At 63.1% G+C, this 49242-nt stretch carries 50 protein-coding genes (1 of these 50 only partly in view); 29 read left to right on the top strand and 21 right to left on the bottom strand.

Annotation, left to right across the window (positions count from 1 at the left end; genetic code table 11):
- The 4 genes from NKI88_RS06365 to NKI88_RS06350 form a co-directional block, all read left to right on the top strand.
- The coding region (locus NKI88_RS06365) for a peptidoglycan-binding protein (RefSeq protein WP_352654244.1) at positions 1-1060 on the top strand (1060 nt) is incomplete at its 5' end.
- A 192-nt stretch (positions 1061-1252) separates the two neighbouring features.
- The gene (locus tag NKI88_RS06360) at positions 1253-2176 is read left to right on the top strand and encodes a sulfite exporter TauE/SafE family protein (protein WP_023669608.1); all 924 of its coding nucleotides are present in this window, start codon (positions 1253-1255) and stop codon (positions 2174-2176) included.
- Positions 2176-2967: a TIGR02186 family protein gene (locus NKI88_RS06355; protein WP_023692548.1), complete on the top strand. Its 792-nt coding sequence runs from the start codon at positions 2176-2178 to the stop codon at positions 2965-2967. The genes NKI88_RS06360 and NKI88_RS06355 overlap by 1 nt, the downstream gene beginning before the upstream one ends.
- Positions 2968-3143: 176 nt before the next feature.
- Entirely contained in the window at positions 3144-4400 is a 1257-nt protein-coding gene (locus NKI88_RS06350; protein WP_352654242.1) for an Hsp70 family protein, read from the top strand.
- A 4-nt stretch (positions 4401-4404) separates the two neighbouring features.
- Here the strand turns inward: NKI88_RS06350 and NKI88_RS06345 are convergent, their stop codons facing one another.
- Positions 4405-5304, bottom strand: coding sequence for a LysR substrate-binding domain-containing protein (locus NKI88_RS06345; RefSeq protein WP_352654241.1), 900 nt, complete (start codon positions 5302-5304; stop codon positions 4405-4407).
- A gap of 278 nt (positions 5305-5582) precedes the next feature.
- Between NKI88_RS06345 and NKI88_RS06340 the strand changes: the two genes are divergently transcribed.
- Genes NKI88_RS06340 through NKI88_RS06330 form a run of 3 tightly spaced genes read left to right on the top strand, consistent with a single transcriptional unit; the run spans position 5583 to position 10177 of the window.
- Positions 5583-8513 carry a molybdopterin oxidoreductase family protein gene (locus NKI88_RS06340; protein ID WP_352654239.1) on the top strand — a complete coding sequence of 977 codons (2931 nt, stop codon included), beginning with the start codon at positions 5583-5585 and terminating at the stop codon, positions 8511-8513.
- Positions 8510-9238: a 4Fe-4S dicluster domain-containing protein gene (locus tag NKI88_RS06335; RefSeq protein ID WP_023681970.1), complete on the top strand. Its 729-nt coding sequence runs from the start codon at positions 8510-8512 to the stop codon at positions 9236-9238. Before NKI88_RS06340 ends, NKI88_RS06335 begins: the two co-directional genes overlap by 4 nt.
- Positions 9239-9241: 3 nt before the next feature.
- Entirely contained in the window at positions 9242-10177 is a 936-nt protein-coding gene (locus NKI88_RS06330) for a dimethyl sulfoxide reductase anchor subunit family protein (protein WP_352654237.1), read from the top strand.
- Between the two features lie 12 nt (positions 10178-10189).
- Here the strand turns inward: NKI88_RS06330 and NKI88_RS06325 are convergent, their stop codons facing one another.
- Positions 10190-11068 (bottom strand): LysR substrate-binding domain-containing protein, encoded by an 879-nt coding sequence (locus NKI88_RS06325; RefSeq protein WP_023818801.1) that lies wholly within the window; start codon positions 11066-11068, stop codon positions 10190-10192.
- A 95-nt stretch (positions 11069-11163) separates the two neighbouring features.
- Here NKI88_RS06325 and NKI88_RS06320 point away from each other — a divergent pair, with 95 nt between their 5' ends.
- Positions 11164-12135 carry a quinone oxidoreductase family protein gene (locus NKI88_RS06320; RefSeq protein WP_352654235.1) on the top strand — a complete coding sequence of 324 codons (972 nt, stop codon included), beginning with the start codon at positions 11164-11166 and terminating at the stop codon, positions 12133-12135.
- A gap of 4 nt (positions 12136-12139) precedes the next feature.
- Here the strand turns inward: NKI88_RS06320 and pdeM are convergent, their stop codons facing one another.
- Complete coding sequence (pdeM, locus tag NKI88_RS06315; RefSeq protein WP_352654233.1) at positions 12140-12856, bottom strand: ligase-associated DNA damage response endonuclease PdeM; 717 nt, start codon at positions 12854-12856, stop codon at positions 12140-12142.
- Positions 12853-15342, bottom strand: a complete 2490-nt coding sequence (locus tag NKI88_RS06310) for a ligase-associated DNA damage response DEXH box helicase (protein WP_352654252.1) — start codon at positions 15340-15342, stop codon at positions 12853-12855. Before NKI88_RS06310 ends, pdeM begins: the two co-directional genes overlap by 4 nt.
- Between NKI88_RS06310 and NKI88_RS06305 the strand changes: the two genes are divergently transcribed.
- The gene (locus NKI88_RS06305) at positions 15250-15444 is read left to right on the top strand and encodes a hypothetical protein (protein ID WP_245260071.1); all 195 of its coding nucleotides are present in this window, start codon (positions 15250-15252) and stop codon (positions 15442-15444) included. The two genes, NKI88_RS06310 and NKI88_RS06305, sit on opposite strands and share 93 nt — an antisense overlap.
- A 143-nt stretch (positions 15445-15587) precedes the next feature.
- Here NKI88_RS06305 and NKI88_RS06300 read toward each other — a convergent pair whose 3' ends face one another.
- The 3 genes from NKI88_RS06300 to NKI88_RS06290 form a co-directional block, all read right to left on the bottom strand.
- Positions 15588-16448 carry a C40 family peptidase gene (locus NKI88_RS06300; protein ID WP_352654231.1) on the bottom strand — a complete coding sequence of 287 codons (861 nt, stop codon included), beginning with the start codon at positions 16446-16448 and terminating at the stop codon, positions 15588-15590.
- A 28-nt stretch (positions 16449-16476) separates the two neighbouring features.
- On the bottom strand, positions 16477-16827 hold the full coding sequence (locus NKI88_RS06295) for a MarR family winged helix-turn-helix transcriptional regulator (RefSeq protein WP_023699486.1): 351 nt from the start codon (positions 16825-16827) through the stop codon (positions 16477-16479).
- 62 nt (positions 16828-16889) lie between these two features.
- A complete protein-coding gene (locus NKI88_RS06290; protein ID WP_352651312.1) occupies positions 16890-18251 on the bottom strand; it encodes a leucyl aminopeptidase family protein in 1362 nt (453 codons plus the stop codon).
- A gap of 237 nt (positions 18252-18488) precedes the next feature.
- Between NKI88_RS06290 and NKI88_RS06285 the strand changes: the two genes are divergently transcribed.
- Positions 18489-19310, top strand: a complete 822-nt coding sequence (locus tag NKI88_RS06285; protein WP_352654230.1) for a tetratricopeptide repeat protein — start codon at positions 18489-18491, stop codon at positions 19308-19310.
- A 113-nt stretch (positions 19311-19423) separates the two neighbouring features.
- Here the strand turns inward: NKI88_RS06285 and NKI88_RS06280 are convergent, their stop codons facing one another.
- The 9 genes from NKI88_RS06280 to NKI88_RS06240 all read right to left on the bottom strand — a co-directional run bounded on the left by NKI88_RS06280 (position 19424) and on the right by NKI88_RS06240 (position 28533).
- Positions 19424-20440, bottom strand: a complete 1017-nt coding sequence (locus NKI88_RS06280) for a type II secretion system F family protein (protein ID WP_352654229.1) — start codon at positions 20438-20440, stop codon at positions 19424-19426.
- A 39-nt stretch (positions 20441-20479) separates the two neighbouring features.
- Positions 20480-21493 (bottom strand): type II secretion system F family protein, encoded by a 1014-nt coding sequence (locus NKI88_RS06275; RefSeq protein WP_023703461.1) that lies wholly within the window; start codon positions 21491-21493, stop codon positions 20480-20482.
- A gap of 29 nt (positions 21494-21522) precedes the next feature.
- Complete coding sequence (locus NKI88_RS06270; protein WP_023738191.1) at positions 21523-23028, bottom strand: TadA family conjugal transfer-associated ATPase; 1506 nt, start codon at positions 23026-23028, stop codon at positions 21523-21525.
- A 29-nt stretch (positions 23029-23057) separates the two neighbouring features.
- On the bottom strand, positions 23058-24341 hold the full coding sequence (locus tag NKI88_RS06265; protein ID WP_023681982.1) for a CpaE/TadZ family protein: 1284 nt from the start codon (positions 24339-24341) through the stop codon (positions 23058-23060).
- Between the two features lie 54 nt (positions 24342-24395).
- Complete coding sequence (locus tag NKI88_RS06260; protein WP_352654228.1) at positions 24396-25133, bottom strand: CpaD family pilus assembly protein; 738 nt, start codon at positions 25131-25133, stop codon at positions 24396-24398.
- 14 nt (positions 25134-25147) lie between these two features.
- The gene (locus NKI88_RS06255; RefSeq protein ID WP_023681984.1) at positions 25148-26680 is read right to left on the bottom strand and encodes a type II and III secretion system protein family protein; all 1533 of its coding nucleotides are present in this window, start codon (positions 26678-26680) and stop codon (positions 25148-25150) included.
- Positions 26677-27489, bottom strand: a complete 813-nt coding sequence (gene cpaB / locus NKI88_RS06250) for a Flp pilus assembly protein CpaB (protein WP_023681985.1) — start codon at positions 27487-27489, stop codon at positions 26677-26679. The genes NKI88_RS06255 and cpaB overlap by 4 nt, the downstream gene beginning before the upstream one ends.
- A gap of 205 nt (positions 27490-27694) precedes the next feature.
- Complete coding sequence (locus tag NKI88_RS06245; RefSeq protein WP_023703464.1) at positions 27695-28213, bottom strand: A24 family peptidase; 519 nt, start codon at positions 28211-28213, stop codon at positions 27695-27697.
- A 149-nt stretch (positions 28214-28362) separates the two neighbouring features.
- Positions 28363-28533 carry a Flp family type IVb pilin gene (locus NKI88_RS06240; RefSeq protein ID WP_023681987.1) on the bottom strand — a complete coding sequence of 57 codons (171 nt, stop codon included), beginning with the start codon at positions 28531-28533 and terminating at the stop codon, positions 28363-28365.
- Positions 28534-28878: 345 nt separating this feature from the next.
- On the opposite strand from NKI88_RS06240, the gene NKI88_RS06235 reads away from it, so the two are divergent.
- The 3 genes from NKI88_RS06235 to NKI88_RS06225 all read left to right on the top strand — a co-directional run bounded on the left by NKI88_RS06235 (position 28879) and on the right by NKI88_RS06225 (position 30735).
- Positions 28879-29301 (top strand): pilus assembly protein N-terminal domain-containing protein, encoded by a 423-nt coding sequence (locus NKI88_RS06235; protein WP_023681988.1) that lies wholly within the window; start codon positions 28879-28881, stop codon positions 29299-29301.
- A 155-nt stretch (positions 29302-29456) separates the two neighbouring features.
- Positions 29457-30074: a TadE/TadG family type IV pilus assembly protein gene (locus NKI88_RS06230; protein ID WP_031196259.1), complete on the top strand. Its 618-nt coding sequence runs from the start codon at positions 29457-29459 to the stop codon at positions 30072-30074.
- A gap of 25 nt (positions 30075-30099) precedes the next feature.
- Entirely contained in the window at positions 30100-30735 is a 636-nt protein-coding gene (locus NKI88_RS06225) for a TadE/TadG family type IV pilus assembly protein (RefSeq protein WP_352654226.1), read from the top strand.
- A 25-nt stretch (positions 30736-30760) separates the two neighbouring features.
- Here NKI88_RS06225 and NKI88_RS06220 read toward each other — a convergent pair whose 3' ends face one another.
- Entirely contained in the window at positions 30761-31714 is a 954-nt protein-coding gene (locus tag NKI88_RS06220) for a PhnD/SsuA/transferrin family substrate-binding protein (RefSeq protein WP_352654224.1), read from the bottom strand.
- 176 nt (positions 31715-31890) lie between these two features.
- On the opposite strand from NKI88_RS06220, the gene NKI88_RS06215 reads away from it, so the two are divergent.
- The 5 genes from NKI88_RS06215 to dnaA all read left to right on the top strand — a co-directional run bounded on the left by NKI88_RS06215 (position 31891) and on the right by dnaA (position 37642).
- Complete coding sequence (locus NKI88_RS06215; RefSeq protein ID WP_023692566.1) at positions 31891-33129, top strand: phosphopentomutase; 1239 nt, start codon at positions 31891-31893, stop codon at positions 33127-33129.
- Entirely contained in the window at positions 33122-34012 is an 891-nt protein-coding gene (mutM, locus tag NKI88_RS06210) for a bifunctional DNA-formamidopyrimidine glycosylase/DNA-(apurinic or apyrimidinic site) lyase (RefSeq protein WP_023711432.1), read from the top strand. The genes NKI88_RS06215 and mutM overlap by 8 nt, the downstream gene beginning before the upstream one ends.
- Before the next feature lie 40 nt (positions 34013-34052).
- Positions 34053-34826, top strand: coding sequence for an enoyl-CoA hydratase (locus tag NKI88_RS06205; protein ID WP_023681994.1), 774 nt, complete (start codon positions 34053-34055; stop codon positions 34824-34826).
- A 159-nt stretch (positions 34827-34985) separates the two neighbouring features.
- Positions 34986-35252, top strand: coding sequence for a 30S ribosomal protein S20 (rpsT, locus tag NKI88_RS06200; RefSeq protein ID WP_023681995.1), 267 nt, complete (start codon positions 34986-34988; stop codon positions 35250-35252).
- 845 nt (positions 35253-36097) lie between these two features.
- On the top strand, positions 36098-37642 hold the full coding sequence (dnaA, locus tag NKI88_RS06195) for a chromosomal replication initiator protein DnaA (RefSeq protein WP_031204276.1): 1545 nt from the start codon (positions 36098-36100) through the stop codon (positions 37640-37642).
- Between the two features lie 27 nt (positions 37643-37669).
- Here the strand turns inward: dnaA and NKI88_RS06190 are convergent, their stop codons facing one another.
- The gene (locus NKI88_RS06190) at positions 37670-37945 is read right to left on the bottom strand and encodes a hypothetical protein (protein ID WP_155922476.1); all 276 of its coding nucleotides are present in this window, start codon (positions 37943-37945) and stop codon (positions 37670-37672) included.
- Here NKI88_RS06190 and dnaN point away from each other — a divergent pair.
- The 6 genes from dnaN (at position 37944) to NKI88_RS06160 (ending at position 43210) form a co-directional block, all read left to right on the top strand.
- Entirely contained in the window at positions 37944-39062 is a 1119-nt protein-coding gene (gene dnaN, locus NKI88_RS06185; RefSeq protein ID WP_352654221.1) for a DNA polymerase III subunit beta, read from the top strand. The genes NKI88_RS06190 and dnaN overlap by 2 nt on opposite strands.
- 62 nt (positions 39063-39124) lie before the next feature.
- Positions 39125-40270, top strand: a complete 1146-nt coding sequence (recF, locus tag NKI88_RS06180) for a DNA replication/repair protein RecF (protein WP_352654219.1) — start codon at positions 39125-39127, stop codon at positions 40268-40270.
- 31 nt (positions 40271-40301) lie between these two features.
- A complete protein-coding gene (locus NKI88_RS06175; protein WP_352654217.1) occupies positions 40302-41057 on the top strand; it encodes a molybdopterin-synthase adenylyltransferase MoeB in 756 nt (251 codons plus the stop codon).
- A 4-nt stretch (positions 41058-41061) separates the two neighbouring features.
- Entirely contained in the window at positions 41062-41550 is a 489-nt protein-coding gene (locus NKI88_RS06170) for a GNAT family N-acetyltransferase (protein WP_023703474.1), read from the top strand.
- Positions 41547-42800, top strand: a complete 1254-nt coding sequence (locus NKI88_RS06165) for an aconitase X (protein ID WP_023669572.1) — start codon at positions 41547-41549, stop codon at positions 42798-42800. Before NKI88_RS06170 ends, NKI88_RS06165 begins: the two co-directional genes overlap by 4 nt.
- On the top strand, positions 42797-43210 hold the full coding sequence (locus tag NKI88_RS06160; protein ID WP_023669571.1) for an aconitase X swivel domain-containing protein: 414 nt from the start codon (positions 42797-42799) through the stop codon (positions 43208-43210). The genes NKI88_RS06165 and NKI88_RS06160 overlap by 4 nt, the downstream gene beginning before the upstream one ends.
- A 12-nt stretch (positions 43211-43222) precedes the next feature.
- Here the strand turns inward: NKI88_RS06160 and NKI88_RS06155 are convergent, their stop codons facing one another.
- Positions 43223-44224, bottom strand: a complete 1002-nt coding sequence (locus tag NKI88_RS06155) for a 2-hydroxyacid dehydrogenase (RefSeq protein WP_023669570.1) — start codon at positions 44222-44224, stop codon at positions 43223-43225.
- 157 nt (positions 44225-44381) lie between these two features.
- Between NKI88_RS06155 and NKI88_RS06150 the strand changes: the two genes are divergently transcribed.
- Positions 44382-44939: an SH3 domain-containing protein gene (locus tag NKI88_RS06150; RefSeq protein ID WP_023669569.1), complete on the top strand. Its 558-nt coding sequence runs from the start codon at positions 44382-44384 to the stop codon at positions 44937-44939.
- Positions 44940-44952: 13 nt separating this feature from the next.
- Here the strand turns inward: NKI88_RS06150 and NKI88_RS06145 are convergent, their stop codons facing one another.
- Together NKI88_RS06145 and irrA are read right to left on the bottom strand one after the other, a co-directional pair.
- Positions 44953-45312: a DUF4260 domain-containing protein gene (locus NKI88_RS06145; RefSeq protein ID WP_023746682.1), complete on the bottom strand. Its 360-nt coding sequence runs from the start codon at positions 45310-45312 to the stop codon at positions 44953-44955.
- Between the two features lie 10 nt (positions 45313-45322).
- A complete protein-coding gene (irrA, locus tag NKI88_RS06140; RefSeq protein WP_352654214.1) occupies positions 45323-45754 on the bottom strand; it encodes an iron response transcriptional regulator IrrA in 432 nt (143 codons plus the stop codon).
- 345 nt (positions 45755-46099) lie between these two features.
- Here irrA and fabA point away from each other — a divergent pair, with 345 nt between their 5' ends.
- The 4 genes from fabA to NKI88_RS06120 form a co-directional block, all read left to right on the top strand.
- Positions 46100-46615 carry a 3-hydroxyacyl-[acyl-carrier-protein] dehydratase FabA gene (gene fabA, locus NKI88_RS06135; protein WP_352654212.1) on the top strand — a complete coding sequence of 172 codons (516 nt, stop codon included), beginning with the start codon at positions 46100-46102 and terminating at the stop codon, positions 46613-46615.
- Positions 46616-46732: 117 nt separating this feature from the next.
- Entirely contained in the window at positions 46733-47953 is a 1221-nt protein-coding gene (fabB, locus tag NKI88_RS06130) for a beta-ketoacyl-ACP synthase I (protein ID WP_352654211.1), read from the top strand.
- Positions 47954-47986: 33 nt separating this feature from the next.
- A complete protein-coding gene (gene fabI / locus NKI88_RS06125) occupies positions 47987-48799 on the top strand; it encodes an enoyl-ACP reductase FabI (protein WP_023669564.1) in 813 nt (270 codons plus the stop codon).
- Between the two features lie 184 nt (positions 48800-48983).
- Positions 48984-49242, top strand: partial view of a putative bifunctional diguanylate cyclase/phosphodiesterase gene (locus tag NKI88_RS06120; RefSeq protein ID WP_352654209.1) — the 5' end (the start) only. 1295 nt of this gene lie beyond the right edge of the window; the window shows 259 of its 1554 coding nt (coding positions 1-259); the start codon lies at positions 48984-48986; its stop codon lies beyond the right edge, outside the window.

Here is a 49242-nt window from a genome sequence, read left to right as displayed (position 1 = left end):
ACCCGCGCCAGCGCCGATGGCTCTGGCCGATCCGGCCCCCGCGCCAAATGCAATGCTGCCGACGCCCGCCACTGCGGAACCGGCGGCTGCTGCCGCGCAGCCTGCGGCCGCCGTCATGGCGCCCTCGGCCTCGGCTACGCCGGCCGCGGATACTACCGGCGCCGTTCCGCCGGCTGATGCCGCGGTAGCACCTGTCGTGGCCAAGATAGACGTTCCGGCCGATGCCGGCCCGCAAGCCTTGCGCGACGCGGCTGCCGGCGGTGACGCCAAGGCGCTGTTCGAGCTCGGTTCGCGCTATGCTGAATCGCGCGGCGTCAAGGAAGACATGGCGGCAGCGGCCAAATGGTACGAAAAATCGGCCGAGCTCGGCTTCGCACCGGCGGAATACCGCATCGGCAATTTCTACGAGAAGGGCATCGGCGTCACGCGCAACGTCAAGAAGGCAAAGACCTTCTACCAGCTCGCCGCCGCGCAGGGTAATGCCAGCGCCATGCACAATCTGGCCGTTCTGTTTGCCATGGCCGCCGACGGCGTGACCGACAATGAATCGGCCGCGCACTGGTTTCAGGCGGCGGCCGATGTCGGCGTCAAGGACAGCCAATTCAATCTCGGCATCCTGGCGGCAAAGGGCGTCGGCATGAAGCAGAGCCTGGAGGAATCCTACAAATGGTTCGCGCTCGTCGCCAAGACCGGCGACAAGGATGCGGCTGCAAAGCGCGACGAGGTCGCCACTGCGCTGCGCCCCGAACAGCTGGAGCGGGCGCGCGCCGCCACGGAACTGTGGAAGCCGAAGCCGCTCGACCCGGCGTCCAACTCGGCCGACATTCCTGAATCCTGGCAGGAAGGCACGCCGCAGACCACCGCCAGCGTCGACATGAAGAAGGCGGTCAAGAACATCCAGCTCATCCTCAACAAGAACGGCTACGATGCCGGCGGCGCCGATGGCGTGATGGGCGGCAAGACCAAGACCGCAATCATGGCTTTCCAGACCGACAACAAGATGCAGGCGACCGGCGAAATCGACGAAAAGCTGGTGAAGGCGCTGCTGGCGCACAAATAACGGCAGATGCGTCGCTAACGCGACGCCCTGCCATACATTTGCCTGTTAACTGCTTGAGATGTTTTTTGTTTCGGTAGGGCGGCGGGGTCTGATCCCACTGCCCCGGCGGTGCAAGAAAGAATTGGCTTTTCGGTGCGACAATGCCCTGGAATGGCTGCAATCGCCGACAGGCAAACTGATCGAGACTGACGGGTGGGCATCTATCTCCCGATCGCGGAAATTTCCGTCAACGTCTTCGTGCTGCTGGCAATGGGCGCGGCGGTGGGTTTCCTGTCGGGCATGTTCGGGGTCGGTGGCGGCTTTCTGATCACGCCGCTCTTGATCTTCTACAACATCCCGCCGGCAATCGCCGTTGCTACCGGCGCCAACCAGGTTATCGCCTCCTCTTTCTCCGGCGCGCTGTCGCACATGAAGCGCGGCACGCTCGACTTCAAGCTCGGCGGGGTGCTGCTGGCCGGCGGCATCGTCGGCTCGACCGGCGGTATCTTTGTCTTTGCCTTCCTGCGTCGGCTCGGCCAGCTCGATTTGTTTATCTCACTGCTTTACGTCGTGCTGCTTGGCACCGTCGGCGGGCTGATGCTGGTCGAGAGCGTCAATGCGCTGCGCGCGACGCGCAGCGGTGCGGCGCCGGTCTTGAAGAAATCCGGCCAGCACAACTGGATCCACCGGCTGCCGCTGAAGATGCGCTTCAGGGCCTCGAAGCTGTTCGTCAGCGTCATTCCGGTGCTGGGGCTCGGCGCCGGCATCGGCTTCCTGTCGTCGATCATGGGTGTCGGCGGCGGCTTCATCATGGTGCCGGCGCTGATCTATCTCTTGAAAGTGCCGACCAACGTCGTCATCGGCACCTCGCTGTTCCAGATCATTTTCACCTCGGCCTACACCACGCTTGTCCACGCCACCACCAACCAGACGGTCGACGTCATGCTTGCCTTCCTGCTGATGGCGGGCGGCGTTGCCGGCGCGCAATATGGCGCCAAGGCAGGACAGAAGCTGCGCGGCGAACAGCTCAGGGCACTGCTGGCGCTGCTGGTGCTGGCGGTCGCGATCCGGCTTGCCATCGATCTCTTCGTCACGCCGCCAAACCTCTATTCGCTGACCGCCGCGGGCCTGAACTGATGCTGCGGTGGGGGATTTTTTCGGCCGCCGTTTTGCTTTTCGCCCTCGCTCTGCCGGCGGCAGCGCAATCGCCGAACCCCTTGCCGGAAGGCATCCAGATCGGTCTCTCCACCGACGCGGTGTCGATCACCGCCGGCTTTTCCGGCGCCGACCTGACCATTTTCGGTTCGCTGGAAAACCCCGACCCGCTGGTCGCGCGGCAGGGGCGCTATGACGTCATCGTCGTGCTCGAAGGGCCGCCGCGGCCGGTTGTGGTGCGCCGCAAGGACCGGGTGCTCGGCGTCTGGGTCAACCTGGAATCCGAGACCTTCGAGAACGTGCCGGTCTCCTACTCCGTCGCCACGACACGGCCGCTGCAGGACATCACCGAACCCAACAGCTACAAGCAGCTGTCGCTCGGCGCCTCCAACCTTTACATGCAACCGGCCGACGTAACCGACAGTCCGGCGACGATCGAGGAATTCACCGTGGCGCTGCGCGAGCGCAAGGCGGCGACCGGCCTCTATAGCGAGAATGTCGGCGGCGTGCAGTTCCTGTCGCAGAACCTGTTTCGCGCCACGGTGCGGCTGGCGCCCAACGTCCCGGTTGGAACGCATAAAGCCCGCGCGTTCCTGTTCAAGAGCGGCCTGTTCCTCAAGGAAAGCTCGGCCCAGCTCGAAATCCGCAAATCGGGTTTCGAACAGTCGATCTTCCGCGTCGCGCATGATTACTCCTTCCTCTACGGCGTCTTCTCCGTGTCGCTGGCCATGATCACCGGCTGGCTGGGCAGGCTGATCTTCCGCAGGGATTGACGCGCACGACCCATTTCCGGGGAAAGGGGGTTCCCCTTTTCTCAGTCTTGCGATAGACCGCCGCCTCCCAACCCTCGGGTTACACGCACAATCATTCGGCAGAACGGTCAGGCCTCTGGACGGCGCGCGTCTTGCGGACGCCTGCCACAGCGACGACCCAATGACAGGAGGCTGCAATGCACCAGGCATTTGGCGGCATCGATTTCGGCACGTCCAATTCTACGGTGGGCGTGATCCGCAACGGCCAGGCACGGCTGGTGGCGCTGGAAGGTGAACAGCCGACATTGCCAAGCGCGGTTTTCTTCAACTTCGAGGACGGTCACACCTATTTCGGCCGCCGCGCCATTGCCGACTACACCGATGCCATCGAAGGCCGGCTGATGCGGTCGCTGAAGAGCGTGCTCGGCAGTTCGCTGGCGCATGAGAAGACGCGCATCAAGGCACGCCAGATCGGTTTCATCGACATTGTCGGCATGTTCGTCGGCCATTTGAAGAAGCGGCTTGAGGAAGACGCCGGCGCTCCGGTGGAGAACGTTGTGCTCGGCCGGCCGGTGCAGTTCGTCGACGACGATGTGGAAGCCGATGCCAAGGCGCAAAGCGAGCTTGAAAAAGCGGCGCGCGCGCAAGGCTTCAAGCACATCGCCTTCCAGTTCGAACCGATTGCGGCAGCACTCGACTATGAGCAGGACGTGAAGCGCGAGGAACTGGCGTTGATCGTCGACATGGGCGGCGGCACGTCCGACTTCTCGATCGTGCGGGTTTCGCCGCAACGCGCCCGCTCACGCGACCGCAAGGACGATATCCTGGCCAACCGCGGCATCCATATCGGCGGCACCGATTTCGACCGGCTGCTCAGCATTGCCCATGTCATGCCCAAGCTCGGCTACCTGACGCCCACAAAAGACGGCAAGCGCAACCTGCCGGCGAGCTATTTCATTGATCTCGCGACGTGGCAGCGCATCAACCTCGTCTATACTGCCAAGGCGATGACGCATCTGAGGCAAATCCGCTTCGAGGCCGTCCGCGCCGACCTTGTCGACCGCTTCATCCATATTGTCGAGCACCGTTACGGCCATGCGCTGGCCGGCCTCGTCGAACGAGCCAAGATCGCGCTGACGGATCAGGCTTCGGCCGATGTAACGGTGGCGCTGCCCGGCGCGCATTTCGCCGCCGAGATCTCGCGGACCGGCCTGGAAGAGACCATCGCCGCCGACATCGAGCGGGTATCCGCTACGGTGCGGCAGACGATTGCCGATGCCGGCATAACGGCGTCTGCGATCACCGCCGTATTCCTCACCGGCGGTTCGACCGCGATCCCGCTGGCACGGCGTGAAATCCTGTCGCTGGTGCCGCAAGCGGCTGTGATCGAGGGCGACATGTTCGGTTCGGTCGGCCTTGGCCTGGCGCTGGATGCGCAGCGGAAGTTCGCCTGATCGCTTACGCCGGATTGCTGACGCCCTCAGCGCCGAGATGCGCCTTGAGCGCCATCTGGGCCAGGCTTGCCTGGCGGTCACGATGGGTGATCATGGCGAAGTCGCGCTTCGGCAGTTCGAGCGGCACCGACCGGAGACTGCCCTCGGCGACGGCGCGTCCGACGACGAGGTCCGAGATGATGGTGGCGCCGGCGCCGGCCTCGACCGCCTGGCGAACCGCCTCGTTGCTCGGCAGCACCAGAAATATCTGCAGGTCGCCAAGCGATATCCCCTCGCGGCGGGCCAGGTCCTCCAGCACCTCGCGCGTGCCCGAACCACCCTCACGGATGATCCAGCGCAGCCCTCTGATATCCGGGCGGCCCGGCGCGATCTCGGCGATTTCGGGATGCGAGGCGGCGACGACCAGCATCAACCTGTCGACGTCGACCTTGGTGCGGCGGAGGATGTCTGACTCGGTGCGCCCCTCGACCAGACCGAGATCGGCGGTGCCGTCGAGCACATTGGCCTCGACCTGCCTGGTGTTGCCGATGCTGACGCTTAAGCGCACCGCCGGGTAGGCTTCATGGAAAGAGGCCAGCCTGCGCGGCAGCCAGTAGCTGGCGATGGTCAGGCTGGCGGCGATCGACAGGCTGCCGGCGACCGTCTCCGAGACATGCTCCAGCACATTTCGGGCGGCGGCGGCGCGTTCCAGCACCGCCTTGGCCTCGGGCAGGAAACGGTGGCCGGTCTGAGCCAGCTCGATGTTGCGGCCGACACGGTTGAACAGATGAACGCCATGCTGCTCTTCCAAAGCGCGGATGGCGGCCGATGCCGCCGACTGGGAGATGCCCAAAAGCTCCGCCGCCTTGGTCATATGGCCGCGTTCGGCAACGGCAACGAAAATGCGCAACTGGTCCAGCGTCATGTGTGCATTAAGAACCAATTCCGATCGAATTTACAAGAACAACTGATTAGACGGATCGATAGCTTTATTCTACTTTTTCAGTCGAAGTTAGAAAAAATTCGCCAACAAATCGCGGCCAACAAAATGATCGGGCGGTTCAGATCCCTTTTTGCGCATTGGACCCGTGGCCTCAGGCGGCGGCTGGCCGGCGATCGATATCATCCTGAAGAACACTATATGCGTGGCCCCGGACCGAAGACGCGGGCCAAATTCGCAGGTAGCAAAAGCACGCCGGCATCATGAACCCAGCTGCGCCGCGCGGGGCCAATTCCGCACCGTCGCAACGGCCGCTTGGCGATACACGCGCGCCTGATGAAGGCGACGGCGTCGACACCTCGCCCGCTATCTCCGACAGCATCGCCAAGACCACCTGTTATATGTGCGCCTGCCGGTGCGGCATCGACGTCCACATCAAGGACGGCAAGGTGCGCTACATCAACGGCAACAAGGACCATCCGGTAAACCGCGGCGTAATCTGCGGCAAGGGCAGCTCCGGGATCATGCAGCACTACAGCCCGGCGCGGCTGAAGAAGCCGCTGTTGCGCAGCGGCCTGCGCGGCTCGGGCGAATTCCGCGAGATCGAGTGGGAGGAAGCGTTTTCGATTGCGACCGGGCGGCTATCGAATATCCGCCGGACCGATCCGAAAAAGCTCGCCTTCTTCACCGGGCGCGACCAGTCGCAGTCGCTGACCGGCTGGTGGGCGAGCCAGTTCGGCACGCCGAACTTCGCCGCCCATGGCGGCTTCTGCTCGGTCAACATGGCGGCCGGCGGGCTCTACACGATCGGCGGCTCGTTCTGGGAGTTCGGCGAGCCGGACTGGGACAATACGAAATACTTCATGCTGTTCGGCGTCGCCGAAGACCATGATTCCAACCCGATCAAGATCGGCTTGGGTAAACTCAAGGCGCGCGGCGCCAAGGTGGTGTCGATCAACCCGTGCCGCACGGGCTACAACGCGATTGCCGACGACTGGATCGGGATCCGGCCCGGCACCGACGGCCTCTTCGTCTTCGCCCTCATCCACGAACTGCTCAAGGCAGGCCGCATCGATCTCGATTATCTGCTCCGCTACACCAACGCCCATGTGCTGGTCATCCAGGAGCCGGGCGCGGTCGATGACGGGCTGTTCCTGCGCGACAGCGACAACAATCTTCTCGCGTGGGACAGAGTGGCGAAGACAACCGTCAACGCAGCCGATGCGGATGCGAAGCCGGCGCTGACCGGCAGCTTCACGTTCGCCGGCCGCCGCTGCGTGCCGGTGTTTCGGCTTATCGCCGACCGCTACATGGACGACAGCTACGCACCCGATGCGGTCGCGGCACGATGCGGCATTCCGGCCGACACCATCCGGCGGATCGCTGCCGAACTCGCCCACGTCGCCTTCGAACAGACGATCGAACTGCCGGTTGCGTGGACCGACTGGGCCGGACGGCGGCACGAGACGATCAAGGGACGGCCGGTGTCGATGCATGCCATGCGCGGCATCTCGGCCCACTCCAACGGCTTTCACTCCTGCCGTGCCATCCACCTGCTGCAGGTGCTGCTCGGCACGGTGGACGTGCCCGGCGGCTTCCGTTTCAAGCCCCCCTACCCGCGCTCGGCGCCGCCGGGACCGAAGCCGGCCGGCAAGGTGGTCAGGCCGATGACGCCGCTCGACGGCATGCCGCTCGGCTTCGTCTGCGGGCCGGACGATCTCCTGGTCGACGAGGCCGGCACGCCTTTGCGCATCGACAAGGCTTATTCCTGGGATGCGCCGCTCGCCGCGCATGGGCTGATGCATACGGTCATCCGCAATGCGTGGGCCGGCGACCCGTACCCAATCGACACGCTGATGATGTACATGTCGAACATGGCGTGGAATTCCTCGATGAACACCGTCGAGACCATTGCCATGCTCACCGACCATGACGAAGCGGGTAACTACAAGATCCCCTTCATCATCTATTCCGACGCCTATTATTCCGAGACGGTGCCGTTCGCCGACCTGGTGCTGCCCGACACCACCTATCTCGAACGTCACGACTGCATCAGCCTGCTCGACCGGCCGATCAGCCATGCCGACGGGCCGGGCGACGCGATCCGCCATCCGGTGGTCGAACCGGACCGAGATGTCAGGCCGTTCCAATCGGTGCTGATCGAACTTGGCGCTCGGCTTGGCCTGCCCGGCTTCGTCGAGGACGATGGCTCGGCCAGATATGCCGACTACGCCGACTACATCGTCAATCACGAACGCACGCCGGGCATCGGCCCGCTGGCCGGCTGGCGCGGCAAGGACGGCACTTCCGTCGGCAAGGGCGAAGTCAATCCCGACCAGTTGCAGCGCTACATCGGCAATGGCGGCTTCTGGCACCAGGATTTTGCTGAGGACCAGCGCTATTACAAGATGGCCAACCGCCCCTATCTCGACTTCGCAGAGCAGATGGGGTTCATCCCCAAGGCCGAGCCGATCGTGTTCCAGCTCTATTGCGAACCGATGCAGCGCTTTCGCCTCGCCGCGCGCGGTCATGGTCGCGTCCAGCCGCCCGAGAGCGAACGCCAGCGCATCGAGACCTATATGGATCCGCTGCCGTTCTGGTTTACCCCGTTCGAAGAGGCCGCGGTCGATCCGCAGAAATACCCGCTGCATGCGCTGACGCAGCGGCCTATGCACATGTATCATTCCTGGGGCTCGCAGAATGCGTGGCTGCGGCAAATCACCAGCCAGAACCGCCTGTTCGTGCACCACCAGACCGCGGCAGTTCTCGACCTGGCCGACGACGACTGGGTGTGGATCGAAAGCATCAACGGCCGAGTGAAGGGACAGATCAAGCTGGTCGACGGGGTCAATGCGGATACGGTCTGGACCTGGAACGCCATCGGCAAAAGGCGCGGCGCCTGGGGTCTGAAGGACAACGCTGCCGAGAGCAACCGCGGCTTCCTGCTCAACCACATTATCGTCGACCAGACATCGGCTGACGCGAAAGGCAAACGCTATTCGAATTCCGATCCGGTGACCGGCCAGGCGGCGTGGTTCGACCTCAGGGTACGCATTGTCAAATGCTCTGATGAGGAAGCCGGCTTCACCGAACCGCAATTCGAGCGTTTCAGCCAGCCGCCAAATGTCGAGCCTTCGCCCGACATCCTTCGCTTCGGCGCCGAGTTCCGCGTCCATAGGGAAGCCGTGGAATGACCTGCCTTCCCGCCCATACAGACAAGAAGCTTGGCCTAGTCATCGACCTCGACACCTGCGTCGGCTGCCAGGCCTGCGTCACCGCCTGCAAGGAGTGGAACACCGGCGGCCACATGGCGCCACTGACCGACATCGACCCCTATGGCGGCCGTGTCGACGGCGTCTGGTTCAACCGCGTGCACAGCTACGAGCACACGACCGAGGCGGGCGGGCGCACGGTCAACTTTCCGCGCTCCTGCCTGCATTGCGAGACGCCTGCCTGCGTCACTGTCTGCCCGACCGGCGCGTCCTACAAGCGGGCGTCGGACGGCATCGTGCTGATCGACGAAAGCAAATGCATCGGCTGCAAACTGTGCAGTTGGGCCTGCCCCTATGGCGCGCGCGAATTCGATACCGACGTCGGCGTGATGAAGAAATGCACGCTGTGCGTCGACCGTATCTACAACGACAATCTGGCCGAGGAAGACCGCGTGCCGGCCTGCGTTGCCGCCTGCCCGACCAGCGCCCGGCATTTCGGCGACCTCGGCGATCCCACCTCGGCGGTATCGCAACTGGTGGCGGAGCGTGGCGGCGTCGACCTGATGCCGGAGATGGGTTACAAGCCGACCAACAAATATCTGCCGCCGCGCGCCCAGCGCGCCGCATCGGTGCCGGCGCCAAGGCTCGAGCCAGTCACGGTCGAAGGCGGTTTTCTTGGCTGGATCGACCGCATGCTTTCGAACTGACCAATGCATCCAGCCTTTTCCGTCGTTTTCTTCACCACTGCTACAGGAGCGGGCTACGGGCTGCTGGCGCTGCTCGGCGTGCTTGGCGGACTGGGTTTTATCCCGGCCCATTTCTGGCTCGGCCTTATCGGCATGGGGCTGGCGCTTGGCCTGATTGCCGCCGGCCTTTTGTCGTCGACCGGCCATCTCGGCCGGCCCGAACGCGCCTGGCGCGCCTTTTCGCAATGGCGTAGCTCCTGGCTGTCACGCGAGGGTGTATCGTCGGTCGCAACCTTCATTCCCGCCGGGCTGTTCGGCATCGGCTGGGTGTTTTTTGGCCGCACCGGAGGCTGGATGGCCATCGCCGGGTTTCTCGCAACTATCGGCGCAATCGTCACCGTCTGCACCACCGGCATGATCTATGCCTCGCTGAAGCCGATCGCGCAGTGGCATAGCCCGTATACGCTGCCGGGCTATCTCATCTTTTCGGCGATGACCGGCAGCGTGCTGTTGAACGCGCTGCTGCAGGCTTTCGCCATCAGCCCGACCGCCGTTGCGGTAGCCGCCCTGCTGCTGACCTTGCTCGGCTGGGGCTGGAAGCTGGCGACGTGGCGATACAATGACGCGCTGGAGATCGCGACCACCGCCAACACGGCGACAGGGCTCACTGGCGGCACAGTGCGCTCGCTGGAATGGCCGCACACCGAGGAGAACTACCTGCTCAAGGAAATGGGTTTTCGGATCGCGCGCAAACATGGCGCAAAGCTGCGCCGCATCACGCAGGCGCTGGCTTTCGCCTTGCCTGCCCTGCTGCTAGCTGTTGCATTCGCTTTGCCCTGGCCGTTCGCAGCGGCGCTGTCGGTGCTTGCGGCAATCGTCCAGTTCGCCGGCATGCTGGTCGAGCGCTGGCTGTTCTTCGCCGAGGCCAAGCACACCGTCACCCTCTATTACGGCCGGTAGAGCGTCCCGCCGTCAGGCGGCCCGTGCTCGTGGCGCCGCCGGCAAATCCTTAAGCAGGATTTCGATCGCGGCATCGATTACAGCTGTCCTGCGGTCGTGCGCGTAAAGGCCGTATTGGACCGTGAGCGGCTCGGGCAGGCCGGCTGACGTCTTCAGCACCCGCATCGAAGCGGTACGCACGGATTCGGGCGGAAGCAGTCCAACGCCCAGTCCGTTCTCGATCGCGGCCTGAAGGCCGGTGACGCTCTGGCACGACAGGACGATCCGGTGCTCCCGACCGGCGGCAATCAGCGCCTCGATCATCCGCCTGCGCCAAGGGCAGGTTGCGCCGAAGGCGGCGAGATCGAGCGGCCGGTCATGGTCCAGCACATAGTCCTGGGCGCAGACCCACTGCAGTTCGACGTTCCATGTCGTCACGGCATCGGCCGCGACGACGGATGTCGGGGCAATCATGACATCCAGCGCATCCTCGCTCCACAGCCGTCCCAGCGCGACGCTGTGCTCGACCATCGCGTCGAGGCTGATGTCGGGATAGGTGCGATGCAGCCGCCCAAGCGCGGCCGAAAGCGCGGCCGTGGTGACCTCTTCGGCAAGACCAATACGCACGCCGCCGCCAATGCTAGCCTGCTGCAGACGCGCCACCGCTTCGTCGCCGAGAGCGAGGATGCGGGTCGCGTATCCCAGAAAGAGCTCTCCCGCCGCAGTCGGTACGACACCGCGGCCGGTGCGCTGGAACAAGTGCCGTTGGAGCAGGCCCTCCAGCCGGCGCATCTGCATGCTCATCGCCGATTGGGTCTTGCCGGTCTGCGCGGCGACCCTGCTCAGGCTACCTTGCCGGCAGACCGCGACATAGGTGCGGAGAAGGTCGAGGCCGATCTGCTCAGATATCATTTTGTTTGAACTCTGATGTCATAGGTATCAGTCTACAATGATATCTCGCCACGCGCTATCTCACACTCAAGAGAACAGTGCAGGGGAGAAAAACCATGAAAGCGATCCGTGTTCACCGCCATGGCGGGCCAGATGTGCTCGCCTACGAAGATGTCGACATCGGCCAGCCCGGACCGGGCGAGGTGCGCGTGCGCAACCGGGCGGTCGGTCTCAACTTCGTCGACATCTATTTTCGCACCGGCGAATACGCGCCGCCCGCTCTGCCATTCATTCCCGGCAATGAAGGCGCCGGCGAAATCGTCGCCGTCGGTGAAGGCGTCAGCGGCTTCGCGCTTGGCGACCGAGTCGCCTATGTCGAGACCCTCGGCGCCTATGCCGAAGAACGCATCGTGCCGGCGCATTTCGTCGTGCATCTGCCCGACTCCATCGATTTCGAGACGGGCGCGGCCATGATGCTGAAGGGGCTGACGGCGCAATATCTGCTGCGTCGCACGTTTCGCGTCGAGGCGGGCCATACCATCCTGGTGCATGCCGCGGCGGGCGGCGTCGGCCTCATCCTGACGCAATGGGCCAAACATCTCGGCGCGACCGTCATCGGCACGGTCGGTTCACCCGAAAAGTCCGAAGTTGCGCGCGCCAATGGCTGCGACCATGTCATCGAATACAGCAAAGAGAATTTCGCCGCACGGGTGAAAGAGGTCACCAACGGCGAAGGCTGCCACGTCGTCTATGACGGCGTCGGCAACGCGACCTTCCCCGCCTCGCTCGACTGCCTGCGGCCGTTCGGCACCTTCGTCAGCTACGGCACAGCGTCGGGGTCGATCCGGCCATTCGACATCATGCTTTTGATGCAAAAGGGTTCGCTGTTCGCCACCTGGCAGTTGCTGTTCCATCATCTCGCCAGGCGTGAGGACGTTGTCGCCATGAGCGAGGATCTGTTCAGCGTCGTCCTCAGCGGCGCAGTGAAAATCCCGGTGCACACAAGCATGCCGCTTGCCGAAGTGGCGGAGGCGCATCGCCGGCTCGAAGCACGGCAGACGACAGGCGCAACCGTGCTTATACCGTAGAAACTTAGCCCGGCCGCAGCATCGGACCGGAAATGGCGAAGATGCGCGCGGCGCCCATCATATAGGCTATCAACGTCTCGCGGCGGAACAGCCCGGCATAGGCGCGGTCGAGCACGTTGAGCGAACCGGTATAGGCGCCGAAGGCCGGCATGATCATGCGGCCGCCATCGCCGGCAAAGCAGCGCCGCCGAACCGAGCGGCCCTGCTGGACGATGCGGGCGCAAGGGTGAAGATGGCCGGCAACTTCGCCCTCGGTTCTTACCTTCGACGGCTCGTGGCGGAACAGCAGCGAGCCGATGGCGAGTTCGCGCACCGTCTCGCCGGGCAAATCCGCCGGCGCTTCCGGGTCATGGTTGCCGGCGACCCAGAACCAGTCGCGGCCGGCCATCAGCGCTTCCAGCCGCTCGCGAAAACTCGCATGCATGCGCTCGGCACCGCCGCCGTCGTGGAAGGAGTCGCCCAGGCTAATGACCATCGCCGGCTGGTAGTCGGCGATCACCGCTTGCAGCCGCAGCAGAGTGGCGCCGGTGTCATAGGGCGGGATCAGCGCGCCGCGCCTGGCGAAGGACGAGCCTTTTTCCAGATGCAGGTCAGAGACCGCAAGCAGCCGCAGATCAGGGAAATAGAGCACGCCGCGCGAATCACAGACCGCGCGCTCGCCGGCGATGCCGACAAAGTCGGCCTCGGCGATCAGCGATGCCCGCGCCAGCGAAAAATTCATTCCTCAACCATCCCAGGGCCCATGGCTTCCTCGACCAAAGTCGCGGCATCCATCAGCAGCGTTTCGTCGGCCTCGCCGTTCACCGGCATCTTGCCGATTTCGAGCATGATCGGCACGGCCAGCGGCGATATCTGTTCGAGCGCCTTATGCACGATTCGACCCCGGATACGCGAGAGCATGTCGGCAAGTCTGCTGACATCGAGTAGACCGGTCGCCGCGTCGGCGCGCGTCGCCTGCAGCAGGATGTGGTCGGGCTCATGGCTGCGCAGCACGTCATAGATCAGATCGGTCGAGACGGTGACCTGACGGCCGCTTTTCTCCTGTCCCGGGTGGCGCTTCTCGATCAGGCCTGAAATCAGCGCGCAGTTGCGGAAGGTGCGCTTGAGCAGCCAGCTGTCGGCCAGCCAAGCCTCGAGGTCGTCGCCCAGCATGTCCTGGTCGAACAGAGCGCCAAGCGAAGGTTTCCGGGATTTGAACATCGCGCCCATATCGCCCAGCGACCAGATGGCCAATGCGTAGTCGGTGGCGACGAAGCCAAGCGGCCTGGCGCCGGCCCTGTCCAGCCGGCGGGTGAGCAGCATGCCGAGCGTCTGGTGCGCCAGCCTGCCCTCGAAAGGATAAGCGACGAGATAGTGACGGTTGCCGCGCGGAAAGGTTTCGATCAGCAGGTCGTCGCGTTTGGGCAATACCGATTTGTCGGCTTGGTAACGCAGCCAATCCGACACCTGCTCGGGCAGCTTCTTCCAGCGCTGTGGGTCGTCCAGCATGGCGCGCACCTGCTCGGCGAGGTAAGTCGAAAGCGGAAATTTGCCGCCGCCATAGTAAGGCACCTTGGCGTCGCTTCCCGGCGCATTCGAGACGAAGCATTCGTTCTCGCGGATGCCTTCGAAGCGCAGGACTTTGCCGGCAAACATGAAGGTGTCGCCATGCGTCAGCGTTTCGAGGAAGGCCTCCTCGATCTTGCCCAGAACCCGGCCGCCGTGCGAAGCCGAGCCTTTGCTGCCGGCCTTGACGTATCGCACATTGAGCGCCGGCACCTCGATGATCGTGCCGACATTCAGCCGGTATTGCTGGGCAACGCGCGGATTGGAGACCCGCCACATGCCGTCCTTGTTGAGGCGGATGCGGGCGTAGCGCTCGTAGTTCTTCAGTGCGTAGCCGCCGGTGGCGACGAAATCGATGACGCGGTCGAATGTCGGCCGGTCGAGGCTGGCATAGGGCGCTGCTGTCAGCACTTCCTCGTAGAGATCGTCGGCGCGAAACGGCGCTCCGCAGGCGCAGCCCAGCACATGCTGGGCCAGCACATCGAGCCCGCCATTGACCAGCGGCGGCGTATCCTGGGCGCCCAGATAGTTGGCGTCCAGCGCTGCCCGGCACTCCAGCACCTCGAAACGATTGGCCGGGATCAGGATCGCCTTCGACGGCTCGTCCATGCGGTGATTGGCGCGGCCGATGCGCTGCGCCAGCCGGCTGGCGCCCTTGGGCGCGCCGACATGGACGACGAGATCGACATCGCCCCAATCGATGCCAAGGTCGAGCGTCGAGGTGGCGACGATGGCACGGAGCGCGTTTTCCCCCATCGCCTTCTCGACGCGTCGGCGCTGGGCGACATCGAGCGAGCCGTGATGCAGCGCGATCGGCAAGGTATCCTCGTTGACCCGCCACAATTCCTGAAACAGCAGCTCGGCCTGGCTGCGGGTGTTGACGAACAGCAGGGTGGTCTTGTGGCGCTTGATCTCGCGATAGATTTCCGGCGTCGCATAGCGCGCCGAATGGCCGGCCCATGGCACGCGCTCTTCCGAATCGAGGATCGAGATTTCGGGCTTCGCGCCGCCGGTGACGACGATGAGTTCAGCCATGTCTCCCGGTGGATTCTGGCTGACCAGCCAGCGCCGCAATTCGTCGGGCTCGGCCACCGTTGCCGACAGACCGATCGTCTGCAGGCCGGGCACGATGCTGCGCAGCCGCGCCAGCCCGAGCGCCAGCAGATGGCCGCGTTTCGATGTCACCAGCGAATGTAGCTCGTCGAGCACGACAAAGCGCAGATCCTCGAAGAAGCGCCCGGCATCGCCCGCCGCAATCAGCAGCGCCAATTGCTCGGGCGTGGTGAGCAGGATATCGGGCGGCGCCAGCTTCTGGCGCTGTCGCTTGTGGGAAGGCGTGTCGCCGGTGCGCGTCTCGATCGTGACGGGCAGGCCGATCTCCTCCACCGGCTTGCCGAGGTTGCGCTCGATGTCGACGGCCAGCGCCTTCAGCGGCGAGATGTAGAGCGTATGGATGCCGCGCCGTGCCATACCGGCTTTGCGTCTGGGGCGGTTGGCCAGTTCGGTCAACGATGGCAAGAAGCCGGCCAGCGTCTTGCCGGCGCCGGTCGGTGCGATCAAGAGCACCGATTGCCCGGCTTGAGCCTTCGCCAGCAGCTCGATCTGGTGAGCGCGCGGCGACCAGCCTTTTTCGCCAAACCATCTGATGAATGGCTCGGGCAGAAGGACGGCGGCATTCTGTTTGGCAAGGCGCGGCTGCTCGGTCACGCGAAAGAGGTAGCGCGACGGCGCGCGATCGCCAAGGAAAATCGGAACAAAAGGTGATCGGCCGAGCTATCCCTCGCCGCGTTTACGGGGAGAGGGATGCCGGCCGGCAAGTGAGGCGCAGCGCGACCTTTCAGTCGCTGGCGTCGCCCCTCATCCGCCCCTTCGGGCACCTTTCCCCGTGAACGGGCGAGGAAGATGCGCTAGGGCCGCCGAAACCCAGTCGGCCCGCCATACAGATACCCAATCCGATCAACCGCATCCTTCAGCCCTTCGCGCGAGACCAGCATGGTGTGGCCGTTGGCGTGGATCATTGTCTCGGCGTTGGTCATGATCGCGACATGGCCCTTCCAGAACACCAGGTCGCCGCGTTTCAGTCCGGCATAATCGAATCCCGGATCGAGCGGCTCGCCGAGGCCTGCCGCTTGCATGTCGGAATCACGCAGCACATTGCGGCCGGCCATGCGCATGGCCAGTTGCACAAGGCCCGAACAGTCGATGCCGAAGCCGGAGGTGCCGCCCCAGAGATAGGGCGTGCCGATAAACATCTCGGCGACCGAGACATAGTCGGCGGCGATGTCACTGACCGGGCAAATATGGCCGGCGATCAGCGCCTCGCCGGAGGGCAACAGCGCATAGTGCGTGCCGCGCGTTTCGGCGGCACCGGTTACAGTCACCGTCGAGCCCATCGACAATTGGCCGCTGATCGGGAAGCGCAGATCCGGGCCAGGATAGAGGAAGGTGCGCGGCGCCGTGACGATGTGGGTTGGCGCATGCTCGGGTGCGCCCAGCATGGTGGCGCCGACGTAGCCGACATAGCCGTCACGTTCGGCCTGGACCCAGGCCCATCCCTCGGCTTCCTCGAAGACAAGCACATCGTCGCCGAACAGAATTTGCGTGTTGACGCCGGCATCCGGGCGCGGTGCCTTGCGCACGTCAGCCACGGAGGCTGTGATCCGGGCCGGACGGCCGGTGACGAAGCGATCGGCCGACACCTCCCCTTTCAGCCTGGCATCGGCGAGGTCGGAACGGAAGGCGTGGAGGCGGGCGTCCCTGGCAGTCAAATCGGTACTCGTCTAGTTCATGGATTGATCAGATGGGCAGTTCATGAGCCTTGGCAACGATACCATCCCCGAAGCGCTCGACAAAGAGCGCGCCTTCGACCGTGCGCCGGATCAGCACATTGCGCTTGTCGAGCTCGTCGCGATGGCGCGACACCAGTTTCAGCGCACCCATAGTGTCGAGCGCGCGGGTGATAACCGGCTTGGTGACATTGAGGCGGGCGGCTAGACCGCGCACCGTGTGCGGCGGCGGGTCGAGATAGATGGTGAACAGGATCGCCGTCTGGCGCATGGTGAGATCTGGCGCGCCGGCGCGCACCTGCGACAGCATCACCTGCTGCCACAGCCGCATCGCCTGGCTCGGACGCATCGAAATCGACATCGCCCGAGCATGACGGCAAATTGTTTCGGTTCCGTTTCAGTTTTGGTGGCCGTCTCAGGGCGTCAGGCATAGCGCCTCGAAATGACCCGCTCCAGTGCACGGATGCCTTGCGCCTCTCCGCCGGCGGGTCCGTAGGGGCGATCGGACGGGTTCCAGGCGAAGATGTCGAAGTGCGCCCAGCCCGTTGTCCGTTCGACAAAGCGCTTGAGGAAAAGCGCCGCGGTGACCGAACCGGCGAAGCCGTCGGTGGTGACGTTGTTGATGTCGGCGATCTTCGACGCCAGCCTGGCGTCATAGGGCCGCCACAACGGCATGCGCCACAACGGATCCTCGACGGCCATGGAGGCCGCAGCCAGTTCGGACGCCAGCACTTCGTCGCCAGTGTAGAAAGGCGGCAGATCGGGGCCGAGCGCGACACGCGCTGCCCCGGTCAGCGTCGCCATGTCGATCAGCAGTTCCGGCTCCTCGTCATCGGCCAGCGCCAGCGCATCGGCCAGCACCAGCCGCCCTTCGGCGTCGGTGTTGCCGATCTCGACGGTGAGGCCCTTGCGGCTGGTCAGTACATCTCCAGGCCGAAAGGCGTTGCCGGCAATCGAATTCTCGACTGCTGGGATCAGGACACGCAGCCGGACCTTCAGCCCGGCAGCCATGATCATCGAGGCCAGGCCCAGCACATTGGCGGCGCCGCCCATATCCTTCTTCATCAAGAGCATGCCCGACGAAGGCTTGATGTCGAGGCCGCCAGTGTCGAAACAGACACCCTTGCCGACCAGCGTCACCTTCGGCGCGCCTTCGGGTCCCCAGACCATGTCGATCAGGCGCGGCGCGCCGACCGAGGCGCGGCCGACCGCATGGATCATCGGGAAATTCTGCTTCAGGAGATCATCGCCCTTGATCACCGACACCTCGGCCTTGTGAGTGGCCGCCAGGGTCCGAACCGCCTTCTCCAACTCGTCCGGTCCCATGTCGCTGGTCGGCGTGTTGACCAGGTCGCGCGCCAGGAAGACGCCGTCGGCGATGCCCCGGACACGTCCTGGATCTACGCCGAGCGGCAGCGCGAAACGCAGCGCCTTGCCTGATTTCTTGCCGTAGCGAGTGAAGACGTAACCACCGAGCACCAAGGCTATGACCGCGAGTTCCGGCTCGGCTGGAGCGGCGGCAAAATGCCAGTCGCCTTCCGGCAAGGCTCTCGCCAGCATGCCGACGGCCAGCGCGCCCTCGCCGTCACCGACGCCGAACAAGGCGCCAGCAAGGGAACCGTTGTCGCCCGGGACGGCGAGCGTCCTGCCGGCTTCGCCGGAAAAGCCGTTGGCGGCCGCCCATGCGATCGTGGAAGGCGAAAGCCCCAAGGCCTCCAGTCCATCCCTCGCGACCAGATGGATCGGCAAGGCAGTGTTTAGTGTCTCGACGAGTTCGACGGGCATTCGATGGTCTCCGGGAGGCTTGCAGATCGTCCTCAGTCAAGTGACAGGGACGTCGAATGATTTCAACATCTATGCACAGAGCCGGGCATGGGACGTGCCAGGTCAGTGGCTTCCGGCGGGCCGTTCACCGATCCGACGGCTCGCTTTTTAACTGTCCGTTAGGGTTAACAGAATATTTCTGCAGGGATGAAGATGGCCACGTGAATGGCCACGCCCAGAATGGAGAGCCCCGTGCCGATGCCCACCAGCCGAAGGATGAACGTCACGGGCAAACGGTTGGTCACCACAGCGCTGCTGATGGCGCTGGCGGCCGGTGCTGCGGGGTGCGGAACCAGCAAGCTCACGACCGGCTCGATCGGGCGCACCAGCGGCAAACCGCTGGAAACCATGTCGGCCAGCGAGTTGCACGGGGCGACCGGGCGGCTCGGCGAATCCTACGCAAAGAACCCCAACGACAAGCGACTGGCGACAAATTTTGCGGCGGCGCTCCAGATGGACGGCGATGCCGACCAGTCGCTTGCCGTTATGCGCAAGCTGGCGATCGCCTACCCCAAGGATCGCGACGTGCTTGCCGCCTACGGCAAGGCGCTGGCCGCCAACGGCCAGTTCGAGCCGGCGCTCGACGCCGTGCGCCGGGCGCAGACGCCGGAATATCCGGACTGGCGGCTGATGTCGGCCGAGGCCGCCATTCTCGACCAGCTTGGCCAGAAGGATGAAGCGCGCCAGAACTACCGCAAGGCGCTGGACCTCAAGCCGAACGAACCCTCGATCCTTTCCAATCTCGGCATGTCCTATGTGCTGGAAGGCGATCTGCGCACCGCCGAGACCTATATGCGCTCGGCAGCCCAGCAACCGAATGCCGACAGCCGGGTGCGCCAGAACCTTGCGCTGGTCGTGGGACTGCAGGGCCGCTTCGACGAGGCCGAGAAGATCGCCTCGCAAGAGCTTTCGCCCGAACAGGCGCAAGCCAATGTGGCCTATCTTCGCCAGATGCTTGCCCAGCAGAACGCCTGGAGCCAGCTCAAGGATCAGGACAAGGCACAGGCGGCGACCAACTGAGCGCCGCATGGGCGCCGGCTCCCGCACAGCGCAAATCCGTCCACATATCAACGCTGAAAACAAGAGCCGCACTGCATTGGCAGTGCGGCTCGTTTGTATGGCTGCAACGAGGCCTACTGGCTTGAGGAATTGTGCTGGTCGCCGAAGATGCCGCGCTGGCTGACCTGAATGCCGGCTGGGCCCAGAATGATGGCGAACAAAACCGGCAGGAAGAACAGGATCATCGGCACGGTAAGCTTCGGCGGCAGGGCGGCGGCCTTCTTCTCGGCTGCATTCATGCGCATGTCGCGGCTTTCCGCGGCCAGCACGCGCAATGCGTGCGCCACGGGTGTGCCGTAGCGTTCCGCCTGGACCAGTGCCTGGGACACTGACTTCACCGATTCCAGGCCGGTACGAGCCGACAGGTTTTCATAAGCCTGCTTGCGTTCCTGCAGATAAGAGAGTTCGGCATTGGTCAGCACGAATTCCTCCGCCAGCGCCACCGATTGCGAACCGATCTCCTCGGAGACCTTGCGCAAGGCAGCCTCGACCGACATGCCCGACTCGACGCAGATCAGCATCAGGTCGAGCGCATCCGGCCACGCCGCCTGGATCGACTGCTTGCGCTTGGCGGCACGATTGTTGACGTAAAGGATAGGCGCATAGAAGCCGGCGTAGGCGACGAGAATGCAGACGAACAGTTTCGCGAAGGCCGGCCGGTCAGGCAGTCCGCCGAGCACGAACAGATAGATCGCTGCCATCGCGAAACCCACAAACGGCAGGATCAGGCGGAAAAACAGGAAGCGCGTCAGCGGGTTTTGGCCACGAAAGCCCGCCACCTTGAGCTTCTGCAACGTGCCTTCATCGGCCAACGCACGCCGCAGGTCGAGCCTGTCGACGATGTTGCGCATGCCGATCGACTGCTCTTCGCGCAGCCCCTTGCGGCGGCGATCGGCTTCGTTGGCAAGCCGCGAGCGCTGCTTGGCGCGCAATTCGTCACGCTCCAGCGCCACCGATTTCATGCGCGCCTTGAGCTGATTGCCGCCAAGCGCCGGCAGCAACGTGAAGACGGTCGCGAACACCGCAACGCCGACCAGCAATGCGATCAGGAAGGCAGGATCGGTCAGCGATTTTACGACTTGGTCGGTCATCCGTTTCCAGTCTTTTCGTTCGAGCTTTCCAAGGTGGGCCTAAACTTCAAAGTTCATCATCTTGCGCATCACCAGAATGCCGATCGACATCCACACGCCGGAACAGCCAAGGATCAGATTGCCGGTGCTGGTGGTGAACAGCGGCATGATGTAGTTCGGGCTCGACAGATAGACGAGAAGGGCGACGACAATAGGCAGCGCGCCGATGATGACGGCCGACGCCTTCGCTTCCATGGACAGCGCCTGGACCTTGGCCTTCATTTTCTTGCGATCGCGAAGCACGCGCGAAAGGTTGCCTAGCGCCTCGGAGAGATTACCGCCGGCCTGTGACTGGATCTGGATAACGATTCCGAAGAAACTTGCCTCGCTGCACGGCATGGTCTCAGCCATTCGCAAGGTGGCGTCGGGGATGGACATGCCAACCTGCTGCGAATCGACGATCCGGCGGAACTCGGTCTTGACCGGCTCCGGCGATTCATTGGCGATCAGGCGAATGGCGTCGTTGAGCGGCAGGCCGGATTTGACGGCGCGCACGATGATGTCGAGGGAGTTGGGAAATTCGTTGAGGAACGCCTTGACCCGGCGCGCGCGGCGAAACGAGACGAACCAGCGCGGCAGGCCGAGCGCGCCGGCCAGAAGCGTACCCGGCAGGACAAGTAGCGGCGCGCCGGCGAGATAGGCGAGCACCGTCAGCGCGATGCCGCAAATGACGGAGTAGATATAGAAACGCTCGATCGAGACCTGCATGCCGGCCTGACGAATCTGGGCCTTCAACGGCGGCTTCTTGACGGCGAGTTCGTTGGTTTTCTGCTTTTCGTCGAGCTGTTTCAGCGTGTCCTGGACAGATTTACGCCGCTTGACCGCCTCCGCGACACGGTCGCGCGAAGCCTTGACGACCGAACGATCGGTCTCGGCGGCCTTGATCGTCTCGAGCCGCTTGCCGGCCTGCTTCTCGTTGCTCATCTTGGTGAACAGGAAGGCATAGGCGACCGCACCGGCGCTGAAGCCGGCGAGCACGATGAACGCCAGTACGGTGGTATCAATTCCGAACATCGACCTCAGTCCCCACGCCTCGATATGCGTTAGTCAGCGCGTTTCTCCATCGATTCCAGAGCATTGGCGAGGCGCTGTTCCTCGCCATAGTAGCGGGCGCGATCCCAGAAATGCGGACGGCCGATGCCGGTCGACACATGCTCGCCAAGCAGCCTTCCGTTCGAGTCCTCGCCCTTGATGTTGTAGAGCACGATGTCCTGCGTGATGATGACGTCACCTTCCATGCCGATCACCTCGGTGATGTGGGTGATGCGGCGCGAGCCGTCGCGAAGGCGTGCTGCCTGGATGATGACATCGACGGAGCCGACGACGATTTCACGCACGGTCTTCTGCGGCAGCGAATAGCCGCCCATGGCGATCATCGATTCGATACGGTTCAGGCATTCGCGCGGGCTGTTGGAGTGGATCGTTCCCATCGACCCGTCATGGCCGGTGTTCATCGCCTGCAGCAGGTCGAAAACCTCCGGTCCGCGCACTTCGCCGACGATGATGCGTTCGGGCCGCATGCGCAAGCAGTTCTTGACCAGGTCGCGCATGGTCACCTCGCCTTCGCCCTCGAGATTGGGCGGGCGGGTTTCGAGACGTACCACGTGCGGCTGCTGCAGTTGCAGTTCGGCCGAGTCCTCGCAGGTGATGACGCGTTCCTCGCGGTCGATATAGTTGGTCAAGCAGTTGAGCAGCGTCGTCTTGCCGGAGCCGGTACCGCCGGAGATGACGATGTTGCAGCGGACGCGGCCGATAATCTTGAGTATCTCGGCGCCCTGCGGCGAGATGGCGCCGAACTTGACCAGCTGATCGAGCGTCAGCTTGTCCTTCTTGAACTTGCGGATGGTGAGCGCGGTGCCGTCGATGGAGAGCGGCGGCGCGATCACGTTGACGCGAGACCCGTCAGGAAGACGAGCGTCACAGATCGGGCTCGATTCGTCGACGCGGCGGCCAACCTGGCTGACGATGCGCTGGCAGATGTTGAGCAGCTGCTGATTGTCGCGGAAGCGGATGCCGGTCTGTTCGACCTTGCCGTTGACTTCGATGTAGACGTTCTTGGAGCCGTTGACCATGATGTCGGCGATATCGTCGCGGGCGAGCAGCGGCTCCAGCGGCCCGTAGCCTAGCACATCGTTGCAGATGTCGTCGAGCAACTCTTCCTGCTCGGCGATCGACATTGCGAAATTTTTGATGGCGATGATGTCGTTGACGATATCGCGGATTTCCTCGCGCGCGCTCTCGGGATCGAGTTTCGCAAGTTGCGACAGGTCAATGGTGTCGATGAGCGCGGAGAAGACCTGGCTCTTGGTGTCGTAGTAGGTTTCGCTTTTTTCGCGCTGGATCTTTTTTGGCGGCTCCGGCGCCATCGACGGCGCCTCAACGGCACGGCGAGTTGGCGGCGTTGCCAGCGCTCCCGGCGGCGGCGCTGCCGGGGGTCGGGCAAGTACCGCCATGTCCGCAGGCGTTGCAGCAGCCGGCGCCGCTGACGCTGGCTGACGGAACTCCGGGGTGAACCGGCCGCCGTCGTCGGAGCCTCTTTTTCCAAACATGATCGACTACCAATTTCGCTTGAGAAGCGTCATTTCTTGTTACGCGAGAGCTTACCGAGGAGGCCGCCAAGGCCTGCCTTCTTCCTGGCCTTGATTTCGCTGCGACCGGTCAGCACGTGCGCGATTTCGTTGATCATGCCGACGACCGGGCTCTTGGGATCCATCTCGCCCAGCATGCGGCCGTTGTTCGCGGCATTTCCAAACAACAACGGGTCGAAGGCGATGACCGACATCGGCGTGAGGCTGAGCGGCTCGGCGAAGTCGGAAGCGGAAATCTCGGGCCGTTTCGGCACGCCGGCCTGATTGATGATCAGTTTCGGCGGCGGATCGTTCGGGCGAAGCCGCGTCAGCATATCGACCAGATTCTTGGTGTTGCGCAGATTGGCCAATTCCGGCGTCGCAGTGATGACGATCTCGTCGGCCTTGATCAGTGTGTTCTTGGTCCAGCCCGTCCAGATATGGGGGACGTCGAGCACCAGCAGCGGCACGCTGCGCTGGGCGGTATCGATGAGTTGCGTGAAGGCATCGGGATCGAAATCATAGACACGTTCGAGGGTGGAGGGCGCGGCGAGCAGCGACAGATGTTCGGCGCACTGGGCAAGCAGACGGTCGAGATAAACCTCGTCGACGCGTTCGGGCGAAAACACGGCCTCGGCGATGCCTTGCGCAGGGTCCTGGTCGAAGTTTATGTTGGCCGTCCCGAAAGCCAGGTCGAGATCGGCGACGACCACTTCCGACTTGAACAGCGATGACATCGCCCACGCCACATTGTGGGCGATGGTCGAGGAGCCGACGCCACCCTTGGCGCCGACGAAGGCGATCGAGCGGCCGATCGGCTCGGCTTCCGGATCGACGAAGATCGACGAAACCACCGAGACAATATCGGCCATCGACACGGGCGCGATGACGTATTCGGAAATACCGAAGCGGATGAGTTCGCGGTAAAGACCGACATCGTTGTAGTGGCCGATCACCACGACTTTAGAGGAGGGATCGCAATATTCTGAAAGCTGGGCAAGCTGCTCCAGCAACTGCTTCGGTTCGCTGCGCGACTCCAGAAGGATGAGGTTCGGCGTCGGCGCGGATTGGTAGAATTCGATCGCCGTGGCGATGCCGCCCATATGCACTTTCAGATGCGCCTTGGCCATGCGGCGATCCTCGCCGGCCCGCTCCACCGGATGCGCGACACCTTCCGTCTCGCAAAATGCCTGGATGGAAATACGCGGAACCGGCCGCAGCGCCTGCATCGCGGCAATATCCAATTGCGAGCTGTCGCCGCCGTCTACGGGCGTATCGTAGGCAAGATTGCTCATTGTCATGCTCTTTTCCGTGACTTCTCTTCCGGTCTCTACGCGGGACCGGCGCTCCTAGTACGTCACTTCCGAATTGCCGAGGAACTCGTCCGAAATACCTCTGCCGCGGTAGACGTCGATCACCGCGCCGCGGTTCTCGGCGTCGATGTCGGACGACTTTCTTGGCCCGAGCAGATCGGTCGGATTGGCGAGTTGCGCGGCGAGGTTGTTTTGAGACGAGCAGCCGTAATCGGCGTAGTGCTTGTTTTCGGAGGTTTCGAGGATGTCTTCGGGCCAGCGCCCGCATTTGTCGGTCTGGGCTCTCACCGAAATATAGGAAACGCGGATAGGCGCCGACGCTTCCGGGGAAACCGACTGGTAGGAGGTCACCACGATCCGGTTTAGCTTGATGCCCCTGGCAACCGCCAGCCTTGCGAAATCGCGCGCCGCGGCAGTCGCCGCGACCTCATTAGCCGAGCCGATCGGGGTTGCGATCGTCAGCGCCGGGGCAGCGCTCTTGTCGTAACCGTCGAGGAAGCCCAGAAGCGTGTCGCGCTGCGAGCCGGTCATGCCGCGATCGCCGGCGCCGACCGGGAGGTCGAGCTTCTGGTTCTTCTCAGCAATTACGATCGGATGCGTGGTGCGATAATCATCGGGAATCGCCCCAACCGTGATGCTGTCGCGCTTAGCGCAACCGGCAAGCGAGGCGGCGATCGCGACCGCCAGGATCGGCATTGCCGATCGGCGGATCCGGCCACGGCCAGACCATGCCGTTGCGGCAATCGCCAGTACCTTTGATGCTGACTGAGACATGTCCGCTTCCCCGCTTACTTGTAGATGAAGCCGACAACGCCGTGGTAGCGGCCGTTGGGCTTGTCGGTCTGCATGGTGCCGTAGACGCGGTTGACGCGGCCAAGGAACATGGCCGGACCATCGCCGGCGGCATTGAAATTGTCGTCCGGCTTAGCCAGGTCGTTGCGCGCCACCGGCCGAGCCAGATAAGGCGTGATGATGATGACCAGTTCAGTTTCATTGCGGACGAAATCGCGGCTGCGGAATAGCGTGCCGAGCACCGGGATCTTGGTCAGGCCGGGCAAGCCCGATACAGCCTGGCGGACGTCGTCGCGAACCAGGCCGGCAATCATCATCGAACCGCCCGACGGCAATTCGACGGTGGTGTCGGCAAGTCTCTTGCGGATCGACAGAAGCGTCAGGCCGGGCAAGCTGCCGCCGCCTTCCAGGGTGGTAGCACCTTCCGAGGTCGGCTCCGAAACCGATGTTCTGACCTTGAGGCTGATCCGACCCGCCGACAGCACAACGGGCTGGAACTCGAGGCCTATGCCGTATTCCAGCTTTTCGTTGGTGTAGGTGACCTGGCCGGTCTGGTTGTCGGTCGAAACGTTGTTCGTACGTGCCGTGATGAGATTGAATTCGCCGCCGACCCTGAACGTTGCCTTCTCGCCCGAAACCGCGGTGAGGGTCGGTTCTGCAAGCGTCTTCATGACGCCGCTTTGCTCCATGGCATTGATGTAGGCTTTGAGGCCACTGCCGCCCAAGTTAAAGCCTGAATTCTGCGAAAGCGGCTTTCCCAAACCGTAGTTGGGCGAACTCAGCGCACCGTAGGCGATGCCGTCCATGCTGCCGCTGCCAACCATGTTGACGCCGAGCTGCTTCATCACCGAGCGGCTGACTTCGGCCACGGTCACCTTCAGCGTCACCTGGTCGTCGCCGATGATCTGTAGCAGGTTGACGATCTTCGAGACCCGGCGTTCGGCATCCGGGTTGTTGATGTCGACGCCGCCATTGGCATTACCGCCGGCCGCGGTCTGCGAATACTGGCCCGTCGTCGCTTCACCGCCGGACACGAAGATGGTTGCCAGATCGACGGCGCGCTTGGCATCGAGCGGCGTATCCACCGTCCCGGTCAGGACGACGTTGTCGTTCAGCAATTCGACCTTGATCTCGGCATTCGGAAGGAAGCGCTTGAGGTAGTCTTCCAATCCGGCGACGTCGCGTTCGACGGCCAGATCCAGGCTGGCAATCTGCTCGCCATTGGGACCGAAGACGAAGATGTTGGTTTCGCCCACCGACTTGCCGAACAGATAGATGCGCCTTGCGGTGCGGGTCACCGCATCGGCGACCGCGGGATTGGCGACAAGGATGTCGTAGGCGTCGCTCGGCAGATCGATGACGACCGATTTGTTGAGGCCGAGCTTGACACGTTGCGTGGCGGTCGAGGCCGTGACCCCGACGCTCTTTCCGGCGGCCTTGGCGTCGCCGAGGCCACTTGCATGGGCTCCGAGGAAAAGCAGGCCGACGGCTGCAGCCATGGTGACCGGCAGTTTAGCGACTAACCTCATTTCCTTGCCCCTACTTCGGAAACTTCGCCCGATTTGATCAACCGCACCGTTCCGCGCCGCCCACTGCCGGAAACGAGGTAGTCGGCTTCATCGGTGCCCTTTTCCTTGTTGTCGGTGATTGAGCGCAGCGCCAGCGTCAGGCGATCGGCCATCTGCTGGGCGACGGTTATGATCTCGGCCTGCTGCGGCGTCAGTTCCAGCGTCGCCGTCTGTCCGACCCTGGTCTTCTTGCCTTCCTCGTCCTCCTGGATGGTCTGATCTATCGCCAGGACGCGGATGTTCTTGAGGATGGTCTCGGTGGTGAATCCGCTGCCGCCGTTGCCGGTGTCGGATCTGCGGGTCATGATGACGTCGACAAAATCATTGGGCAGGATGAACCCGCCTGCCGACGTGTCAGCCGAGATCGCGGTGGCGACGGCACGCATGCCGGTGGGCAGGATCGAAGACATGAAGCTTTGCCCCTCGCCGATCAGCTTGGAGCGCCGCAGCGGCTCACCGGTGTACATCGCCATGCGGGCGACGGAGCCCTTCAGTTTCTCCCGCGCTTCGGGTTCGGCGGCACGGGTGATGAAATTCGCATTGATGCCATCGGACGGCCAGGACTCCCAGCTGAGATTGTTCTCAAGTGGGCTGCCCATCGGCACGTCGCCGGAAAGCACGAGCACATCCTGCAACGCAATGGCCGGCGCCTGCGGGGCATCGGCGACGACCTGCTGGGGCGGGACTGCCACCATATTCTTGGCAACATAACCTGCACCACCCGCCGCAGCCACCGCCACGCCCAGAATAATCAGTCGGGATGCTGGCATCTGTCCGAACCCTCGCCTTTAGGCAACCACCTAGCCAGGCCGGACTTTGCAGCGGCAATCGTCAAAACAAGGTTAATGCAATGCTTACGATCGTGATTAATTTAAGGTTTACATAAATTGGACGGACCCTTGCTCCGACGACAGAAAGGGCGACCAGCCGCCTCTTTTCAGACCGATGTCGGAGCGGCAAAGGTTGCTTGCTGTTTCAGTTCGCCAGCTTTGCCAGTGCCCAAACCATCAGGGGTGAATCCGGATAGGTCAGCAGCCCGCCAATGCCGAGTGCAATGCCGTAGGGAACGCCAGTCGTGTCGTCGGCGAAATGGCGCAGGAATAGATTGTGGCTGGTGTAAATCGCCAGCGGCGATTTCCGGTAGAGAAGGATGGCGAGCGTCAGCAGTCCGCCGATGAACGTCGATATCACGAGATACTCGACAAGGTGAATGTTGAACCCCATCCAGACGGCGGTGCCGGCGAGCAGCTTGGCGTCGCCGCCACCCATGCCGCCGAGTGCAAACAGACCGAACGTCACGGCCAGCACCAGGCCGCCGGCGGCGAAATGCCAGCCATAGGTTGCCCAGTCCATGGCCGTCAGCGGCGCAACCAGCGCAAACACCGCCAGCAGCAGCACCGGTACGCGGTTGGCGATCGTCATCGACAGCATGTCGGAGATCGCGGCGAAGAGCATGCAAAAAGGAAAGATGACGAAGATCAACGCTTCGAGCATGGGCGCGACACCCTGTTGCCAACTGTATCCAGCCTCAGCCTAGACATATATGATTAACGATCGATGAGACTGGGTTACTCAAAACCACCCGACGCGATGAAATAAGGGCCGCCAGTCAGGCGGCCCCTATCTCTAAGGCAACCAGGGTATTACGAACCACTCACCTTACCGGCGATGGCGATGAACTTGTTGTTCAGGGCGTTGCCGAGCTGACCAGCGCCAAAAATGATGGCAAGCGCGATGAGAGCGGCGATCAGACCGTATTCGATAGCGGTCGCGCCGGATTCGTCCTTCGCGAAACGTGCGATGAGATTAGACATTCGAGAGCTCCTACTCCACGTGTTACAGCACTTCCGTCAACTTCTGTGGTGGTTGATCGGATGCTGCTAATCTACGGAGAAGCTCTTTCAATCGGCTTAATAAACAGCCTTACCGATTCCTTTCCCGCTTCGAACAGCTTGCGTGGTTAACCGTAAACTAAACGCTGGACAGTAGCTCGCCTGCCCGTGAAAAGCTGTAATTTCACGGCTATCGGCAGGACGCATTGTTATATTAGCTGGCAGCAAGATTGGAGCGAATACCCGGCGCCGGTCAAGGGTTTAACCGTTGGTTCACCAATCTCCTTCATGTTCCGTGAACAAGTTTTGCCGCTGTGGAGCGCCTCGATGACCGCCATGAAATCGTCATTCCTGCTTGTCGCGCTTCTCGCCGTCCCGGCTTTCGTGCTGCCGGCCAAGGCCGGAGCCGGCATCGAAGTGACGATGAACCAGGCCAAGATCGTCAAACTGACACGCCCCGCCGACACCATCGTCGTCGGCAATCCGGCGATCGCCGACGCCTCCGTCCAGGATGCATCGACGATCGTGCTGACGGGCAAGGGGTTCGGCGTGACCAATCTGGTTGTCCTCGACCACGATGGCAGCCCGATCGTCGACGAGCAGGTGACCGTGGTGCGCCAGGACGCGTCGTCGGTGCGTATCTACAGGCGCGCCTCGGTCCAGACCATGTCCTGCACGCCCTATTGCGAAAGCTCGTATAAGAGCGACTCGGAAAAGTCGTCCGAGGCCGAGATGAGCGCTGGGCAGTAAGCGCCTCAGGTGACTTGATTGTCTGGGGGAGAGCCGCGTCGGTTAGCGGCCGGTTAATGTCGCCTGGTCGAATTTAACGGTCATTCAAACCGGAGCTAAATGGGTTCTTGATAGTGGTGCTGACGGTACCGCATCAGGATCGGCAGGAACGGGATATGGGCGACGTTTTGGACGAGGATTCAAGACGCAAGATCTGCAAGGCCAAGGCAGGGCGCGTGACGTTTGCCCGTCGTTTCCTTGGCGATCGGCGCGGCGGCACGGCGATAGAATTCGCCATGCTTGCGTTACCGTTTGCGGCTCTCGTCTTCGCCATCCTCGAGAGCTGCATTTCATTTGCCGGACAGGAGGTGATGGCCAACATCACCGATGATATCGCCCGTCAATTGCGTACTGGCCAGTTGAGGCAAGCCGATGTGACGGAAGAGAAGCTAAAGGGTAGGGTCTGCGCCAGGCTCGAGATCATTGTCGCCAAGGGTTGCCCCGGTTTGCTGGTTGATCTGCGCCCGTTCAAGACCTTTGCCGGGGCAGCCAGTGCGGGTTTCAAGATTTCCGGCTCGACCATCACGCTGACGGGCAAGGATCCGGATACAGGCAAGGACCCGGCTTTCGGGACCCCCACAATAGGTCCGGCAGAATCAAAGAACATGCTGCGGGTTTTCTACCCTTGGCCGGTCATGACCGATTTCATGGCTCAATACATGTCGAATATGGATGGCGGCAAGACGCTGCATTACGCAACGGCAACGTGGCAAAACGAGCCATTCGACAACTGAGGCACGTGTAGCAAAGGAAAAGGGCATGTTTCGTGCGGGGGCACATCCGGGGATATCGGTTGTCTGGAAGAGAGCGGCGCGGTTTTGTGCCGATCGGCGGGGCATAGCGGCGGTCGAGTTTGCCCTCATCGTGCCCGTCTTGCTGATCATGTATTTCGTTACCATGGAGGCCTCGCAAGCCATCGAGGCCAGCAAGAAGGTCAGCCGCATTAGCTCCATGGTTGCCGACCTCGTCACGCAGCAAACGTCGGTGGTCAATGCAGATCTCACCGACATTATGAAAATCGGAAACTCCAGCCTTCAGCCTTATAACCGCTCAGTCGCCGATATCTTCATCACAGCAATCGACATCGAAGCCGATCCGGGCAAACCGACACCGAAGGCGAAGGTGGCGTGGTCCTGGCGCGTGCTGAATGGGGTCACGAGCCGCGACTCCAACCCGACAAGCTCCACCACTGTTCCGGCGACGCTCAACGTTGCGGGGACTTTCCTTATTCGTGTCAAAACCACTCTCAAATATGAACCGATCATCTCCTGGTCGGAAAGCGCCGAAAAGCCGCTCGGATTTATCTCGGCCTTCAACGAAGGCAAAATAACGATGAGCGAAACCTACTATCTCAGGCCGCGCCGGGCCACCTCGATCCCCTGCAGCAATTGCTGAAGCAGTTCTACCCATTCAACCCGGGTCATTGCGCGCTGCTGTCCGTGCTGCCTGACACCAGGCGCACGATGGAAGCGGCCATCGCATAGTCACTCGCAGCGGCGAGCGTGAACCCTCCCGCATGTTTCGATTCCACGAAATCGTAGATTTCCGGCGACTGCGATCTGAGATTGGTGAGGAAGACCGTCAGTCGGCGTTTGGCTTCGGGGTCAAGATCGCTGCGGACGGCGTGAGGGCCGTATCTGAGCACGCCGGAGGTCCAGATGATCTGGAGCGCGGCTTCTGGAATGCCCGCCGCCTCCAGCCGCGCCGCCGTGCCGTCCGGATCAGCCGGCTGATCGCCAGCAATCGCCGTCCGGTTTTCCGCCGTGGCCCGCTCCCAGCCGAATACGGCATCGGCCTGGCCATCGGCCAGCATCGCTTCTGCGGCGGCAGCCGAGCCGGCATGAGCGAGGAATGGCGCATCCTGACTGATCTTGATGCCGTCGGCCGCCAGCCCGGCGAGCGGTAGAAGCGAACCGCCGACATAGTCGGAAGGCGCCATGGCGATGCGGTGCGTTTCCAGGGCCGCGAGATCGGAAAGCCTGCCGTCGCGCGTCAAAAGCACGGAGCGGATGCCCGTGGCACCGTCGGCGTCGACCGGCGCCACAAGAGGTTCGACGCAGCCGCAGCGCTCCGAGGCGGTGGCGTAGGCGGTCGCCGAATAGACCGCGTATTGAATCCGGCCATTGGCCTGCGCCTCCATCAGCGCCGCATAGTCATGCGCGACGACGAATTCCACCTTCATGCCGAGCGCCCTGCCGTAGGCGTCAGTCAGCATGGCCAGACCCGGAACCGTGTTGCCGGCGCCCGGCTCGGCAACGATGCCGATGCGAAACGTGCCGATCTGGTCGCGCCAGTCGGCGTGCGCGGCGAGCTGCGAGGCCAGGAGCGCTACAGTGGTCGCTAGTGCACTCCAACCGAGGTCAGCCCGTCTCATCGATCCATGCCCCGCACACCGTTTCCTTGAAGCGCATCGCATGTCTCAAGGATGCGTACAGCGCGCCTGCCCGACCTCGCGACTATTGCGCCAGGCCGCTGCCGCCTGGTTTACGATTTGCCAATGCCGCGACGGGACCTTATGTCTGGTCAACCAGACTGGCAATGACGGCACCGATGTCACGCGCTTTCCTCTTCGTTCTCGATTCTTTCGGCATTGGCGGCGCCGCCGATGCCGAACGCTATGGCGACGCCGGCTCGAACACATTCGGACATATCGCGCTGGCCTGCGCGGAAACCCGCGCCGATCGCGAGGGCCTGCGCGAGGGACCGCTGAAGGTGCCCACCATGGTTTCGCTCGGTCTCGGCCGCGCAGCAGAAACCGCAACCGGCTTCCAATTCGACAGCAAAGCCGCCGTTTCAGCCTCCGCCTTCCACGGCGCCGCGCAGGAGATTTCGAGCGGCAAGGATACGCCGTCGGGTCACTGGGAAATCGCCGGGCTGCCCGTGCGGTTCGACTGGGGCTATTTCCCCGATAAGGTGCCCGCCTTCCCTGCCGAACTGACCGAAGCGATGATCCGCGAGGGCAAGGTGCCGGGCATTCTCGGCAACTGCCATGCGCCCGGCACGGAGATCATCGAGCGCTTCGGCGAGGAGCATATCCGCACCGGCCAGCCGATCTGCTACACCTCGGTCGATTCCGTCCTGCAGATAGCAGCGCACGAAGTTCATTTCGGCCTGGAGCGGCTCTACGAGTTCTGCAAGACGGTACGCCGGCTGGTCGATCCGCTGAAGATCGGACGGGTGATCGCACGGCCTTTCCTGGGCGAAACATCAGCCACCTTCGAGCGCACCTACAACCGCCATGACTACGCCGTGCCGCCGCCTGAGCCGACGCTGCTCGACCGCTTGACCGGGCGCGGCAGCCGGGTGATCGCGGTCGGCAAGATCGGCGACATCTTCGCCCACCGCGGTATCTCGGAAGTACGCAAGGCGCCCGGCAACATGGCAATGTTCGACAAGGCGCTGGGCGCGATGGACGATGCCGGCGACGGCGACCTGGTGTTCGCCAATTTCGTCGACTTCGACACCGAGTTCGGCCATCGCCGCGACGTCGCCGGCTATGCTGCGGCGCTCGAAGCCTTCGACCGCCGGCTGCCCGAGGCACTGGCAAAGCTGAAGCCGGGCGATCTGCTCATCCTCACCGCCGACCATGGCAACGATCCGACATGGCGTGGCACCGACCACACGCGCGAACGCGTCCCGGTCATCGGCACCGCACCGGGTCTCACGGGCGGCGACATCGGGCTCAGGACCACCTTCGCCGATATCGGCGAGACGGTCGCCGAACACCTCAAGCTGGCGCGCGGCCGCCACGGCGCTTCCTTCCATTCGGCGATAGGCGGCCATGCCTGAACTGCCCGAGGTCGAAACGGTCCGGCGCGGCCTGCAGCCGGTTCTGGAATGCGCGCGGATCGTGCGCGTCGAGGCGCGCCGGCCCGATCTCAGATTTCCGTTTCCGGCGAAATTTGCGCAGCGGCTGACCGGCAAGACGGTCATCGCGCTTGGCCGCCGCGCCAAATATCTCACCATACACCTGGACGGTGGCCCGGTGCTGATCTGCCATCTCGGCATGTCGGGCTCGTTCCGCATCGAGGCCGCTGATGACAAAGAGACGCCCGGCACGTTCCATCAAGAGCGCTCGAAGGATGCCAAGCACGACCATGTGGTGTTCCATGTCGTGTCGCCTGTCGGCGTCCAGTCTCGCGTGGTCTTCAACGACCCGCGTCGCTTCGGCTTCATGCTGTTTGCGGAAGGCCTGGCCGACGCGCATCCGATGCTCGCGGGACTGGGCGTCGAGCCGACCGGCAATGCGCTGGAAGGCGCCCTGCTCGCCTCTCTGCTGAAGGGCCGCAGATCGCCGTTGAAGGCGGCGCTGCTCGACCAGAAGCTGATTGCCGGGCTCGGCAATATCTATGTGTCGGAAGCGCTGTGGCGCGCCGGCCTTTCGCCATTGCGCGAGGCAGGCACCATCGCCGGGACCGGCAAGAAGGCCAAGGAACAGAGCGAACGACTGGCCGAGGCAATCCGTTCGGTGATCGCCGATGCGATCGCCGCCGGCGGGTCTTCGCTGCGCGACTATGTGCACACAGACGGGTCGCCGGGCTATTTCCAGCATTCCTTCGCGGTCTACGATCGCGAAGGCGAGCCCTGTCCGACGCCCGGCTGTCGCGGCCACATCGAGCGCATCGTGCAAAGCGGCCGCTCGACCTTTTATTGCCGGACCTGCCAGCGGTAAGCTAGACGGTCCTTCAGTGCCGCAACCAGGAGGCCAGCCCATGAGCTATGAAACCATCATCGTCGAGACGCGCGGCAAGGTCGGCCTGATCACGCTGAACCGGCCCAAGGCGCTGAACGCGCTGAACGCGCAGGTGCTGGCGGATTTGCTGACGGCGGCAAAGGGGTTCGACGCCGATCCCGGCATCGGCGCCATGGTCATCACCGGTTCCGAGAAGGCTTTTGCGGCGGGCGCCGACATCAAGGAAATGCAGGCCGTCACCTACGCGGAGGCCTATGTGCAGGATTTCTTCGTCGGCTGGGAAGAGTTTACCCGTGCGCGCAAGCCGATGATCGCGGCGGTCGCCGGCTATGCACTGGGCGGCGGCTGCGAACTGGCGATGATGTGCGATTTCATCATTGCCGCCGACACGGCGAAATTCGGCCAGCCCGAAATCACGCTCGGCGTCATTCCCGGCATGGGCGGGTCGCAACGGCTGACCCGCTTTGTCGGCAAGTCGAAGGCCATGGACATGTGCCTGACCGGTCGGATGATGGATGCCGCCGAAGCCGAGCGCAGCGGCCTGGCCTCCCGCGTCGTGCCGGCCGGCGAGTTGATCGAGGAGGCGATGAAGGCCGCGGCCAGGATATCAGAGTTTTCACTGCCATCGGTGATGATGGCCAAGGAGGCAGTCAACCGCGCCTACGAGACGACGCTGGCGGAGGGACTGCGCTTCGAACGCCGGCTGTTCCACTCGCTGTTTGCGCTCGACGACCAGAAGGAAGGGATGGCAGCCTTTGCCGAGAAGCGGAAGCCGAATTTCACCAATCGCTAGAGTGGCGGCGGCGCGGACCAAAAAGAAGCCAAAGCGGCGTTGACGCGCCGGAAAAGCTGAACTATAAGCCGCTCCAACCGAGGCGGCCGTTGGCTGCCCGTTTGTTTTTTGCGCCCTGCGGCATCCCGCATGCGCCCACCAGATCAGAAGAGAGGCATCATGGCCAATACCTCCTCGGCCAAAAAGGCAACGCGCAAGATCGCCCGCCGCGCAGCGATCAACAAGAACCGCCGCTCGCGCGTGCGTACATATGTCCGCCAGGTCGAAGAGGCACTGGCTGCCGGCGACAAGGCAGCCGCGCTGGAAGCCTTCAAGACCGCAGAGCCGGAATTGATGCGCGCCGCGACCAAGGGCGTGATCCATAAGAATACGGCATCGCGCAAGGTGTCGCGTCTGGCTCACCGCCTCAAGGTGCTGTCGGCCTGATCGACCGTTCCTGAACTGTCGTTCTTTCAAACCCGGCCAATCGCGCCGGGTTTTTCGTTTGCCGGCAAGCACTTAAAAGAACGACCGCAAAACACGCCCGAGCCGCATTCCAGAGTCCGGAATGCTTTGCCGGCACATACACTCCCACTGATATTCCAATCCGCCGAAACGGCCCACGCCAATAAATTTGGCTGTCACAAATTGCTGATATTTTTCAGTGGCTTGCTGGAAGTGATCCACAGCTTGTTCACATAGCCTGTGGGCGACAGGCAGCAAGTTGGTGTCAAGCGAATTATTTCAGAAAATTTCAAACCGCACAGCCATTTTCATATTCGCGGCAAAAGGGTTTGAATCCCAATGGCTTTGTCAAAATATGCGCTTCCAGCACGGAGCCCGAACCGTTGTTCACTAACCAGATTCCTTAAAAATCCGTTAGAGGTGGCCTTGCCCTATCCACAGCGATTTCGGTAATGTCGGTCTATCGAAAGGGACGGGCCATTAGCCCTTAACCCAGCCTGAATCGGCCAGCTAACAGTGGCAGAATTCATGACGTGGATCAATTCCGCGAACGGGTATGGCTTGCCTTTTCGATACGATAGGGGACTGGCGTAATTGTACATGGCAGCTTGATGGCGCACCGGCGTTTTCGCCGGGTAGCACCGCTTTGCCCGAACATGTCAGACGGACTGGCTTTAAGCAGCCGGGACCCATCCCTTTTTGACGAGGCAACGTCATCCGCCGGCGGCGGCGGTGGTGTTGTAGCGAAGATACGGTCGCCGGAAACATGGGTGCAGGAGGCGCACTCCCGGCGGGAAAAAGGTACAAAGGAAAAGGGACGCACAATCATGCAGAGCGGCATCGAGCGGGAGCTTACGGGCGACCTGCCATTTCCCGGAACATTGGTCGGAGCGCACGATATGGCGGCTTCCAACGACGCGGAACAGAAGTTCGACCGGGTCAAGGCCCAATTGAAGGCGCGCCTGGGAACCGAGGTCTATTCGAGCTGGTTCGGCCGTATGAAGGTGGCTGAGGCTTCCCGGGGCATTGTACGCATCTCGGTGCCCACGGCCTTCCTGCGCTCGTGGATCAATGGCCATTATCTCGATCTCATCGCCGATCTGTGGAAGCACGAGGATCCCGAAATCCTCAAGATCGAGATGGTCGTGCGCACCGCGACCCGTCCGGCCCGCAATGGCGTCGAACCCGAGGTCGTGCCGGCGCGCAAGATGACCAAGCATACGCAGACCGCATTGGCGGCCGGCACGGTCGGCCCCGGCAGGATGGAGCGGGCGCCCGCCCCTCGTCCCGGCACGCCGATCGAGAGCGAATTCCGGCACAATGTGCTGGGGTCGCCGCTCGACCCGCGCTACACGTTCGGCTCCTTCATCGAAGGCCCGTCGAACCGGGTGGCTTTCGCCGCAGCCAAAGCCGTGGCGGAATCGCAGTCGAGCGCGGTGCGCTTCAACCCGCTGTTCCTTCATGCAACCGTCGGGCTCGGCAAGACGCACCTTTTGCAGGCGATTGCGGCCGAATCCCTGAAACAGAACCCGAAATCGCGCGTCGTCTATCTGACGGCCGAATATTTCATGTGGCGCTTCGCCACCGCGATCCGCGACAACAATGCGCTGACGCTGAAGGAACAGCTGCGCGACATCGACCTCTTGATCATCGACGACATGCAGTTCCTGCAGGGCAAGTCGATCCAGCACGAATTCTGCCATCTCATCAACATGCTGCTCGACAGCGCCAAGCAAGTGGTGGTTGCCGCCGACAGGCCGCCGTCGGAACTGGAATCGCTGGAACCGCGGGTGCGCTCGCGCCTCAATGGCGGTGTCGCGCTGGAAATGTCGGCGCCGGACTTCGCCATGCGCATAGGCATGCTCAAACTTCGGCTTGCCACCGCCAAGGTTGACGATGCATCGCTCAATATTTCGGAGGAGATCCTCAACCATGTCGCCCGCACGGTGACCGGCAGCGGTCGTGAGCTGGAGGGCGCGTTCAACCAACTGCTGTTTCGTCAGTCGTTCGAGCCGGCGATCACCATCGACCGCATCGACGAGATCCTGGGGCACATCTATCGCTCTGGCGAGCCGAAGCGGGTGCGCATCGAGGACATCCAGCGCATCGTGGCGCGCCACTACAATGTGTCGAAGACCGAGTTGCTGTCCAACCGGCGCACGCGCACCATCGTGAAGCCCAGGCAGGTCGCCATGTACCTGTCGAAGGTATTGACGCCGCGCTCGCTGCCGGAGATCGGCCGGCGGTTCGGCGGGCGCGACCACACCACGGTGCTGCATGCGGTGCGCAAGATCGAGGACCTTTCCGGCGTCGACAACACGCTGGCGCAGGAACTGGAACTGTTGCGCAGGCTGATCAACGACCAAGCCTGATCGGCGCGGCAAACGGAGCGCGCCGGGTTAGAGTATTCGGTCGTCGCGCTTTAAATTTTCTTGTTTTGATGCATGTCGTTGTCCCAAAACCGCTGCGCAGTTTTCGGCGACATGCATCGGTTGCCGGCCAACGTCCGCTTTATCCCCAGAAAGCCCGCTTAACCGGCGCGAACCGGTGGCCCGGACTTGCGTTTGCTGGCTTTTTCCTGTCAGTTTGCATAGATTCTGAGCCTGTTCAGACCTTTCGCGGGGCGCCGCCCACTGGTGACCCGTCCATTCATTCAAGCGAGCCTGTTTCGTCATGCGTGTTATCCTGGAACGGTCCAATCTCCTGAAGTCGCTCAACCACGTTCATCGCGTGGTCGAGCGGCGCAATACCATACCGATCCTGTCGAACGTGCTGCTCAGCGCCGAGGGCGCCAGCCTTGAAATGAAAGCCACCGACCTCGACCTCGAAGTGACCGAATCGACGCCGGCAAAGGTCGAGCGCGGCGGGGCGACGACGGTTCCGGCGCACCTCCTCTACGACATCGTGCGCAAGCTGGCCGACGGCGCCGAAGTGATGCTGAAGACCGATGAGGACGGCAACGCCATGACGGTGACGTCGGGCCGCTCGAGCTTTCGCCTGCAGTGCCTGCCGCAGTCCGATTTCCCGGAGCTTTCGGCGGGGTCCTTCTCACACATCTTCCGGCTCGATTCCGTCGCCCTGAGAGGCCTGATCGAAAAGACCCAGTTCGCCATCTCCACCGAAGAGACGCGCTACTATCTCAACGGCATCTACCTGCACACGCATGAAACTGGCGGCAAGCTGAAGCTGCGTTCAGTGGCGACCGACGGCCACCGCCTGGCGCGCGCCGAGATCGACGCTCCGGCCGGGTCCGAAGGCATGCCGGGCATCATCATTCCGCGCAAGACGGTCAGCGAGTTGCAGAAGCTGGTCGACGATCCCGATGTCGCGGTGACCACCGAACTGTCCGACACCAAGATCCGCTTCACCATCGGCAGCGTGATTCTGACCTCGAAGCTGATCGACGGCACTTTCCCGGACTACCAGCGCGTCATTCCGACCGGCAACGACAAGAAGCTGATCATCGACCGCCAGAGCTTCGCCGCCGCCGTCGATCGCGTCTCGACCATTTCCTCCGAGCGCGGCCGCGCGGTGAAGCTTTCGATCACCGAAGGCCAGGTGACGCTTGCCGTCAACAATCCGGATTCGGGCAGCGCCACCGAGGAGCTGGCGGCCGACTATTCGTCCGACCCGATCGAGATTGGCTTCAACGCCAAATATCTGCTCGACGTCGCTGCTCAACTCACCGGCACGGAAGCCAAGTTCATGCTGGCCGATGCCGGCTCGCCGACGCTGATCCACGACATGGCCGATGAGACCGCGCTCTACGTGCTGATGCCGATGCGGGTGTAGCAGCCGCACTGCGGCACACTGCAGCATAATTGATTGCGGCGACTTCTACAGGCGGATAGCGGTTGCCGGAACAAAGTCACATAAGGAAGCTAACACTTACGAATTTCCGCAATTATGCGGCGTTGTCGATCGGCTTTTCACCCGGCACGGTGGTGTTTTCCGGCGACAATGGCGCCGGCAAGACCAATCTCCTGGAAGCCATCTCGCTGCTGACGCCTGGCCGCGGCCTGCGCCGGGCGCCCTATGTCGACGTGGCCCGCGAAGGCGGCGATGGCGGCTTTGCGCTGCACGCAAGGCTCGACGGGCCGGAGGGGCAGGTCGAGATCGGCACCGGCATCACCGGGGGTGAAGCGGCCGGCGAGGGCGGTCGCAAGGTGCGCATCAATGGCGCGCCGGCACGGTCGGCCGACGCCATGCTGGAATGGCTGCGCGTGGTCTGGCTGACGCCGGCCATGGACGGCCTGTTCCCGGGGCCTGCCGCGGACCGGCGGCGCTTTCTCGACAGGCTGGTGCTTGCGATCGATCCCGGCCACGGCCAGCGCGCGCTCGACTATGAGAAGGCGATGCGCGGACGTAACCGATTGCTTACGGAAGGTTCGCGAGACGGCGCATGGTTCGACGCCATCGAGATGCGAATGGTCGAAACCGGCGTGGCGATTGCCGCGGCGCGCGCCGAGCTGGTGCGCCTGCTGGCCGCCATGATCGACAGGTTGCCGTCCAGCGGGCCGTTTCCGCAAGCCGACATCAGCCTCTTCGGCGACCTTGAAAGCCATGTCGCCTCAGCACCCGCTGTGGATGTCGAGCAACGCTATCGCGACGCCCTTGCCGACGGCCGCGAGCGCGACCGCGCCGCCGGACGCACGCTCGACGGCCCGCACCGTTCGGATCTGCTGGTGCGCCACCGCCCCAAGGCGATGCCGGCCGAACTCTGCTCGACCGGAGAGCAGAAGGCGCTGCTGGTCGGCATCGTGTTGTCGCACGCAAGGCTGACCGGCGAGATGTCGGGGATGACGCCGATCCTGTTGCTCGACGAGATTGCCGCGCATCTCGATGCCGGCCGGCGCGCCGCGCTGTTCTCGATCCTGGAGGAGCTGAACTGCCAGGCCTTCATGACCGGAACCGACGCCGCGCTGTTTTCCAGCCTGAGGGGACGCGCGCAGTTCCTCACCGTCGACCACGGCACGGTTGGGCCAACCGAAGAGACCTGACAAGGTTTTTGCTCCGCTATATGGTCGGGCAATGACCCCTGCCGCCCTCACCGACGAAGAACTCGAACGCTATGCCCGCCACATCGTGCTGCCTGAGATCGGCGGCGCCGGCCAGCAGAGGCTGAAGCGGGCGCGAGTGCTGGTGATCGGCGCCGGCGGCCTCGGCGCGCCGGTGCTGGAATATCTCGCTGCCGCCGGCGTCGGCACGCTTGGCATCGTCGACGACGACATTGTCTCGCTGTCCAATCTGCAACGGCAAGTGATCCACGCCACCGATACGGTCGGCATTGCGAAGACCGAGAGCGCCAAAGCAGCGATCGCCCGGATCAATCCCCATGCCGCGGTGGAATTGCACGATTTCAGGCTGACGGCCGACAATGCTGCCGTCCTCGTCACGCGCTACGACGTGGTCGTCGACGGCTCCGACAATTTCGAGACGCGCTATGTGGTGGCTGATGCCTGCGCGGCGGAAAAGCGGCCGCTCGTGCATGCCGCCGTCGGCCGCTTCGACGGCTCGGTGACGGTGTTGATGCCGTTCGGCACCGGCACCGACGGCAGACCGAACCCTGGATATCGCGACCTCTTTCCCGAAGCGCCGCCAGAGGGGCTGGTGCCATCCTGCGCGGTGGCCGGGGTCGTCGGTGCGCTGACCGGCGTCGTCGGCACGCTGCAGGCGATGGAAACGATCAAGCTGATCACCGGCATCGGCGAACCGCTGGTCGGCCGGCTGCTGCTCTACGATGCGCTGTCGGCGCGCTTCGACACGATCCGCTACAAGAGAAGCTGACCGCATGGATCAGCCTGCCAGTGTTTTGGTCACGCAGCTCGCCCCCGGCTTCGACCGCTGGGACGAACTGCTCAGCCTGATCATGCGCGCCTTTGCACCGATGGACGGCGTCATCGACCCGCCCTCCTCGGCACATCTGCTGAACGCCGGAAACCTCAGGGACAAGGCTGGCCGCGAGACCGTGTTGCTGGCCCTGCAGGATGACAGGATCGCCGGCTGCGTTTTCGCGCTGGAGAGAGCCGATGATTTCTACATCGGCAAGCTCGCCGTCGAACCTGAGCTTCAAGGGCAAGGCATCGGCAGGCGGCTGATGCAGGCTGTCGAATTTCTCGCCCGCAGCCGGAACAAACCGGCCATCGAACTGCAGACGCGAATCGAACTGACCGTAAATCATGCAACCTTTGCCGGTCTCGGCTTTCGCGAGACTGAACGCACCGCGCATGACGGCTATGACCGGCCGACCTCGATCACCTTGCGCAAGGAGTTGGCGTGAGCCTTGCACTCAGCTCACAGGAGCAGACAGTCGCCTCCGGCCATGACGGGGCGGCGATGGCGATGCGCATCGTTGCCGAAAGCGCTGCGCTGCTCGGCGCGCCGCGACTTATCCCGATCGCCTCGACGCATATAGACGGCGCGCTCTATCACGGCGATTCCGGCACGCTGTTTGCCGAAAGGCTGGTCGATAGCGGCGCCAGGGTCGCGGTGCGCTCGACGCTCAATGTCGGCGCGCTCGACCTGATGGGCTGCTCGCGCGTGCGCCTCGAAGAGCCGGCGCGCGGCATGGCGCGACGAATGATGGAGGCCTACCGCAAACTGGGCTGCGAGCAGAGCTGGACCTGCGCGCCCTATCAGGCCGGCCACAGGCCGGCGCTTGGCAGCGATGTCGCCTGGGGTGAATCCAACGCGGTGGTGTTCTGCAATTCGGTTCTGGGGGCACGGACCAACCGCTATGGCGACTTCCTCGACATCGCCTGCGCCATATCGGGCCGCGCGCCGGATTACGGCCTGCATCGCCCCGAGAACCGGCAGGCACGGCTGTTGTTCGATGTGTCCGGCCTCTCCGCCTCGTTCCTTGGCTCCGAGATCGCCTGGCCGGTGCTGGGCAACCTCTACGGCCGTGAGGTCGGCAATGCGATCGGCGTCGTCACCGGCATATTCAGCCATCCCGGCGAGGATGCGCTGAAGGCCTTCGGCGCGGCGGCGGCATCGTCGGGCGCCGTCGGCCTGTTCCACATTGCCGGCGTGACGCCCGAGGCGCCCGACGCCGAGACCATCCTGGTGGGCGGCAGGCCGGAAACGATGATCCGCGTAACGCCGGAGATGGCCATGAAGGCCCGCGCCGGCCTGTCCACCGCAGCCACGCAGACCGCCATCGATGCCGTGGCGATCGGCAGTCCGCATCTGTCTTTGGCCGAATTCGATGCACTTGAGCGGCTGATTGGCGGGCGGCGGCTCAGCGTGCCGATTTACGCCTGCACCGGCCGCCACGTGCTCACCAGGTTGGAGCAGAACGGCAAGCGCAAGATGCTCGAAGCCAGCGGCGTCATCATCGTCGCCGACACCTGCGTGGTGGTGACGCCGATCCTGCCGGATCTGGCCGGCGGCGTGCTGATGACCAATTCGGGAAAATTCGCGCACTACGCGCCGGGCAATACCGGTTACGCCGTGCTTTACGGCTCGCTGGCCGACTGCGTGGAAAGCGCGGTTGCCGGTAAGCCCAGGTTTACGGACATCGCCGCATGAATGCTGCAGCCGACATACTGGTGCCGGGCAGCGGAGGCGAAGGGCTGGCCTTGGTGCTGACCGCGCCAATCAGCTTCTGGGGTGGCGTCGATCCGAAGAGCGGCCGCATCGCCGATGTCCGTCACCCGCATCATGGCGAGACCATTTCCGGGCGTGTGCTGTTCCTGCCCGGCACGATCGGCTCGTCCTCAGCGTCAGCCGTGCTGATGGAACTCGTCCACAATGGCCATGCGCCGACGGCACTCGTGCTGCACGAGCCGGACGCGATCCTGCTGCTTGGCTTGATCGTGGCCAGGGAAATGGGCTGGCCGACGCCGGTAGCGCTCAGGCTCGAGCGCGACGATTTTGAGGCCTATCGCGGCAAGCGTGTGAGTGTCGCGGCGGATGGCGCCCTCACAACCGCATCCTGAACGCGGCCCGCTTCAAGTCCGTAGCGGCAGCACGCGGTCCGGCGGCCGGTGGCCGTCGAAGAAGGCGCGGATGTTGATGATCACCTTCTCGCCCATGTCGATGCGGCCCTCGATCGTCGCCGAACCCATATGCGGCAAAAGCACGACCTTGTTCTTCGCGGCAAGCTTCAGCAGTTTCGAGTTCAGCGCCGGTTCGTGCTCGTAGACGTCGAGGCCGGCGCCGGCGATCTTGCCGTCCTGGATCAGCTTGACCAGCGCTTCCTCGTCGATGATGTCGCCGCGCGCGGTGTTGACCACATAGGCGGTGGGCTGAAGCAGAGCCAGGCGCCGCGCCGAAAGCAGATGAAAGGTCGCCGGCGTCGACGGGCAATTGACCGAGATGATGTCCATGCGGGCAAGCATCTGGTCGAGGCTTTCCCAATAGGTCGCCTCCAGCCCTTCCTCGACCGCCGGCAGCACGCGATGGCGGTTATGGTAGTGGATGGACAGGCCGAAAGCCTTTGCGCGCCTGGCAACAGCGGTGCCGATGCGGCCCATGCCGACAATGCCGAGGCGCTTGCCCCAGATGCGCCGGCCGAGCATCCAGGTCGGCGACCAACCGGCCCATTTCTTGTCGCTGGTGAGCACATTGGCGCCTTCGGCCAGCCGCCGCGGGCCGGCCAGCATCAGCGCCATGGTCATGTCGGCCGTATCCTCGGTCAGCACGTTCGGCGTGTTGGTGACGGTAATGCCTTTCCTGGCCGCCGCAGCGACATCGATCTTGTCGACGCCATTGCCGAAATTGGCGATCAGCTTGAGATTGTCGCCGGCCTGGGCAATCAGCGCCGCATCGATCTGGTCGGTGATGGTCGGCACCAGCACATCGGCTTCCTTGATCGCCGCGACCAGCTCCGGCTGCGTCATCGGCCTGTCCTCGACATTCAGCCTGGCGTCGAAGAGTTCGCGCATGCGGGTCTCGACCGGATCGGGCAGCTTACGCGTGATGACGACGAGAGGCCGTTTTTTGCCTGCCATTGTTTCCTCGAACCCGATCTCGTTGAGACCTCTTTAACCAAGACAGGCGAAACTGAATACCGGTCGCGGTGCCTGCCACTCCTGTAACAAGCGGTGCCGCCGAAGACAAAGAAAAAGGGGCGCCCGGACCAAAGGGCACGCGCCGAAAGGAATGAAAGTGTCTGGTTTCGCGTCGCTTCGCCTGATCCTCAGCGCAGCGCTTCTCGGCGCTCTCCTGCATTCCCCGCAAGCCGCGGCGCAAGGTGCCGCCGCACCTGTGCAGACGGTCACGCTCGGGCCGAGCGGCCTGCCGCTGCCGCGTTTCGTCAGCCTGAAATCGGCTCGCGTCAACTCGCGCGTTGGCCCCGGCGCCAACTATTCCGTCGACTGGATGTACACAAAGGCCGGCCTGCCGATGGAAATCATCCAGGAATTCGATACCTGGCGGCGCGTGCGCGATGCCGATGGCTCGGAGGGTTGGATCAACCAGTCGCTGCTGTCGGGCCGCCGGACCGCGATCGTCGCCCCTTGGCAACGCACCAAAGGTGGCCGAATCAATCTGCTCGACGATGCCGATAAGGACGCCAGCGTCATCGCCATCATCGAGCCGGGCGTTACGGGCACGATCAAAACCTGCGATGGCCAGTGGTGCGAAATGACCTTCGACGGCCACACCGGCTGGATCGCCCAGTCGCAGGTGTGGGGCGCCTATCCCGGCGAGCACGTTAAGAATTGAGATTGCTGGAGGCCTAACGGCCGATACGGCCGAGATGGGTGTCCTGAAAACCGGTCGACAGTTTGAGACCGTAGCCGAGCGCGCGGTCGACGGCGATGTGGATGATCCAGATCAGACCAATCGCGGTTGCCGTCGAATTGGCCAGAACATATCCGGCGAGGGCCAGCAACAGCGGGACGATCAGGATGTGCAACGCGTTGTAAGCGACAGCGCCGATCCGTGCCCCGGCGAGATAGCCCAGCATCGACAGGTCGGGCGCCAGAATAAGCAGGGCGAACAGCCACCAGGAAACGCCTGACGCGGCATAGGCGACTATAGCCACGAGCGCGACCGCAACCCATTCGAGCCGGATTGCAAAATCGACAGGCTTCATGGGGTGGGGCTTAAACGTTGCGTTTCGGGCGCAGCCTCACCACGATGTCGACATTGGCGATCTCCATGCCTGCGGGTGGCTCCGGCAGGTTGGAGACGGTCACCGGACCGCTTTCTATATCGAAGATCCTGTTTTCGCCTTCGATGTAAAAATGATGGTGATCGGAGGTGTTGGTGTCGAAATAGGTCTTGGACCCCTCGACCGCCAGGATGCGCAGCAGGCCGGCCTGGGTGAACTGGTGAAGCGCGTTGTAGACGGTGGCGAGCGAGACCGGCACGCCGGCGGCGACCGCCTCTTCATGCAGTTCCTCGGCCGAAAGGTGGCGGTCGCCCTTGGCAAACAGCAGATCGGCCAGCGCAATGCGTTGGCGTGTCGGCCTAAGGCCGGCTTCGCGAACCCGCTTGTCCACAGCGACATTTTCCTTCCGGCCGCCCAGATCCATCTATCCGTCCAAGCCCACAGTTCTGCCTCAAGACACGCCCAGAGTGGCGAAAAAACGTCATCGGCCGAAACTGGGCACCTCCCGACATATATTCTGTTGGCCGAATACGATCAATAGAGCGACGTGCGGCCAGTTGGACGCACCAAATGCGCTCTATCACTTTTGGCGTAGCATCGTGCTTTCTGGAAATCGGAATCGATTTCCAGGCCGATGCGAGAGCGCGCATTGACCCGGGCAGACGGGCGGGTTAAGCGCAAACGCCGGTTTCCGGCCCGAATGGGATTGTGTTAGGAAACCAACGACAAGGGCGCCCCACCGCCCGGGACGATTATGGGGACGAGACATATGGCGGGTTCGAAATCCAGCTACGGTTATGAGGAATTGCTCGCCTGCGCCCGCGGCGAGCTGTTCGGGCCCGGCAACGCCCAGCTACCCTACCCGCCCATGCTGATGTTCGACCGCATCACCGAGATCAACGAGACCGGCGGCGCCTACGACAAGGGCTTCATCCGTGCCGAATTCGACATCAAGCCGGACCTGTGGTTCTTCGCCTGCCATTTCATCGGCAATCCGATCATGCCGGGGTGCCTGGGCCTTGACGCCATGTGGCAATTGACGGGGTTCTACCTCGGCTGGCTCGGCGAGCCGGGCAAGGGCATGGCGCTGTCGACCGGCGAGGTCAAGTTCAAGGGCATGGTGACGCCTTCGGTCAAGAAGGTGGAATACGGCATCGATTTCAAGCGCGTCATGCGTGGACGCCTGGTGCTCGGTATCGCCGATGGCTGGCTTAAGGCCGACGGCGAACCCATATACGCTGCGACAGACCTCAAGGTGGGGCTGTCCAAGCAATCGGCCGCCTGACCGGCGCCACTGCAGCGGCGCGTTCTTCCGAGACGCAACGCCGCTGCGGCATTTTGATTTTGCGTATGATCGCCGGCCGACTACGGTTTCGGGATCATCCGCTGGAAGGAGTTGCGAATGAGAAGGGTCGTCGTCACAGGCCTCGGCATCGTATCGTCGATCGGCAACAACGCCAACGAGGTGCAATCCTCGCTCCATGATGCCAAATCAGGCATCAGCTTCTCAGATTCCTTCGCCGAACACGGCTTCCGCTGCCAGGTCTGGGGTGCGCCGACGCTCGAGCCGACCCCTATGATCGACCGGCGCGCCATGCGCTTCCTGAGCCAGGGCGCGGCCTGGAACCATGTCGCGATGGACCAGGCGATCGCCGACGCCGGGCTTGGCGAAAGCGACATCACCAATGAGCGCACCGGCATCGTCATGGGCTCGGGCGGCCCCTCGACCCGCACCATCGTCGAGGCGGCCGAGACCACGCTCAAGAACAACAGCCCCAAGCGCATCGGTCCGTTCGCGGTGCCGAAGGCGATGTCGTCGACCGCGTCGGCGACGCTCGCCACCTGGTTCAAGATCCACGGCGTCAACTATTCGATCTCGTCGGCCTGCTCGACCTCGGCGCATTGCATCGGCAACGCCTACGAACTGATCCAGTGGGGCAAGCAGGATGTGATGTTTGCCGGCGGCCATGAAGACCTCGACTGGACGATGTCGGACCTGTTCGATGCCATGGGCGCGATGTCGTCGAAGTATAACGATCGTGCGCCGACAGCTTCCCGCGCGTATGACGCCAATCGCGATGGCTTCGTCATCGCGGGCGGCGCGGGCGTCCTCATCCTGGAGGAGCTCGAACACGCCAAGGCGCGCGGCGCCAAGATCTACGCTGAGATCGTCGGCTATGGCGCGACGTCGGACGGTTACGACATGGTGGCGCCGTCGGGCGAAGGCGCGGTGCGCTGCATGCGCCAGGCTCTGGCGACGGTGTCCACGCCGGTCGACTACATCAACACCCACGGCACCTCGACGCCGGTCGGCGATTCCCGGGAAATGGGCGCCATCCGAGAGGTGTTCGGCGAGAAGATGCCGTTCATCACCTCGACCAAGTCGCTGACCGGCCATTCGCTGGGTGCCGCCGGCGTACAGGAATCGATCTACTCGATCCTGATGATGCAAGGCGGCTTCATCGGCGAGAGCGCTCATATCGAAAACCTCGATCCCGAATTCGAGGGCATGCCGATCGTGCGCAAGCGCATCGACGACGCCAGGATCGACACGGTTTTGTCCAACTCGTTCGGCTTCGGTGGCACCAACGCAACGCTGATTTTCCAGCGCTATTCCGCATAAGGCCAGCGTTTTTTTGTAGGGGGATTGCCGGCCATGGACGGACTGATGAAGGGCAAGCGCGGGCTTGTCATGGGCGTCGCCAACGATCATTCGATCGCCTGGGGCATCGCGAGGAAATTGTCCGAACACGGAGCGGAGCTTGCCTTCACCTATCAGGGCGACGCATTCGGGCGCCGCGTCAAGCCGCTTGCCGAGAAGCTTGGCGCGTCTCTGGTGGTGCCCTGTGACGTCGAGGACAGCGCATCGGTCGCCGCCACCTTCGAGACGCTCGGCAAGGAATGGGGCGGGCTCGACTTCGTCGTCCACGCCATCGGCTTTTCCGACAAGAACGAGCTCAAAGGGCTCTACGCCGACACCAGCCGCGACAATTTCGTCCGCACCATGGTCATCTCCTGCTACTCCTTCACCGAGGTCGCCCGCCATGCCGCCCCGCTGATGAGCGAAGGCGGCGCGATGATCACGCTGACCTATGCCGGCTCTGTCCGCGTCATGCCGAACTACAACGTCATGGGCGTCGCCAAGGCCGGGCTGGAAGCCAGCGTGCGGTATCTCGCCAACGATTATGGCCCGCGCGGCATCCGGGTGAACGGCATATCGGCGGGACCGGTGCGTACTTTGGCCGGCGCCGGAATCTCGGACGCCCGCCACATGTACTCCTACCAGCAGCGCAACTCGCCGCTGCGCCGCACGGTGACCATCGACGAGGTCGGCGGCTCGGCGCTCTATCTTTTGTCCGACCTCTCGTCAGGCGTCACCGGCGAAATCCATTATGTGGATTCCGGCTATCACATCGTGTCGATGCCAACCCTGGATGAGTTGAAGCAGACCGACAGCGTACGCGATTAACTCACCAGTAAAATTAGATGCATCGGCGGAAACTCATTTTAAGGAGATATCCGCTAGAAGTCTTATGGGCTTGGGCTCTGCGCGTTCTTGCTGGGCGCAAAGGATGCTTTAGCCTTTATGCGTTTGCGCTTGATATTTCCCGAAAGTCGAGTTGATTTCGGGATCATGCGACAGGGACTGAGCAATGCCTGCTGTCAGCAACCCGAAGCGAACACCTGTGTTCCGGCTGCTCACCGTCGCCAGTTCGGGCCTTGGCAGTTTCATTCTTGGGCTTTGGGGCCTCCGGCATGGTTTCGGGGACGGCTTTGCCGGCATGCAGGCGGAAACTATGATCGGCATCGCGTCGGCGCTGTGCGCGCTGGCCGCCGCCGGTGCTGCCTTGTCCTTCTTCGCCGGCGTCGATGAATCGGTGGACTACGTTTTCAACGAAACCCATTTCGACA

It is taken from the genome of Mesorhizobium sp. M0317, from assembly GCF_040321555.1.
In the GTDB taxonomy this organism is placed as follows: Bacteria; Pseudomonadota; Alphaproteobacteria; order Rhizobiales; family Rhizobiaceae; genus Mesorhizobium.
This window is presented reverse-complemented; position numbering and strand designations above follow the sequence as displayed.

What these genes read in the sequence shown, in the direction of transcription:
- NKI88_RS06355 (WP_023692548.1), top strand. Translation starts at nt 2,176, where the DNA reads ATGCTGCGGTGGGGGATTTTTTCGGCCGCCGTTTTGCTTTTCGCCCTC.
- NKI88_RS06350 (WP_352654242.1), top strand. Translation starts at nt 3,144, where the DNA reads ATGCACCAGGCATTTGGCGGCATCGATTTCGGCACGTCCAATTCTACG.
- NKI88_RS06345 (WP_352654241.1), bottom strand. Translation starts at nt 5,304, where the DNA reads ATGACGCTGGACCAGTTGCGCATTTTCGTTGCCGTTGCCGAACGCGGC.
- NKI88_RS06340 (WP_352654239.1), top strand. Translation starts at nt 5,583, where the DNA reads ATGAACCCAGCTGCGCCGCGCGGGGCCAATTCCGCACCGTCGCAACGG.
- NKI88_RS06335 (WP_023681970.1), top strand. Translation starts at nt 8,510, where the DNA reads ATGACCTGCCTTCCCGCCCATACAGACAAGAAGCTTGGCCTAGTCATC.
- NKI88_RS06330 (WP_352654237.1), top strand. Translation starts at nt 9,242, where the DNA reads ATGCATCCAGCCTTTTCCGTCGTTTTCTTCACCACTGCTACAGGAGCG.
- NKI88_RS06325 (WP_023818801.1), bottom strand. Translation starts at nt 11,068, where the DNA reads ATGATATCTGAGCAGATCGGCCTCGACCTTCTCCGCACCTATGTCGCG.
- NKI88_RS06320 (WP_352654235.1), top strand. Translation starts at nt 11,164, where the DNA reads ATGAAAGCGATCCGTGTTCACCGCCATGGCGGGCCAGATGTGCTCGCC.
- pdeM (WP_352654233.1), bottom strand. Translation starts at nt 12,856, where the DNA reads ATGAATTTTTCGCTGGCGCGGGCATCGCTGATCGCCGAGGCCGACTTT.
- NKI88_RS06295 (WP_023699486.1), bottom strand. Translation starts at nt 16,827, where the DNA reads ATGTCGATTTCGATGCGTCCGAGCCAGGCGATGCGGCTGTGGCAGCAG.
- NKI88_RS06290 (WP_352651312.1), bottom strand. Translation starts at nt 18,251, where the DNA reads ATGCCCGTCGAACTCGTCGAGACACTAAACACTGCCTTGCCGATCCAT.
- NKI88_RS06285 (WP_352654230.1), top strand. Translation starts at nt 18,489, where the DNA reads ATGCCCACCAGCCGAAGGATGAACGTCACGGGCAAACGGTTGGTCACC.
- NKI88_RS06280 (WP_352654229.1), bottom strand. Translation starts at nt 20,440, where the DNA reads ATGACCGACCAAGTCGTAAAATCGCTGACCGATCCTGCCTTCCTGATC.
- NKI88_RS06275 (WP_023703461.1), bottom strand. Translation starts at nt 21,493, where the DNA reads ATGTTCGGAATTGATACCACCGTACTGGCGTTCATCGTGCTCGCCGGC.
- NKI88_RS06270 (WP_023738191.1), bottom strand. Translation starts at nt 23,028, where the DNA reads ATGTTTGGAAAAAGAGGCTCCGACGACGGCGGCCGGTTCACCCCGGAG.
- NKI88_RS06265 (WP_023681982.1), bottom strand. Translation starts at nt 24,341, where the DNA reads ATGAGCAATCTTGCCTACGATACGCCCGTAGACGGCGGCGACAGCTCG.
- NKI88_RS06260 (WP_352654228.1), bottom strand. Translation starts at nt 25,133, where the DNA reads ATGTCTCAGTCAGCATCAAAGGTACTGGCGATTGCCGCAACGGCATGG.
- NKI88_RS06255 (WP_023681984.1), bottom strand. Translation starts at nt 26,680, where the DNA reads ATGAGGTTAGTCGCTAAACTGCCGGTCACCATGGCTGCAGCCGTCGGC.
- cpaB (WP_023681985.1), bottom strand. Translation starts at nt 27,489, where the DNA reads ATGCCAGCATCCCGACTGATTATTCTGGGCGTGGCGGTGGCTGCGGCG.
- NKI88_RS06245 (WP_023703464.1), bottom strand. Translation starts at nt 28,213, where the DNA reads ATGCTCGAAGCGTTGATCTTCGTCATCTTTCCTTTTTGCATGCTCTTC.
- NKI88_RS06240 (WP_023681987.1), bottom strand. Translation starts at nt 28,533, where the DNA reads ATGTCTAATCTCATCGCACGTTTCGCGAAGGACGAATCCGGCGCGACC.
- NKI88_RS06235 (WP_023681988.1), top strand. Translation starts at nt 28,879, where the DNA reads ATGACCGCCATGAAATCGTCATTCCTGCTTGTCGCGCTTCTCGCCGTC.
- NKI88_RS06230 (WP_031196259.1), top strand. Translation starts at nt 29,457, where the DNA reads ATGGGCGACGTTTTGGACGAGGATTCAAGACGCAAGATCTGCAAGGCC.
- NKI88_RS06225 (WP_352654226.1), top strand. Translation starts at nt 30,100, where the DNA reads ATGTTTCGTGCGGGGGCACATCCGGGGATATCGGTTGTCTGGAAGAGA.
- NKI88_RS06220 (WP_352654224.1), bottom strand. Translation starts at nt 31,714, where the DNA reads ATGAGACGGGCTGACCTCGGTTGGAGTGCACTAGCGACCACTGTAGCG.
- NKI88_RS06215 (WP_023692566.1), top strand. Translation starts at nt 31,891, where the DNA reads ATGTCACGCGCTTTCCTCTTCGTTCTCGATTCTTTCGGCATTGGCGGC.
- mutM (WP_023711432.1), top strand. Translation starts at nt 33,122, where the DNA reads ATGCCTGAACTGCCCGAGGTCGAAACGGTCCGGCGCGGCCTGCAGCCG.
- NKI88_RS06205 (WP_023681994.1), top strand. Translation starts at nt 34,053, where the DNA reads ATGAGCTATGAAACCATCATCGTCGAGACGCGCGGCAAGGTCGGCCTG.
- rpsT (WP_023681995.1), top strand. Translation starts at nt 34,986, where the DNA reads ATGGCCAATACCTCCTCGGCCAAAAAGGCAACGCGCAAGATCGCCCGC.
- dnaA (WP_031204276.1), top strand. Translation starts at nt 36,098, where the DNA reads ATGCAGAGCGGCATCGAGCGGGAGCTTACGGGCGACCTGCCATTTCCC.
- dnaN (WP_352654221.1), top strand. Translation starts at nt 37,944, where the DNA reads ATGCGTGTTATCCTGGAACGGTCCAATCTCCTGAAGTCGCTCAACCAC.
- NKI88_RS06190 (WP_155922476.1), bottom strand. Translation starts at nt 37,945, where the DNA reads ATGACGAAACAGGCTCGCTTGAATGAATGGACGGGTCACCAGTGGGCG.
- NKI88_RS06175 (WP_352654217.1), top strand. Translation starts at nt 40,302, where the DNA reads ATGACCCCTGCCGCCCTCACCGACGAAGAACTCGAACGCTATGCCCGC.
- NKI88_RS06170 (WP_023703474.1), top strand. Translation starts at nt 41,062, where the DNA reads ATGGATCAGCCTGCCAGTGTTTTGGTCACGCAGCTCGCCCCCGGCTTC.
- NKI88_RS06160 (WP_023669571.1), top strand. Translation starts at nt 42,797, where the DNA reads ATGAATGCTGCAGCCGACATACTGGTGCCGGGCAGCGGAGGCGAAGGG.
- NKI88_RS06155 (WP_023669570.1), bottom strand. Translation starts at nt 44,224, where the DNA reads ATGGCAGGCAAAAAACGGCCTCTCGTCGTCATCACGCGTAAGCTGCCC.
- NKI88_RS06145 (WP_023746682.1), bottom strand. Translation starts at nt 45,312, where the DNA reads ATGAAGCCTGTCGATTTTGCAATCCGGCTCGAATGGGTTGCGGTCGCG.
- irrA (WP_352654214.1), bottom strand. Translation starts at nt 45,754, where the DNA reads ATGGATCTGGGCGGCCGGAAGGAAAATGTCGCTGTGGACAAGCGGGTT.
- fabA (WP_352654212.1), top strand. Translation starts at nt 46,100, where the DNA reads ATGGCGGGTTCGAAATCCAGCTACGGTTATGAGGAATTGCTCGCCTGC.
- fabB (WP_352654211.1), top strand. Translation starts at nt 46,733, where the DNA reads ATGAGAAGGGTCGTCGTCACAGGCCTCGGCATCGTATCGTCGATCGGC.
- fabI (WP_023669564.1), top strand. Translation starts at nt 47,987, where the DNA reads ATGGACGGACTGATGAAGGGCAAGCGCGGGCTTGTCATGGGCGTCGCC.